The organism is Lederbergia galactosidilytica (genome assembly GCF_017873565.1).
Taxonomy (GTDB): domain Bacteria; phylum Bacillota; class Bacilli; order Bacillales; family Bacillaceae_C; genus Lederbergia; species Lederbergia galactosidilytica.
Window position 1 is genome coordinate 57,672 of the sequence record NZ_JAGGKH010000004.1, and the last position, 57,671, is coordinate 115,342.

48 protein-coding genes and 1 riboswitch (2 of these 49 cut by a window edge) are annotated in these 57,671 nt (G+C 37.9%); of the genes, 19 read left to right on the forward strand and 29 right to left on the reverse strand.

Annotated elements, in window-relative coordinates; all coding sequences use genetic code 11:
- Window positions 1-972: the 5' portion of a M20/M25/M40 family metallo-hydrolase gene (locus tag J2Z23_RS05340; protein ID WP_057981812.1), read on the reverse strand. 282 nt of this gene lie to the left of the window's left edge; only the first 972 of its 1,254 coding nucleotides appear in the window; its start codon is at window positions 970-972; its stop codon lies off the left edge, out of view.
- A 344-nt stretch (window positions 973-1,316) separates the two neighbouring features.
- On the reverse strand, window positions 1,317-3,518 hold the full coding sequence (locus J2Z23_RS05345; RefSeq protein ID WP_083492298.1) for a metallophosphoesterase: 2,202 nt from the start codon (window positions 3,516-3,518) through the stop codon (window positions 1,317-1,319).
- 110 nt (window positions 3,519-3,628) lie between these two features.
- Between J2Z23_RS05345 and J2Z23_RS05350 the strand changes: the two genes are divergently transcribed.
- Window positions 3,629-4,084 (forward strand): YndM family protein, encoded by a 456-nt coding sequence (locus tag J2Z23_RS05350; protein WP_057981810.1) that lies wholly within the window; start codon window positions 3,629-3,631, stop codon window positions 4,082-4,084.
- A gap of 96 nt (window positions 4,085-4,180) precedes the next feature.
- Here the strand turns inward: J2Z23_RS05350 and J2Z23_RS05355 are convergent, their stop codons facing one another.
- From J2Z23_RS05355 to J2Z23_RS05385, 7 genes are all read right to left on the reverse strand, one after another.
- The gene (locus J2Z23_RS05355) at window positions 4,181-4,576 is read right to left on the reverse strand and encodes an ectoine synthase (RefSeq protein ID WP_057981809.1); all 396 of its coding nucleotides are present in this window, start codon (window positions 4,574-4,576) and stop codon (window positions 4,181-4,183) included.
- A 14-nt stretch (window positions 4,577-4,590) separates the two neighbouring features.
- The gene (gene ectB / locus J2Z23_RS05360) at window positions 4,591-5,871 is read right to left on the reverse strand and encodes a diaminobutyrate--2-oxoglutarate transaminase (RefSeq protein WP_057981808.1); all 1,281 of its coding nucleotides are present in this window, start codon (window positions 5,869-5,871) and stop codon (window positions 4,591-4,593) included.
- 71 nt (window positions 5,872-5,942) lie between these two features.
- On the reverse strand, window positions 5,943-6,455 hold the full coding sequence (gene ectA, locus J2Z23_RS05365) for a diaminobutyrate acetyltransferase (protein WP_057981807.1): 513 nt from the start codon (window positions 6,453-6,455) through the stop codon (window positions 5,943-5,945).
- Window positions 6,456-7,205: 750 nt separating this feature from the next.
- Window positions 7,206-8,138, reverse strand: a complete 933-nt coding sequence (hprK, locus tag J2Z23_RS05370) for an HPr(Ser) kinase/phosphatase (protein ID WP_064468888.1) — start codon at window positions 8,136-8,138, stop codon at window positions 7,206-7,208.
- Window positions 8,139-8,357: 219 nt separating this feature from the next.
- Window positions 8,358-9,503: a GNAT family N-acetyltransferase gene (locus J2Z23_RS05375; RefSeq protein ID WP_209973407.1), complete on the reverse strand. Its 1,146-nt coding sequence runs from the start codon at window positions 9,501-9,503 to the stop codon at window positions 8,358-8,360.
- A gap of 80 nt (window positions 9,504-9,583) precedes the next feature.
- Window positions 9,584-10,294: a sulfite exporter TauE/SafE family protein gene (locus J2Z23_RS05380; protein WP_057981805.1), complete on the reverse strand. Its 711-nt coding sequence runs from the start codon at window positions 10,292-10,294 to the stop codon at window positions 9,584-9,586.
- A gap of 400 nt (window positions 10,295-10,694) precedes the next feature.
- Window positions 10,695-11,540: a sugar phosphate isomerase/epimerase family protein gene (locus tag J2Z23_RS05385; RefSeq protein ID WP_209973409.1), complete on the reverse strand. Its 846-nt coding sequence runs from the start codon at window positions 11,538-11,540 to the stop codon at window positions 10,695-10,697.
- A 634-nt stretch (window positions 11,541-12,174) separates the two neighbouring features.
- Here J2Z23_RS05385 and J2Z23_RS05390 point away from each other — a divergent pair.
- Window positions 12,175-13,515, forward strand: coding sequence for a glycoside-pentoside-hexuronide (GPH):cation symporter (locus J2Z23_RS05390; RefSeq protein ID WP_057981876.1), 1,341 nt, complete (start codon window positions 12,175-12,177; stop codon window positions 13,513-13,515).
- A gap of 244 nt (window positions 13,516-13,759) precedes the next feature.
- On the opposite strand, the gene J2Z23_RS05395 is transcribed toward J2Z23_RS05390, so the two are convergent.
- The 3 genes from J2Z23_RS05395 to J2Z23_RS05405 form a co-directional block, all read right to left on the reverse strand.
- Window positions 13,760-14,362 carry a class I SAM-dependent methyltransferase gene (locus J2Z23_RS05395; RefSeq protein WP_064468769.1) on the reverse strand — a complete coding sequence of 201 codons (603 nt, stop codon included), beginning with the start codon at window positions 14,360-14,362 and terminating at the stop codon, window positions 13,760-13,762.
- Window positions 14,363-14,590: 228 nt separating this feature from the next.
- Entirely contained in the window at window positions 14,591-15,574 is a 984-nt protein-coding gene (gene mgtE, locus J2Z23_RS05400; protein WP_064468768.1) for a magnesium transporter, read from the reverse strand.
- A gap of 552 nt (window positions 15,575-16,126) precedes the next feature.
- Window positions 16,127-16,292: riboswitch (M-box (ykoK) riboswitch) on the reverse strand.
- Window positions 16,293-16,390: 98 nt separating this feature from the next.
- Window positions 16,391-17,368: a D-alanyl-D-alanine carboxypeptidase family protein gene (locus J2Z23_RS05405; RefSeq protein ID WP_057981801.1), complete on the reverse strand. Its 978-nt coding sequence runs from the start codon at window positions 17,366-17,368 to the stop codon at window positions 16,391-16,393.
- A 456-nt stretch (window positions 17,369-17,824) separates the two neighbouring features.
- Between J2Z23_RS05405 and J2Z23_RS05410 the strand changes: the two genes are divergently transcribed.
- The 5 genes from J2Z23_RS05410 (at window position 17,825) to J2Z23_RS05430 (ending at window position 22,924) form a co-directional block, all read left to right on the forward strand.
- A complete protein-coding gene (locus tag J2Z23_RS05410) occupies window positions 17,825-19,342 on the forward strand; it encodes a glycoside hydrolase family 10-like protein (RefSeq protein ID WP_238482625.1) in 1,518 nt (505 codons plus the stop codon).
- 111 nt (window positions 19,343-19,453) lie between these two features.
- A complete protein-coding gene (locus J2Z23_RS05415) occupies window positions 19,454-19,882 on the forward strand; it encodes a GNAT family N-acetyltransferase (RefSeq protein WP_057981799.1) in 429 nt (142 codons plus the stop codon).
- A gap of 233 nt (window positions 19,883-20,115) precedes the next feature.
- Window positions 20,116-20,811, forward strand: coding sequence for a response regulator transcription factor (locus J2Z23_RS05420; protein ID WP_057981798.1), 696 nt, complete (start codon window positions 20,116-20,118; stop codon window positions 20,809-20,811).
- A complete protein-coding gene (locus J2Z23_RS05425) occupies window positions 20,804-21,916 on the forward strand; it encodes a HAMP domain-containing sensor histidine kinase (RefSeq protein WP_057981875.1) in 1,113 nt (370 codons plus the stop codon). The genes J2Z23_RS05420 and J2Z23_RS05425 overlap by 8 nt, the downstream gene beginning before the upstream one ends.
- A 156-nt stretch (window positions 21,917-22,072) precedes the next feature.
- Complete coding sequence (locus tag J2Z23_RS05430) at window positions 22,073-22,924, forward strand: M15 family metallopeptidase (RefSeq protein ID WP_057981797.1); 852 nt, start codon at window positions 22,073-22,075, stop codon at window positions 22,922-22,924.
- A 346-nt stretch (window positions 22,925-23,270) separates the two neighbouring features.
- Here J2Z23_RS05430 and J2Z23_RS05435 read toward each other — a convergent pair whose 3' ends face one another.
- The 4 genes from J2Z23_RS05435 to J2Z23_RS05450 all read right to left on the reverse strand — a co-directional run bounded on the left by J2Z23_RS05435 (window position 23,271) and on the right by J2Z23_RS05450 (window position 27,341).
- On the reverse strand, window positions 23,271-24,032 hold the full coding sequence (locus J2Z23_RS05435) for an SDR family oxidoreductase (RefSeq protein ID WP_057981796.1): 762 nt from the start codon (window positions 24,030-24,032) through the stop codon (window positions 23,271-23,273).
- Between the two features lie 79 nt (window positions 24,033-24,111).
- Window positions 24,112-24,747: a GTP cyclohydrolase I FolE gene (gene folE, locus J2Z23_RS05440; protein ID WP_057981795.1), complete on the reverse strand. Its 636-nt coding sequence runs from the start codon at window positions 24,745-24,747 to the stop codon at window positions 24,112-24,114.
- 328 nt (window positions 24,748-25,075) lie between these two features.
- The gene (locus J2Z23_RS05445) at window positions 25,076-25,981 is read right to left on the reverse strand and encodes a LysR family transcriptional regulator (protein ID WP_057981794.1); all 906 of its coding nucleotides are present in this window, start codon (window positions 25,979-25,981) and stop codon (window positions 25,076-25,078) included.
- A 160-nt stretch (window positions 25,982-26,141) separates the two neighbouring features.
- Window positions 26,142-27,341, reverse strand: a complete 1,200-nt coding sequence (locus J2Z23_RS05450) for an MFS transporter (RefSeq protein WP_238456231.1) — start codon at window positions 27,339-27,341, stop codon at window positions 26,142-26,144.
- A 385-nt stretch (window positions 27,342-27,726) separates the two neighbouring features.
- On the opposite strand from J2Z23_RS05450, the gene J2Z23_RS05455 reads away from it, so the two are divergent.
- Window positions 27,727-29,712 carry a methyl-accepting chemotaxis protein gene (locus J2Z23_RS05455; RefSeq protein ID WP_064468763.1) on the forward strand — a complete coding sequence of 662 codons (1,986 nt, stop codon included), beginning with the start codon at window positions 27,727-27,729 and terminating at the stop codon, window positions 29,710-29,712.
- 131 nt (window positions 29,713-29,843) lie between these two features.
- Here J2Z23_RS05455 and J2Z23_RS05460 read toward each other — a convergent pair whose 3' ends face one another.
- Complete coding sequence (locus J2Z23_RS05460) at window positions 29,844-31,577, reverse strand: hypothetical protein (RefSeq protein WP_064468762.1); 1,734 nt, start codon at window positions 31,575-31,577, stop codon at window positions 29,844-29,846.
- A 645-nt stretch (window positions 31,578-32,222) separates the two neighbouring features.
- Here J2Z23_RS05460 and J2Z23_RS05465 point away from each other — a divergent pair.
- Window positions 32,223-34,307: a class I SAM-dependent methyltransferase gene (locus tag J2Z23_RS05465; RefSeq protein WP_057981791.1), complete on the forward strand. Its 2,085-nt coding sequence runs from the start codon at window positions 32,223-32,225 to the stop codon at window positions 34,305-34,307.
- Between the two features lie 39 nt (window positions 34,308-34,346).
- Here J2Z23_RS05465 and J2Z23_RS05470 read toward each other — a convergent pair whose 3' ends face one another.
- The 3 genes from J2Z23_RS05470 to J2Z23_RS05480 form a co-directional block, all read right to left on the reverse strand.
- A complete protein-coding gene (locus J2Z23_RS05470) occupies window positions 34,347-35,366 on the reverse strand; it encodes a DUF3231 family protein (protein ID WP_057981790.1) in 1,020 nt (339 codons plus the stop codon).
- 253 nt (window positions 35,367-35,619) lie between these two features.
- On the reverse strand, window positions 35,620-36,186 hold the full coding sequence (locus J2Z23_RS05475) for a hypothetical protein (protein WP_057981873.1): 567 nt from the start codon (window positions 36,184-36,186) through the stop codon (window positions 35,620-35,622).
- Window positions 36,187-36,765: 579 nt separating this feature from the next.
- Window positions 36,766-37,149, reverse strand: a complete 384-nt coding sequence (locus J2Z23_RS05480) for a hypothetical protein (protein ID WP_057981789.1) — start codon at window positions 37,147-37,149, stop codon at window positions 36,766-36,768.
- 390 nt (window positions 37,150-37,539) lie between these two features.
- On the opposite strand from J2Z23_RS05480, the gene guaC reads away from it, so the two are divergent.
- Window positions 37,540-38,514, forward strand: a complete 975-nt coding sequence (guaC, locus tag J2Z23_RS05485) for a GMP reductase (protein WP_057981788.1) — start codon at window positions 37,540-37,542, stop codon at window positions 38,512-38,514.
- An 85-nt stretch (window positions 38,515-38,599) separates the two neighbouring features.
- Here the strand turns inward: guaC and J2Z23_RS05490 are convergent, their stop codons facing one another.
- Window positions 38,600-39,853, reverse strand: coding sequence for an MFS transporter (locus tag J2Z23_RS05490; RefSeq protein WP_057981787.1), 1,254 nt, complete (start codon window positions 39,851-39,853; stop codon window positions 38,600-38,602).
- Window positions 39,854-40,344: 491 nt separating this feature from the next.
- Between J2Z23_RS05490 and J2Z23_RS05495 the strand changes: the two genes are divergently transcribed.
- Together J2Z23_RS05495 and J2Z23_RS05500 are read left to right on the forward strand one after the other, a co-directional pair.
- The gene (locus J2Z23_RS05495) at window positions 40,345-41,034 is read left to right on the forward strand and encodes an ABC-2 transporter permease (RefSeq protein ID WP_209973411.1); all 690 of its coding nucleotides are present in this window, start codon (window positions 40,345-40,347) and stop codon (window positions 41,032-41,034) included.
- Window positions 41,034-41,954: an ABC transporter ATP-binding protein gene (locus tag J2Z23_RS05500; RefSeq protein ID WP_209973414.1), complete on the forward strand. Its 921-nt coding sequence runs from the start codon at window positions 41,034-41,036 to the stop codon at window positions 41,952-41,954. Before J2Z23_RS05495 ends, J2Z23_RS05500 begins: the two co-directional genes overlap by 1 nt.
- Window positions 41,955-42,353: 399 nt before the next feature.
- On the opposite strand, the gene rpiA is transcribed toward J2Z23_RS05500, so the two are convergent.
- Window positions 42,354-43,031 carry a ribose-5-phosphate isomerase RpiA gene (rpiA, locus tag J2Z23_RS05505; RefSeq protein ID WP_064468759.1) on the reverse strand — a complete coding sequence of 226 codons (678 nt, stop codon included), beginning with the start codon at window positions 43,029-43,031 and terminating at the stop codon, window positions 42,354-42,356.
- Between the two features lie 286 nt (window positions 43,032-43,317).
- Between rpiA and J2Z23_RS05510 the strand changes: the two genes are divergently transcribed.
- From J2Z23_RS05510 to J2Z23_RS05525, 4 genes are all read left to right on the forward strand, one after another.
- Complete coding sequence (locus tag J2Z23_RS05510) at window positions 43,318-45,402, forward strand: cellulase family glycosylhydrolase (RefSeq protein ID WP_338011601.1); 2,085 nt, start codon at window positions 43,318-43,320, stop codon at window positions 45,400-45,402.
- 284 nt (window positions 45,403-45,686) lie between these two features.
- Window positions 45,687-46,409 carry an ABC transporter ATP-binding protein gene (locus J2Z23_RS05515; protein ID WP_057981783.1) on the forward strand — a complete coding sequence of 241 codons (723 nt, stop codon included), beginning with the start codon at window positions 45,687-45,689 and terminating at the stop codon, window positions 46,407-46,409.
- A complete protein-coding gene (locus J2Z23_RS05520; protein WP_064468758.1) occupies window positions 46,406-47,512 on the forward strand; it encodes an ABC transporter permease in 1,107 nt (368 codons plus the stop codon). Before J2Z23_RS05515 ends, J2Z23_RS05520 begins: the two co-directional genes overlap by 4 nt.
- 15 nt (window positions 47,513-47,527) lie before the next feature.
- Window positions 47,528-48,175 (forward strand): TetR/AcrR family transcriptional regulator, encoded by a 648-nt coding sequence (locus J2Z23_RS05525; protein WP_057981781.1) that lies wholly within the window; start codon window positions 47,528-47,530, stop codon window positions 48,173-48,175.
- Window positions 48,176-48,408: 233 nt separating this feature from the next.
- Here J2Z23_RS05525 and J2Z23_RS05530 read toward each other — a convergent pair whose 3' ends face one another.
- The 6 genes from J2Z23_RS05530 to J2Z23_RS05555 form a co-directional block, all read right to left on the reverse strand.
- A complete protein-coding gene (locus J2Z23_RS05530; RefSeq protein ID WP_209973417.1) occupies window positions 48,409-50,289 on the reverse strand; it encodes a PTS fructose transporter subunit IIABC in 1,881 nt (626 codons plus the stop codon).
- 15 nt (window positions 50,290-50,304) lie between these two features.
- Entirely contained in the window at window positions 50,305-51,216 is a 912-nt protein-coding gene (gene pfkB, locus J2Z23_RS05535; RefSeq protein WP_209973420.1) for a 1-phosphofructokinase, read from the reverse strand.
- Entirely contained in the window at window positions 51,213-51,962 is a 750-nt protein-coding gene (locus J2Z23_RS05540; RefSeq protein WP_057981778.1) for a DeoR/GlpR family DNA-binding transcription regulator, read from the reverse strand. The genes pfkB and J2Z23_RS05540 overlap by 4 nt, the downstream gene beginning before the upstream one ends.
- Before the next feature lie 592 nt (window positions 51,963-52,554).
- Entirely contained in the window at window positions 52,555-53,319 is a 765-nt protein-coding gene (locus J2Z23_RS05545) for a Cof-type HAD-IIB family hydrolase (protein ID WP_057981777.1), read from the reverse strand.
- Between the two features lie 553 nt (window positions 53,320-53,872).
- Window positions 53,873-55,096 (reverse strand): PdaC/SigV domain-containing protein, encoded by a 1,224-nt coding sequence (locus J2Z23_RS05550; protein ID WP_209973422.1) that lies wholly within the window; start codon window positions 55,094-55,096, stop codon window positions 53,873-53,875.
- 242 nt (window positions 55,097-55,338) lie between these two features.
- Window positions 55,339-55,488 (reverse strand): nucleotidyl cyclase domain-containing protein, encoded by a 150-nt coding sequence (locus J2Z23_RS05555; RefSeq protein WP_128738680.1) that lies wholly within the window; start codon window positions 55,486-55,488, stop codon window positions 55,339-55,341.
- A 149-nt stretch (window positions 55,489-55,637) separates the two neighbouring features.
- On the opposite strand from J2Z23_RS05555, the gene J2Z23_RS05560 reads away from it, so the two are divergent.
- From J2Z23_RS05560 to J2Z23_RS05570, 3 genes are all read left to right on the forward strand, one after another.
- Entirely contained in the window at window positions 55,638-56,087 is a 450-nt protein-coding gene (locus J2Z23_RS05560) for a DUF2262 domain-containing protein (protein WP_057981774.1), read from the forward strand.
- 19 nt (window positions 56,088-56,106) lie between these two features.
- Complete coding sequence (locus tag J2Z23_RS05565) at window positions 56,107-56,583, forward strand: DUF6985 domain-containing protein (RefSeq protein WP_209973425.1); 477 nt, start codon at window positions 56,107-56,109, stop codon at window positions 56,581-56,583.
- 94 nt (window positions 56,584-56,677) lie between these two features.
- Window positions 56,678-57,157 (forward strand): DinB family protein, encoded by a 480-nt coding sequence (locus J2Z23_RS05570; protein WP_209973427.1) that lies wholly within the window; start codon window positions 56,678-56,680, stop codon window positions 57,155-57,157.
- 90 nt (window positions 57,158-57,247) lie between these two features.
- Here the strand turns inward: J2Z23_RS05570 and J2Z23_RS05575 are convergent, their stop codons facing one another.
- Window positions 57,248-57,671, reverse strand: partial view of a zinc-dependent alcohol dehydrogenase family protein gene (locus tag J2Z23_RS05575; RefSeq protein WP_209973429.1) — the final stretch only. 578 nt of this gene lie beyond the right edge of the window; the window shows 424 of its 1,002 coding nt (coding positions 579-1,002); the start codon falls outside the window, past its right edge — the gene reads right to left on this strand; it ends in the stop codon at window positions 57,248-57,250.

Below are 57,671 nucleotides of genomic sequence, written 5' to 3' on the forward strand. Positions count from 1 at the left end.
ATTCTTCTCAAATGCTTCTCTAACAAACTCAGAGAGATAACGGTATTGTTTAAAAGGAAGGTACCCCATCTGTGTTTGAATATTAACTTCCCCTTGGAGAGCCATAGCACTGCCCTTTGCCGCATCATCTAGCTTGACAGCTGCTTCCTTGATATATTCAACAGACTGAGCCCGCAAATCGGTTCCAACAACCATTCGATTAGGGATGACGTTTGTCGACATATCAGAATCCATGACAATCGGATTAATTCGAACCATTTCTCGTTCATTCATTTGCTGCCTTGCCAAGCCAACCGCAACATTAAAAAGGGTGGACATGCTATAGGCGTTTTTGGAAGAGAAAGGGTCAAAGCCAGCATGGGTCGCCTTTCCTTTAAACTCATAATATTTATAAAGGAAACCAGCTAATGCAGTATTAATATCAATTGTTCTCTTATCAAATTCTCCACCAATAGCATGAACACAAACCGCGCAATCAATATCATCAAACACACCGAGTCGCATCGCTTCCGGTTTCCCGCCATAATAAGCTATAGTTCCATTTTTCAAAAGCTCATCCCGATACCGAAGGTCCAAATATTCTTCCGCCGGCACAAAAATAAACACAAGTTCATAATCAAAAGTTTCATAGACTTTTGACTGATATAGATACTTATAAAGAGCTAATGCAATCGCTACTTGTGTATAATGACCACAGTTGTGAGCAGCCCCTGTTTCTGGATCCGCGTTTCGATGGGTCGGCGCATAGACGGCATCCAATTCAGCTATAAACGCAATTTTCAGCTTCTTTCCGCCCCCTAGACTTGTGCGAAAACCCGTTGTACTGAATTCATTCAATTGTAAATCAGGATTAACGTTTTTCAAAAAGTTCACGATTGTTCCCTTTGTCTTGAATTCTTTATAACCTAATTCAGGGTTATTGAATATTTTTTCTGCTATTTTCTTAATTTCATCATACTGTGTATTAAACATCTAGATGACCTCCTTAAAAGACTCCTTCATCATACACCAAAAACACGAATAAATAAATAAAAACACGAGATATCATTCGCCTTTAATTAAGTTTTTTCACATTAACTCAATATTTTACCTTTACAATGTTCGATTAAGTTATTTTATCTAAAGAAGATAAACAAAAATTATCTTGCGATAGATTTTCAGTCCACTTGCTCCTCTAGGATTTCATCGCTAACTTAGACCCTCAGCCTTTTCAACGATCAATAATTTCTTTTTTCCCCTGCAAGCATCTCTATATTCCCTTTGCTTGATCACTTATCAATTCATATTTCCACACACTACTTCAGCATCATTAGAAGTTAGTTGTGGCTCACTTCCAAATGAAGTATTACCTGTTGATCCATTATTTGCACTCGTATATTTGTTATACCAACCGATCTAGCTTCTATTTGACCATATAAGTCAACCTCTGCTATCTCACCATGATCTGAAATCCATTTTTTGGGAATAGCTGAGTACTTCCCTAAATTCGTCCCTGTTCCTTCAGGCGACAACATCAATTGCGGTCTTACCTTTTCCCCAACACGCAAATGCAATCTTCCATTTTTCACTCTTTCATGAATCAAATAGATAGATTGTCTATAAGGAATAAATTGATATTCCATTGTTGCATCCTGATGAATTATGAGAAGTCCTTGTCCTAGAATATTGCCCTTTTCAGGTCCAACATACCCCTTTGCTGCGCTGTTCCCTGTAATAATATAATCTATTCCAGCTAGTTCCCATTGCCGCAGAACATGAAGATGTCCAAATAGAACCTTAATAGCAACAGATGGGTGCTTCTCCTTATAACATTTTAAAATTCGCTCCAATTCCCTAGCATCTTTTTGCTCCATCTGATGAGCAGTTCCGAAATCATCTCTTGTTGGAACATGGGTTATAATGACTACATTCTTATTTTGCTGTTCGGCCAATATCCTTTGTAAGTAATGAAATTGTGTTGAATCCGAAGCTGTGATGCTTTGGTCAATAGCCGAATTTAAAAATACAAACATAGTTTCTCCATTCACAAAATGATACGTTGGAGAACCGAACATTCCCCTATACAAATTTAAATCACCTTGGAATGCTTCATGGTTACCGGGAGTCATGAAAATAGGAATCTTCCTCCCCATGTTTGAAAAAATGATCGGTAATTTCTCATATTCCGCTTGCAATGCCTGATCTACCATATCGCCCATTTGGATAATAAAATCAGGTTTTCTTCTCGCACTTAACTGAAAAGCTCTCATTCCACAGTCAAAAGAATGAGTGTCAGGGATAATCAGAATTTCCTGTTTCCCTATAGGTTCAGGCAAGGCTTGAATCTGAAACTTTCTTAGTTGCGCTATTTGATTACCCGCATAATCCTTTGCAGTTATTTCCAGTATATGTGTACCATTTTCCAATTTCCGTATAGGCAACGCATAACCCCAGCCAGTGTCCGCATCAAAGTAAACTTCTAATCCCTCTTCATTTAGTAAGACTTCAATAGTACCTGGGTCCACCCCCGACTTTTGATCACTTAAGTGAAAAGTAATCCGTGGCGTTTGTGTTCTTTCCACTACCGTTTCTACTGGCGTAATCTGTGAAAGAAGGGGAGGATCTAGGTCAGGACTCAAATCAATCCGATAGGTTTGATTTACACAGGGAATAGAGAGGTTCCCAGCATGGTCCCTTGCTTCTGCATAAACATGATAATAACCTGCCTTTAACCTTTGGAAGGAATATGTAATTTCTTGATTTTCCGAATCATATGTAAAATCTACCTGTTTATTATTCACTTTTACTTTAATTGAGTGTGGGTCTACTCCTGTTTGCATATCGACTACTTTCGTTGAAAAAATAAAATGGTTTCTGTAAATCACGGGTGTTACCGGTTGAATATTGCGAAATTCAGGTCCACTAAGATCTTCTAAATCTTCATAAACGAAACGAAGATGATCCAAATAAAAACAACCTGTATAATCCCGATTACCTTGGAGTTCTTTGTTTTGCTCTACTGCATAGATTTGTTCAAGTCGTAAAGGTAAGACCCAGTTTGGATCAATAGGTGTATCAATGTATTTCCAGCCTCGCCAATTTATATTTCCACTCGTTAGGTTTACCCATTTTCGCTCTCCATGCCCATCTAGCAATGTCGCACGTAACCACGGCGAATGTCCATCCCCATACACCCATAATCCTAATTTTTCCGGCATTCTTTCCGTGATAAAGTCCTCTTTAAAACGAATATACATTGCTCCATTTCCTGATTTCCAACCACCGAAATGGTAAAAAAGCTTTAAACTAAATTGGCCAAATTTAGCCTGTTCCTTACTTAAGGATAGATCATAGCTCGAGACAAATTGATGGTTCGTTAAATAACGGGATTGATCTCTATGTTCGAAGTCATCCAGTATTTTTTCCTTTTCATCCAACTGTATCTCACTCCATTTTACAAAAAGATTTAGCACAAAAATTAAATCATTACAGTATTTTCCAGAAAATACAACTACTAAGATTAGTTCAAATTTTAACATATTCTTTATTGTTATTTTTCAAACTGGAATAATATTTCAAGAGCCAACTTATGAACAACACGAATAAAAATAGATATCTAAGTAAAAATAATGCCAAAGGAGTTGAGAATATGGACCATTTAAAGGCGATTACCATTAAATTTTTGGCTAGCCTAGCCCTCCTATATATGATTTTAGGGATGTTATATGGAATGTCTTTCGGCAATGTGTTTCTCATTACCTTAACACTGGGAGTAGTATCTTATCTTATTGGGGATTTGTTCATTTTGCGTAGAACAAATAACAGTATTGCAACTGCAGCTGATTTCGGTCTATCCTTGTTTGTCATATGGATCATGAGTATGGCCCTCACCACTGGTGACAATTTATTCATGATGTCTCTCATAGCAGCTGTAGGCATTACCATCTTTGAATACTTTTTCCATAAACTAATGGCTACTGAAGTAATGGGGAATGATGAAACGGATAAAGATTTTTCTCCAAGAACTATGCAATATCAAACAGAGGCCGCGGAAGAGCTTAATGACTTAGATGAAGATGACCGCGATAGTGAAAAAAGGCAATAACATGATGGAGGCTGGGACCATAACTAAAAGGTTTAACTCTAAGGACGAACAATACAAAACCTTAGGTGAAAACATTTTTATCCCAGCCTCAATGATTTAGGCGTTTATTTCTTCTGGTTGCGGATAAGCTCCTTCTTCATCATGTGTTTCTCTCCCCGAGCAAGGCGGATTAAAGACACATACCATTCTCATATCAGTTTTTGCCCGTAAATTATGTTTTTCATGACCATCCAGCGCATACATTGTTCCCGCTGTAATTTGATATGTTTTTCCGTTTGTTACATCTTCTATTTCCCCTTCACCTTCTATACAATAAACAGCTTCCTGATGATATTTATACCAAAAAGTTGATTCTGTGCCAGCACGGATAATTGTGTCATGAAGAGAAAAGCCCATTCCATCTTTTTTTAATAAAAATCGTCTACTTTCCCAATTTACATCATCAATATGATCTTCCGTATTTTTAATGCTCTCTAAAGATTTAACTATCATATTCCTTATTCCTCCTATTTTTGTATACACATTTTAATACTATCTTCAATGATCGCTAACCCTGTATCTAATGCATTATGTGTAATTGTCAGGGGAGGCATAATTTTAAAAACCTCACTATCTGGTCCGGCCGTTTCCATGATTAGCCCTCTTTCAAAGGCTTGTTCACAAATTTTTTCTGCTAAACCCTCTTCCTTGCAAGCAATCCCACGCATTAATCCGCGTCCACGAGTTTCCCCTTGTAATTGCGGATATTCTCTTACTAGTTGATCTAAGAATTCTCCTACTTTTAGGCCTTTTTCCTCCACTTCCCCACTGAGGTTATCATCCTTCCAATATTCCAATGCCTCTGTTGCTGTAATAAAAGCGAGGTTATGACCACGAAATGTGCCATTATGTTCACCTGGATCCCATACATCGTACTCTGGCTTTAATAAAGTGATCGCCATGGGTATCCCATATCCACTAATGGACTTAGACATACAAACAATATCTGGCTCAATCCCAGCCGGCTCAAAACTGAAAAATGTTCCTGTTCTCCCACAACCAGCCTGCACATCATCAATAATCAACAGAATTTCCCAGCGATTACAAATATCCGCCAATCGTTTTAACCATGCTTCTTCTGCAACATTAATTCCGCCTTCCCCTTGGACAGTTTCAACGATAATCCCAGCAGGAAGCGCTACACCACTTCCATTATCCTCTAGAAAGCGCTCTAAATAATCGAGTGTATCTACATTTGTTCCTAAAAATTTGTCAAAGGGCATTGAAACACTATTTTGCAAGGGAACCCCTGCTCCATGTCGTTTAAAGGAGTTTCCAGTAATGGATAAAGATCCTAGAGTCATACCGTGAAAGGCATTCGTAAAACTAATAATGGAGTCCCGCCCAGTTACTTTCCTTGCTAGCTTCAAAGCACTTTCTACCGTATTAGTACCAGTAGGTCCTGGAAACATCACTTTATAGTTAAGATTGCGTGGCTCAAGAATCACTTCATGAAATTTAGTTAAAAAGTTGGCTTTTGCTTTTGTTCCCATATCTAAGCTATGGCTAATCCCATCTTCCGCAATATAACGTAAGAGTTGTTCCTTTAACAATGGTGGATTATGACCGTAATTCAACGCCCCAGCTCCTGCAAAAAAGTCAATGTACTCCTTCCCATCCTGATCCCATAAGGAATGACCTTTCGACTTCTCAAACGTAACAGGGAAACTCCGAATATAACTGCGCACTTCAGATTCTAATTCCTCAAATACCTTTAATGTTGAATCCAATTCTTTAATAGTTGACATTGGCACACAACCTTTCATATTTTTCCTATTTGTTTAATTGGTTTTAGAGACGCACTGTTCTACTACTTTACTTAAAATGGACCAATCTGATATTGTTGCTCAGCTTCATGTCCGGGTTCCGGAAAGAGATCCGCTGAGAAATAATTTGTAACCTGAACAGAACAATTTAAATCTCGAGCTAAGCCTTTAAATAATGACTGTGAAGCATAATTGGATGGAGCTATTGTCGTCTGCAAATAGTGAATGTTTTCACATGCTTTTCGACCTAACAACTCTTGCAAGAGTTTTTTACCCAATCCTTTTCCACGAATAGACGCATCAACAGCAATCTGCCAAACAAAAAGAGTATCAACAGACTGAGGAGATCGGAAAGCGGACACGAAGCCGATGATTCGCTGATTTTGGACAGCGACTACACAAGTATCCGGAAAAATGTCACACAGTAAGAGATAAGTATAAGCGGAATTAAGGTCCAATATTTTGGTATCCTTTATAAGTTTCCAGATTTCAGAACCGTCTTCCTTTTGGGGTTTTCGGAAGAAAATTGTGGCACTTTTATCCAATTCTGTTTGTGGTATGGTCATACTTTTATGTTTTTCCTCCCTTCTGAACAACTTCCCTTTTTCTTTGGCTAAGGAGAAAACATTACCCTAGAGGAATTCTCCCTATATATAGCAGAAGAATGAACATAAATTTAAAAATTGTTCAGCTCCCATCACCTTATGTTAAAAGGGATATCGCTTTATATTTTTCCATCCTTAACTTTGAGATTTCTCTCTTGATGGTTTTAGTAAGAACATGTTTAATCATAACGATAAAGAAGAAAGGTCTCAACCGCCATATAAAGCGGTTACCATAGCTCAGTGCGGATCAACAAGCGTGAGGAGAGGTTATTCACGAGACATTGCTAAATCCTCTTATTCCCTCGTATCTCCTCCAATTGTCAGAATTCACCTAACAAGTGAGTTATTATGTTTTACTTTATATAAACAAACTAAACTATCTAGGTGAGATGGAACTTCTCCCTGTTTAAAATAAGTAGAACTGAAACTGCGAGATACTGTCAGTAGCTGAAGTAGCGGGCCTTTTCAACTTCCTCAAAAAAATTATCCATGAGAAAATGCTTTCAGCCCAAACATGGAAAAGTATGAAGCAGGTTCCCTTGTAAATAAGGCGGTGTGAGCGAAGCCACTTAGTTTCATGACTGTGGTGGACATTTCAGCATTTTCGCTGATTATGTGAGGAATAGACAGACTTCCCATAACGTAGCTCCGCCCCTTTTTCACCGAAAAAGGACTTCCCTTTCATTCACAAAGGAAGCCCTAATAAAATCATTATGATTTGATTCTTGAATTGTGGATTTCTGGGTCAATTCTTTGAATAAATTCCTCTGCTGCACTGTAACCTTGCTGCATTAAATACCAATTATTTGCAGCAGCCTCGATTAAACCTGCGACATCTCGCCCAGGTTGTAATTGGATTTCTACGTGCGGAACACGGACGCCCATATATTCCTTAAACTTATGATCAACCTCAAGCTCGTTATTTAAAGCACTGCCGTTCCACTTTGTTAATTCTATATCTAAGGAAATTCTCGTTTCCTCTTGGAAGGCTCTTCTACCATATAAACGAACAACATTCAATAAACCAATACTACGTAACGCTAAAAATTCTCGATTCGTTTCATTATGGGTACCTAGTAAAGTCTGCGGGCTTAGCTTTTTCAGCACCACAATATCATCAGCAATTAAACGATGTCCTCTTCCAATCAACGTATGAGCCGTTTCACTTTTTCCAACTCCGGATTTACCGCGCAGTAAAATCCCCATTCCCGAAACATTGAGACAAACACCATGAATCGCAATTTCTTCTGCTAGCGTTTTCGTTAAAAAGCTATCAATCTTGGCAACGAACTCTGATGCAGTCTCAGAGGTACGTAACAAAGGAATGCTTTCTTGGTCACAAAAGCGCTTTAAATATTTTAAACCTCCCAATTGATCTGTCACAATAAAACAAGGAGGATGATATTTCACTACATTCCCAATCCGTAACTTTCTTTCCTCTTGTGTCAAGCTGTGTAAATAGGTTACTTCTTTCTCACTTAAAATTTGCACTTGCTCCATCGGGAAAAAGTCAAAAAACCCGATAAACTCCAAGCCTGGACAATGTGTTTTCGACTTTGTAACAGGCCGCCGCAAATGACTCGATCCCGCTAAAACTTCTAACGAAAATTTTTGAACCAATTGTTCAACCGCTATTGATTCCACCTTAAATGACACTCTCCGTCCCTTTACTTCCCCCTACATGAGGTTGAATATTATTACCCATAATAACATGAAACCGCTCTATATAATGTGACTATGCTGTGTCAATTGGAATAACAGGATGTTGGTCGTATGTATAAGGATCAGATCGATGAACATAAAACACACGGCTAAAGGCGTTACATCCTGCGGCAACGCCTTTATGACCAACATCCTGTGAGCCTAAAAGAAATCCGGAAAATAAGTGTTTTGAGTTGGAATTATGCTCTCTAACTGATCAAGTTCATCAGGATTCCCTTGTATAGCTTCTACTTCTGCTAACTCTTTTACTGTTTTATACCCGAGCATAAGGGCAGATAGTTGATTAATTGTTAATCTTATTACCTTTTCTGCTTCACTCTCAATCTTGCGTACTCCCTTTCCAGATAACTCAAAAACGCCATCATTCCATGGGGCAATCGGATCTTTTACTCGCAATCTTATTGGAGTGTACACTTCAGTAGACCAAGAAAATTGCTGTAAATAACACTCAACATCCACAATCCGCGCCATAAAATATGGAAATACTTCCATTTGCACGCGTGGATTTTTCATAATATAAGGTAATGGCTCAGAAAGAGAAGTCGATATTTCTACCTTTTCTATCATGGAATCATGTTGTCCAATAAACGCCCATAATCCCTTTCTTGCTTCATGGCTAGTCGGCATAAATTCAGCTACCCTCATTTTGCTTTCCTTAACAGAATACAACAAATATCCTTCAGGTTTTTCATCAGCGGAATAGTAAATAGCTGGGATCCATGATTGCAGCCGATCATGCCACCATGTTTGTTCACGAACGAGCATTCCGGAATACGCTTGTGTATACGTTTCATAAATCCTTTGCAGATCTGGATGATAAGTCCCTTTCTCGAGTCGTACGATCTTACCATCACTTTCCGGAATTGAGAAATCACCTTTCAATATTGTCATAGTACGAGTATCCGAGAAAATCTCCCAACCAAATTTCCGATAAAAATCAATTGAAAAAGGATGGAGATAGGATAATAACTGCCCCTTATCTCTCATCACTTTTAAAGCAGTTGTCATCAATCCTCTAATATGGCCATTTCTGCGATATTCAGGATAAGAGGACACACTCGCAATTCCTCCCATAGGGACGTATTTACCTTGTTGATAGACTTCGAAAGGGAGGATATGTAATTTAGAGACCAAGTTTCCTTCATTAAAAATACCAAGGATATGCTGCTTCTCCATCTTTTTCTTTTGCTTCTCCAATTCTTCTTTCGAAAGTTCGTATTGAAATGCATACATTGATAATTTAGCAGCTTCCCCAAAATGCTCAGTTGTTAATTTTACAATATCCATCTATGATCTCCCCCTATTTGTTATGTATGGATAAGTGCGATGCTCTACCAAACGCCTTTCTAATATATATGTTGTAAACTTCAACGATCAAAAAGTAGATAAATCCCAGTAAAAAGTAAAATAAGATAGGTAAATATTTGAAAATAGCGTTGATTGATCCAACGGTAAATAATTTGTCCTAAAAACAGACCTATGAATACTAACGGTAAAGCCCAGATACTTGAAATCCAAACCGTTTGATTGGTACCAACGAATAGCACTTGAATAAATAAACTTATGGAATATATAAAAAGATAAAAGGCTAAGGTTGTCCCCCTTAACTTTTCCTTTTCTGTATCAGTTCCTGAAAAGTAAAGTAAAAGAGGTGGGCCTGGCATCCCAATACTAGTCGTTAAAGTCCCGGACAAGCCACCTACTAAAAAATCTCTAGGCTTTGTTTGGGCCAGTCGGAACTTCAAGATTAAAAGTAAAGTTAACAATAAAATAATCGCGCTTACTCCCAACTTCAAACGAGGAATATCGACAAATAAAAATATAAGCAATCCTATAGGCAGTCCCGCGACACTACCAGTCACAAACCTTTTTAAAATTTGAAAGTCTATATCCTTACGAATCTTTCTTATTAGTGCACAAGAAATCATAAGCGATAAAATTAAATTAATTTGAATGGCCTCCATAGGGGTAAAAAGCAACAATAAAAATGGCGTTGCCAATATTGAAAAGCCAAATCCCGTACTTGTTTGTAAAATAGAGGCAAATAAAATAATGATTACAAATAAGAAAATATCCAAAAAACCACCTAATTCTTTATCCGATTGCTCCTATTTTAGCATAGTAAGAAACGGGGTTAAACGAATATCCAGAAACTTTTTTAAATTAAGTCAGAAGGCAAAAAAGTCAATGAATCAGGGGACAGTTTCTCTCAATGAGTGAGGCGATTTGCTGAAGGATATACGTGCCTTTTATATACAGGAAGAGCGTGTTGGTAGATTCATCTCATAACATCCTGTCATCCTATTTCAAATTCCATACTTAATGGCAGAACTGAATATGCATTCTAATCCCCCATCTCTCTTTCAGACTCTTATAGAGAAGAACTACTACTAGTGGAAAGAGAAGATAACCCCTTGATAGAATCAAAATTCAGAAAGGGCTTCTCCCTCCACTAGCATTCAATAATTGACTGTAAGTCTATTCAATTCCTGCTTTATTAAAGACCTTTTCAAACGCCATTCTCGATCTTTCAGCTAAATACTCATTTGTTTCATTTGGCTCCTCAAGTGTTAAAATTTCTTGAGAAACTACACCAGTATAGTTAATTTCTTTTAGAGCACGAAGAAATCCACTTAGATCGATTACCCCTTCACCAGGATAGACACGATCATTGTCAAGCGCCTTTTCAGGGACATCCTTTGTATCGTTAATATGAACATAAGCGATTTGATGTGCCTTTAACGAAGTTATATCTTCGATCGTCCCTCCGCTTGTATACCAATGCAGACTGTCTAGCAATATCCCTACATTATCTTCGCCAATGATCTCTAACCAATCCATAGTGGCTCCGATATTCCAAATAAAAGGATTTGCCCATTTCTCTCGTAAATGATGGGGGCCAACAAACTCCAAAGCTAGGTTTATATCATAGCTTTTTAATAGAGGGGCACATGTTCTAATACGTTTAGTAAGCGCCATCAAATGCTCGATAGTATTACGATCAGTTGAAGGCATGAAGTAGGTAAAGAAGGTATGGCAATCAAATTGTGCAGCTGTCTGCGCATCAGCCACCAGAAGCTCTAATCCGTCTTTAAATTCAGCATCTGATTGCCTCCACTCAACCGGAAAGGCCATCGAGCCAATTTGAATACCTTTCTCTTCCAAAAGAGCTTTTGCTCCCTTTAATCCTCGATCAGCAATAAATTTTCTTAATTCAGTTCCATTTGTATCAATTGAGTTGAATCCATATTCAGAAGCAAGGTGAATTAATTCTTCAACGTTTTTTACTTTACTTAGACCAGCTTCACTTAATCCTTTAATCAAAATAATACCTCCTATTAGTTATGCTCTTTTTTACATAGTCCTCTTTCCTTAAATTGAGTTATTTTCAAAAAGCGTTTTCATTAACAGTGTAACAAAATTAGTAAAACTGTCAATTAATTTTATTTTTTATATCGTATAAAAGAGGACCAAGACTAAGGATCTGCCATCTTATTTAATAAAACCCAAATTTTATTTTGAATTATCTGTTGACATTTTTCACTTTTTCCTATTAACTTGTAATTGAGTTATTTCTGAAAACGTTTTTAGAAATATCTAGAATAAGTCTGTTCTAGTTCATATTTTCATATAAATCTATTTTCAGTAAAGTAAGCGTTTTAGGAAAACTATCAAAAAGTAAAACTCATAAACTTATAAGGAGGGGTCTGATTTGATAATTTCCATTATTCAGTAACCTGACAGAATGATCATTTATACTAAGCACATTGAAGATATTATCAGCAAAGAGTGACGTTCCCTCTTTGACATAACAAACCAACAACAGGTGATCAATCCTATGATCGAATTAAATGCATGTGGGTAGCAAGTGAAAGTGGAAAATTTCAGAGTATCATAATGTTAGCAGGATACAAACAAAACAAGTAAAGTCAGAGAGTGGGAGATGAATTTGACTGCAATGAAACTAGAAAAATTAACTTTAAAAGAGAAAATTAGTTATGGATATGGTGATCTGGCCTCCAACTTTGTATGGGGAATGGCAACAAGCTATTTATTATTTTTTTATACTGATATTTTTGGTATATCTGCTGCTGCTGTAGGAACCTTATTTCTAATCACACGAATTTGGGATGCGGTCAACGATCCGCTAATGGGAATTCTTGTCGATAGAACTAGGACGAAACACGGGAAAGCACGACCTTATTTATTATATTTAGCCGTTCCCTTTGGAATTATCAGTGTTTTAACATTTATAACACCAAATTTTTCAGACACAGGGAAATTGATCTATGCTTACGTCACTTATACATTACTAGGGATGATTTATACAGGGATAAATTTGCCATATGGAACACTAATGACCATGATGACAAGAGATTCAAATGAAAAAGGACAATTAGGTAGTTTTCGTTCTGCTGGTAGATCCATAGGCGGCATCATCGTCGCAGCTGTAACACTTCCATTAGCTAGTTTCCTTGGAAATGGCAACCAACAAATTGGCTTTCCACTTGTGATGACGATCTATTCTATCATTGGAGTCGCTTTATTCTTACTAACTTTTAAAAATTGCAAGGAAAAAATTGCACAGCCATTCCAAAAAGGTTCTGCCCCTAAGATAGGGAAATCATTAAAGGCCATGTTCAAAAACCAACCTTGGGTGATTGTTGCACTGAATGCATTATTGTGGTTTACACGTTTAGGCGTGATGAATGCGATTACAATTTACTATGTAAATTATGTTGTGGGAAAACCAGCTTTAGTGCCTGTCTTCTTAACCTTATTAAATGTTGCCAACTTAGTAGGGGCAATGATAGCACCGTTTTTATTAAAGCGTTTAGGAAGTAGGAATGCTAGTATCACTCTGTACTCAATTGTTGTTGTCTTATTAGTTTTAATGTATTTTGTTGAGGGATACTCTACTTTCCTTTTTGGTACATTATTTTTCCTTATAAATGTACTCATTGGATTTGGTGAACCTGCCAACCTAACGATGTTAGGTGATAGTATTGACTATCAAGAATGGAAATTTAAACATCGAGTAGAAGGATTACTTTATTCATCCTATAGCTTTGCAACTAAATTCGGAGTTGCAATTGGATCTGCCTTTGTAGCATATGCATTAGGATGGGCAGGTTATGATCCTACCGCATTAACAGATCAAGCGATCAGTATGATTAAAATTTTAATGATCGTTGCACCAATCGCGATTACAGTAGTGGAAATTTTCGTCTTGTATTTCTATAAATTGGATAAGACACATGCTCAAATTACGAAAGAGATTGCCGAACGCAGTGCATAAGTGAATGCCCCCTTAACACCCTTTCGAGTTGTTTGAAAAAGGGGCTTCCTGTTTCATGAACCATTGCATACTGGGGTTGTGCCTATATGTTTACACAGTCTCCACAGACATAGAGTATACTGTTCGGACACAACCTTGCCCTACAGTTATGACTATTGAAGTTTAGCAAATATACTGACCTTTCATTAATAAAAGAGAGAAGGATCTTTATCTCCTCTGAATAAGATCCTTCCCTTCTTTCTTACTATAGTCGATAAATTAGAAACCGCTCATTCTTATTCTCTTCATACAAGCCAACTACTTGTATTTCCCGGTAAATTTCGAATGGTGTATGTGTCTCCAAAAACTCAAGATAATCAACTGATGGATAATATAGAATTAGCTCAACAGGACGTGGGTTCTGCTTTATCGATAGGAGAATTTGCCCAACAACTTTTTTAAATATATGCACAGCAAATGGGTTAAAAAAGTAAAAACGATTATCCTGTAGTTGCACCTCATAGGTTTCTGCTGGACAGCATTTAAATTGAATAGAATCAGGTTTCCCACCATTTTTCTCTCGATAACGTAGTAAATTAGCCTCCGCTTCCTCACATCGTTTCTTACTCACTTCTATTCCTGTCCCAGATAATCCAAAACGGTAATGGAGATAAAATAAGAGACGGCCTTTGCCACAACCATAGTCAACTATTCGCTCCTCACTCGTCCATTCATATTGATGAAAAAGTGTATCAAGCGCCTGATATGGTGTCGCCTCATATGGATGATATTGAGCTAAACGGAGAGACCAATCTTGCGTACCTGTCGTCTCAATACCTAGCAGGCGATCGTATTCTTGTTCATTCAATCTCAAAACCCCTCACTTACTTTTCGCGAAATATTCGTTATCAAAACCACTGTATAGAGCATCCAAACAGCTGTATTACCATACTCTTCATCATAACGAATGATCCTTCGGCTCACCCATTTCTAACTTCTTAACCTAGAGTTGCTGAACTTCGGAACCTCATTGGGCTTCATGGTGAATGAAGTAACCTAAGTCTGAATGGCGAAGCTTACAAGACGAATAGGCATTTCACATAATTCTTGAGATAAACATTGTCGCAATGCCAAAATAAATAAGCAACGAAAGAATATCATTAATTGTCGTAATTAACGGACCTGAGGCAACAGCGGGATCAGCTTTACACTTATAAAGAATAAGCGGAATAATCGTACCAGCAAGTGTTCCGATAATCAGAGTAGCCAACAACGAAATACCGACGACAAATCCGAGCATGAAGCTTCCTCTCCACACATACGCAACAATGGCAATAATGATGGCACAAGTGAGACCAATAATGATGCCGACCAATAACTCTCTCCATAAAAGTTTCGTAGCTTTTTTCAGATCCAGTTTTTCAGAGACAAGTCCACGGACGACCACTGCCAATGATTGTGTACCCGTATTTCCAGTCATCCCTGCAATCATCGGCATAAAGAAAGCAAGAGCTACCACTTTTTCTAATGTTTCTTCAAAACTTTCAATGATCCCACCAGAAATCAGTCCAATAAATAATAATAAAATAAGCCATGGGAGCCTTTTACCAGCTGCTACGAGCGGATGGGTATGAAAATCAATTTCCTTGCCAGATGCTGTAAGCTTCCCGATATCTTCATCTGCCTCCTGATGAATAACATCAATAATATCTTCTACATGAATAATCCCCATCAATTGTTTCCACTTATTAACAACGGGAATTGAAACAAGATCTTTATCTCGGAAAACTTTGGCTGCTTCTTCTTGGTCCAAATCTGCTGGAAAATAAACAAGATTCTTTTTCATAATATCCGCAAGCCCCTCCGTATCGCTTGCCGCTAATAATTCACGTACCGATAATACACCTGTTAACTGTTGATCGGTATCAACCATATAGACATAATGAATATTTCTTTTCCCTTGTACTTGTTCTCTTAAATGAAGAATAGCTTGCTCTACTGTACATGATTCCTGCAAAGCAACATATCCTTGTTTCATTAATGTTCCTGTTGTTTCATGTTCATAAATATTGTGATTCATGATGAGTACCTCCTTCTAAAGATGATCACCCCAAGGTGAGGGGATATTGGTTTTAACTTTTAGCCATAAACTACCTTCTGGGGGGTCCGCCATCCCCATCACCTCCTTTCATCTTAGACACGAAATCCTCACAGATCTTTTTTACCATAAAGCCTAATACCTGAACCAATTTCATAATAGAGATTATTAGCAATAAATCCGAACGACGTTGATTTCCGCTTCAGGTGGACGCTTTCCGGGGGGCGTGCGGTGAGCTTCCTCGTCGCTATATGCTCCTGCGGGATCTCACCTGTCACGCTAATCCCCCGAAGTCGCCACCTTCCGCTCCAATCAACTATGTTAAGGAAATACATGGACTAACAATTCAATCTCCCTTAGCAATAACGTTCGTGTATTGATCATTAATAAGCAATGATGAAATTAATTCACTTTTAAAAAAATAAAAAACATCCCTCTCTACAAAGAAGGATGTTCAACATTTGGGCCTACATAATGCCATTTACTCAAGTATTACCGCAGAATACGCGGATTAACTGAGTTTATTTCGTAGTGAATAAACCTCCTTCGCAGAGCTTTAGCACTATGTGGCATAGGATTGTTATCCAGCTACATTAAAAACCACCTTAAGTCGATGGTTCCTGTTGACCCATTGGAGTCTTTCGACATTTCTGGGCAGCAGCGTCTCTCCACATAGGAGCCTCACCTAGCGAGGATTCCGTATAAAATTATCTATAACTAGTCTAGTAGCCATAAGCAAGATTGTCAAACCTTATAGAATATCGTACAGATCACAAGCAGATTTGTTCATAAATCGAATCATCGAGTACTGATTAAGGAAAAGGCCGCATCATACAGCTTTATTGTTTCTGCAAAACGTGCATTTAATGAATCAGTTCCCATCACAACAGAAATAAGTCTTGTTCCATCTCGTTCCACTGTTCCAATAAAACAATAACCTGCTTCATCTGTAAAACCTGTTTTCAACCCATCGACTCCTCCATATTCAAGACTAGAGCCAACTCCAGGAAGCATCAGATTTGTATTTCCATACGTATTTTCACCAAACATCAATATTGGTTTCTCTGCTGTTTCTAGAATTTCAGGATATTTAATAAGCAAACGCTGGGCTAAACGAGCAAGATCTTGTGCAGACATTTGATTGTCCTCATTCGTTCCTCCCGTTGAACGGTATTTCCCTAAATCACGATTATTTAGTCCGGAACTGTTCACAAATTGGCTTTGATCCAAACCTAACTGGCCAGCCCTTTCATTCATAAGTTTTACGAATGCTCCTTCACTTCCTGCTACTGTTTCAGCCAGGGCGATTGCTGCATCATTCGCAGAATGGATAGCCATCGCTTCAAATAATTCATGCACTGTATAGGTTTGTCCTTGCTGCAAAGAAACCGCCGCTAAACCTGGGCTATTGGCAATCATTTGTACATACTCACTTGGGGTAACAGCTTGATCCCAACTTATTTCCTGACTTTCAATCGCTTCTAGGACAAGTAGCTCAGTCATAATTTTCGACATACTTGCTGGCGGCAAGGCTTGATCCTTATTTTTCTCATACAACACATGCCCTGTATTAGCATCAAGCAAAATAACAGATTTCGCTTGAATCGATAGTTCCGGTAGAGTAATCCTCTCTGGTAGAGTTTTCTCTAAATTGCTTCTTTCTACGGCTGAAAAGGGGGTCGAGATTCTCTCTTTCGCTGAGCCATCATGCTGAAAGAATAGAAACCCAATTCCCCCAATTATTAATACACCTATCCATATCGAAAATCGCTTCATTTATATTCTCCTTGCTACGGTAAATCCTATTTTTATAGAAAAATAGTCTATCTAAACATTCCTTTATATTACCATCTCTTACTAGATAAAAAAACAGCCCCTTTACTTTAGGTAAAATTCAAACTTCTCTCCCATTTAACTGTTAACAATTCTAAGAACAATATAATTGGTCCTTTATACAAGCCATCCCCTTAGAACTGCAAGCTAATCCCTATTAAAAACGGCGTATTTGCGTAAATAGGTAATTGTATAAGAAATATTGATTTTTACGTTGAAAGATTCGCACCTAGGAATGAATTTTAGATCCTTTAAAAATTCATATGTCTATTTATTTTAAAAGACTCATAGATATAAAAAGAGCCCGCAATAGGACAAGTATATCTATGATCCGTCCTTTTCATATTTATAATGGGCTAAAAATGAAAGAAGGGTAGGAAGAAAATGACGTACTTGAAAATGATTTTAGTAGGAGTTCCACTAAGCATTCTATTATTCGCTAGTTCTAGCCCTACGCAGGCTGCTAGCCAAGTTCCAAAAGAAGAAATGAGAGCCTCCTGGATTTCGACCGTTACCAATATTGATATGAAAGCAGGAATGTCTAAAGAAGAATTTACCGCATGGGCAAAATCAACCATGCAAACACTCGAAAAGAAGAACTTTAATACGGTGATTTTTCAAGTAAAGCCAACTTCTGATGCCTTATATCCTTCAAAACTAGCACCATGGTCTAGTTATATTACAGGAAAAAAACAGGGAACAGATCCAGGTTATGACCCTTTGCAAATTATGCTAGATGCAGCTCATGAGCATGGGTTGGAATTACATGCATGGATCAATCCTTATCGTGTGACAATGGTAAGCCAAGGATTGGAAGACTTAGCAAGTCATAACATCGCCATCCAGCATCCTGAATGGGTAGTGAAACACGGGCAACAGTATTATTTAGACCCTGGGCTTCCTAGTGTACAAGCCTATCTAGTCGATACGGTAAAAGAATTAGTGATCAACTATGATGTCGATGCTGTCCATATGGATGATTACTTTTATCCAGGAGTTAATTTTTCCGATCAAGAAACATATGAAAAATACGGAAGTGGATTTGCTGATATCGGGGATTGGCGTAGACATAATGTAAGTACGCTTGTGGATGATATTAATCAACATATTAAAGCGATCAAACCATGGGTGCAGTTCGGTATTTCTCCTTCAGGGATTTGGCGAAATCAAACTGATGATCCAACTGGTAGCGCAACAAATGGTAATGGTCATTATGATCAATTATTTGCAGATTCCCGGCAATGGATTCAAGAAGGTTCCGTTGATTATATTACTCCACAAATCTATTGGTCGCGGCAATTAGCTGTTGCAAGCTACTCCGTTTTATTAGATTGGTGGAGTAAGCAAATAGAAACACATGCCACTGTTCATCCTGTCCATCTCTATATTGGTATGGCAGATTATAAAGTGAATAATAACTTTGATACCGCTTGGGAGAACCCGCGTGAACTTCCTGAGCAAATTCTTGATAATCGCGCCAATGGGGGCGCAAAGGGGCAAATGCACTTTACTTTACGAGATATTTTAAACAATCCACTTGGTTATGCTGACATTGTAAAGAAAGAAATATATACAGCAAAAGCATTAACTCCCGCTACTTCTTGGAATGGAAACAAACAACCAAAAAAGCCGATCAATGTCGATGTGGACAAGCAAGGGAATTCGGTTAAAATTATGATTGATAATAAAAAGCGAACAGATGCGAAAAAATATGTCATCTATCGATTTGAAGGTAATAAAGCAGGAGATTATCAGAATCCGGAAAATATCGCTGGAATAATCTATGATCAACAAGGAACAGCAACCTTTATCGATCAAGATATTGATCCCAGCAAAAGGTATACGTATGGTGTTACATCTATTTCCCATACAGGTATTGAGAGTAAAGATGCGAAAGAGAAAAAGACTAAAAAATAAACAGGAATTCCAACAAAAAGGATCTTAAAATTTTAATAAAAGCAGTGAAGATAAACTTTCATGTCATCATAGTTAAAAGTTGGAAGTCCTGATTCGAAAGGTGTATTTCCTTTGACCAATCATATAAGATTAGCAACTGTATACGATGCTGAAGAACTTTCCATACTCAATCAGGAATTCAACGGAGGCACTAGAAGATCTAGCTTAGAAATCAAAGATAGACTCGTACAAGGTAAAGAGTTAGTTGCGGTAGCCAGCGAGAATGACAAACTGGTGGGATTTGCCTGTGCGCAATATTTCACCTCCTTTTGCTATGATGAACCACAAGGAGAAATAACCGAGATGTATGTCCGAGAATCAGCACGGAGAAAAGGAATTGCTACTTCTTTAATAGCGATTTTAGAAAAAAAACTGCAGGATCTTCAAGTGAGAGAAGTAAAAATCTTAACTGGCACGAACAATCTAGAGGCCTTACAGACTTATACAAAATCCCATTATGCAAAACAGGAGGAAACGGTTCTCTTCAAAGAGCTAGACTAATACCTGCTTCACAAGGCTGGACATAGAAAAATGGCTCAGAGTACGAACGATTTATTACCCTAACGAGGAAGATTCCCGAAGCGGGTTATATGTAGTCAAAACGCCTTTGTCCCAGCCTTGTTTCCCCTCATTGCATTTGATCCCGATAGGAAAACAACTTATAATAAAGTTCAACCATTCACTATAAAAGTAGCTAACTAGATGAATGTGAGTGAATATACAGGAGTTTGATGATGATGAAGCCCTCTATTTTAATTGCAGACGATGAGCGAGAAATTGCTGATTTGCTAGAGATCCATCTAAAAAAAGAAGGCTATCAAGTCACTAAAGCTGTTGATGGACAAGAAGCTCTGCAAATAATCCGCTCGCAATCCATTGATTTAGTGATTTTAGATATTATGATGCCAAAGTTAGATGGATTTGAAACAGCCTTACAAATCCGCACAGAATACCAGATGCCGATTATTTTTTTAAGCGCTAAATCCTCTGATTTCGATAAAATCCAAGGGTTAGTGATTGGGGCGGATGATTATTTAACCAAACCATTTAATCCAATGGAATTAGTCGCTCGTGTAAATGCCCATTTAAGACGTTATATGAAGTTCAATCAGCCAAAAGTACATAACCCTTCCATTATTGAAACTAATGGATTAAAAATAAACCCTGACCAGAGGTCCGTCACACTTTATGAGCAAAATATCGTGCTCACCCCTAAGGAATTTGATATTTTATATTTATTGGCAAGCCATCCGAAAAAAGTTTATAGTACGGAACAAATTTTCCAACTAATTTGGGGAGAAACCTATTATGAAAGTGGGAATACAGTGATGGTCCATATTCGCACATTACGAAAAAAACTTGGTGAAAATAAAAGGAAAAACTTGTTTATTAAAACAGTTTGGGGCGTCGGCTATGCATTCAATGGCTAAAATGCTCCGTAGTTTCCGTTCTAAAATGCTCTTATTATTCGGCCTAAGCATGTTCCTATCTGGCCTAATCACCTATCTGCTTTATGAGGGGCTAAGATATTATTACCATACAATGGTATTTGCTGGGGATCCTTTAGCTCGAATTCGGAAATGGGTTGCTACCATTGGGGATGTAAATGCCTTTTTATGTATCTTCATCCCCCTCTCGGTTCTGTTTTTCTTTTTATTAACGAAGCCCTATTCAAAATATTTCAGGGAAATTTCCAAAGGCATCCATCAACTTGCTAAAGGTGATTTCACAACTCATATCATGATTTCGACTAATGATGAGTTCAAAGAAATTGCTGAAGATCTGAATCAAGCAAGTAGCAAGCTACAAGAAGCTGTGCAGCGAGGCGATTTTGCCGAAAGTAGTAAAGATCAATTAGTTGTGAATTTAGCTCATGATCTTCGCACACCGCTCACATCTGTTTTAGGCTATTTAGATTTAATTCTCCAAGATGAAAATTTAACGAAAGCTCAAGCAAAGCACTATACAACCATCGCTTATACTAAATCTCAACGATTAGAAAAATTGATTGATGAACTATTTGAAATTACGCGAATGAATTATGGCATGTTGACACTTGAAAAGGCACCCTTGGATATTGGAGAGCTTCTTGAACAATTGAAGGAAGAATTGTACCCACTTTTTGAAAAGAGTAATCTGATTGCCAGAAGTACTCACGATTCTTCTTTGCCCATTCTCGGGGATGGGGACCTATTGGCTCGAGTATTTGAAAATTTGCTAGTCAATGCTATTCGCTATGGAATAGATGGACAATATGTCGACCTCCATGGTTTTGTCGACGCGCAAGATGTTGTTGTCCAGGTAACCAATTATGGAAATCAAATTCCAGAAAAGGAAGTGCCCCATCTGTTTGAAATGTTTTACAGCGGCGACCAAGCACGGGCATACCAAGATGGAGGCACCGGTCTTGGCTTATTCATCGCAAAAAACATCATTGAACAACACGGAGGAACTATTACAGCAGAAAGCTCAGTTATTCGTACAAAATTCGAAGTGCGATTACCACTTCAGAAAAACTTAGGTAATTCAATTTAAACAGTTTAAGAAAAATTTAAGAATTACCCCACTCTTAATTTAAGATTTCTTTTCTATTCTTTAGATAGAGGACAGCCCTTGATAGAGGATAAACGATGAAGTTCATCACAGTTGCCCTCTACTACTGCCAAAATCACGATTAGGAGGAAATAATAGATGAAGAAATGGGGAATTTTGCTATGTGTCATTATTGGTTTAGGTTTAGCAATTCCACAGCTCCTACCAATTTTTCAAGAAAAGGTCGATATTCGAAACTCACCTCAAATAGGAGACAATTTTAAAGAAATAGAGGTCCCATTAGAACAAATGCATTATGGCCATCTTGTGTTAGTCAATCATGAATATCCTGCTCATCAAGAACAAATCAGCTCTGATATTGTTTCATTATCGCAAAATAGTCAGTTGGTGATGGGGTTCGAATTATTAGATCAATCCATTCAGTTATCAGAGTTTGTTACAAAGGAATTTTCAAGGATGGTATATGCTGCCGAAAAAGAAGGAGTCCAGCATTTTATGATCAATAGTGGCTATCGGGATTTTGCGGAGCAAGCAAGTTTATATGACGAAATGGGAGAGGATTATGCCCTACCTGCTGGATATAGCGAACACAACTTAGGAATTTCTCTTGATGTCGGATCCACAGAAGGGAAAATGGAGAATTCATCTGAAGGCAAGTGGATAGAAAAAAATGCCTGGAAATATGGATTTATTTTACGTTACCCTCAAGATAAAACGGCAATCACAGGCATTCAATATGAACCATGGCATATTCGCTATGTCGGATTCCCACATAGCGCCATTATGCATGAGAAAAACTTTGCTTTAGAGGAGTATTTAGCTTTCCTCAGATCAGAGGAAAGCTTATCTGTTCAGTATAATGGACAGACATACCAAGTTTTCTATTTCTCGACTTCCGAGGAACGAACCATTCAAGTTCCAACAAATCAAAAGTATGAAATTTCAGGTAATAATACGGATGGGGTGATTGTCACCATTTATCCAAATTGACCTACTCTTACCTGGAAAATATTGCCTCCGTACACACAGGGCGAAAAAACAGCCATGACGAATAAATAAATGGCATATAATAGCGAATAAAACAGTGCTCATGGTGAATAACGCAAAAAAGGGATAACCTCCGCACATAGAGACGTCCGTTAATAAGCCGAAAAGAGACTGGGACAAAATCAAAATGCTAAGCTCCAAAGGTGAGGTATACTTCCGAAGTGGGTTATATATCCCTTTGTAGTTCGGCTTTTTCTTTGGAAAAACATTTTCGTCCCAGTTCTTCTATTGAGCAACTTTTTTTCATATTGACCGATCGAAGAATTGTGAACCGTTTAAGCCCCTTCCCCTAATTTCGGTGACGATGAATGACTTCCACACCACCAGTAGCAGATAATACACTCCCAGTAATCATATCGGAGTCTTCCTCACAAATGAATTCAATTAATCTAGCGATGTCTTCACCTGTTCCCGAACGACCAACTGGTGTCTCTTGATCCTTGATCTGTCTTGCTGTTTCAATATTAGATTCTTTCATTTCACCTGTAATATCACCAGGACAAATCATATTTGCTGTAATTCCGTATCCTGCTTCTTCAATGGCAATCGACTTTGTTAATGAGACAAGACCAACTTTTGCTGCACTATAAGCAGAACGATAAATCCAGCCTGGGCTTTGCTCTGCATCTTGAAAGCCATACATCACCATTCTGCCAAATTGTTGCTTCCTCATTATCGGAATCACTAGTTTAGAAAAGTGAAAAACAGAACTTAAATTCCCCTCAATCATTTCATACCATTCATGGTCTTCATAATCAGCCAATTTTTTACGTTCAAAGATATATGGACCTGCATTATGGATAAGATAGTCAATGCGGCCAAATTGATTCATTGTTTTTTCTACAATTTGGGTAATATCGGACTTCTTAGTGATATCTCCTTGGACAAATAGAATACGGTCTTTATACCCTTTCCATTCTTCCTGCAATTTTTCAATTCTCGCTGTATCACTCCGATAATTTACAGTTACGGAACAACCCTTTTCTAAAAAGCGTTCAGTTACTTTTCTCCCAATCCCTTTAGAACCAGCTGTAATAATTGCGTGTTTCAACGAATCCACCCCAAACTCACATTTTTACTGAATTCATATGTTCTCCATGTACGGTTCTATTCCCTAATTAGCAAAATAATTAACCAAGAAGAGACATGAACTCTTTCCGCAAATCGGGATTCTTAGAAAATACTCCCCTTGTGGCAGTTGTCACTGTCATGGCATCTGACTTTTTAACACCTCGTCCACACATACACATATGTTTAGCCTCAATCACGACCATTGCACCTTGAGGCTGAAGGACATCGTTCATTGCGTCTACAATTTGGTTGGATAACCGTTCCTGAACTTGGAAACGTTTGGCATAACCATCCACCATACGAGCGATTTTAGATAATCCTGTAATTTTTTCACTCGGAATATACGCAATATGAGCTACTCCAAAAAATGGTGCAAAATGATGTTCACACATAGAATGGAATTCAATATCTTTTACCATGATCAATCCATCATGTTCTACAGCAAAGACCTTTTCTAAATGTTGTTTCGGATCCTCACGATTTCCCTCAGTATATTCAAGAAAAGCCTTCAAAACTCGATATGGAGTTTCTTCTAACCCTTCCCGATTGGGGTCATCTCCGCAGATCTCAATTAAGTCACGGATAGCCTCCATGTAATTCTCAGATTTTTGCACTACTTTCTCAATACCTGGTTCGTTACCAAAGCGATCTATCAATTGTTGAACAATAATTCTCTTTTTATCCGTTGTAGACATCTTGTTATACCTCATTTCTATCGTACATAACGAAAAGTTATGGATATTTTATAATAAATATTATTTAATATTGATTTTATCTACACATTTTAACATAGTAATCTAGGTTCGAAAAGGCAATCTTCTTGCTCCTTTTGGAAATGTATGGAGCATTTTCCTCCTATCATGTATCATTTCCAAAAACAGAATAATTAAGCTGGGACAAAAGTGTTTTCCTCAAAGATAAACCGAACTACTAAGTGCATATAACCCTTTCCGAAAATATACTTCGCTAAGTTAATACATTGTTTATCCTTAGAGCTTAACTCTTTAGTGATGTCCCAGCCTCCTATTCATCCTGATCCTTTTGCCTATTCTTCAAATATTCTATCACAAATTGGCTAAATTTCATCGTGATATTCGTTTGTTTCCGATTCTTCGCACGAATTAGACCGACCGTCCTTGTACAACGGGGCTCAATAATTTTTAACTTGGCTGTTTTCATTTTTCTAACTCGATCATTGATAAGTACAGTCGGATAAAAAGCGACCCCTAAACCCCTCTCAACTAGTTCTTGCGTAATCCCAGTTTCATCCCCTTCAAAAGCAAAATCTGGAGAAAAACCAGCTAAGTGACAAAAGTGTTCTGTCATCGTACGAAAATCATACCCAGTGGGCATAACAACAAAGGGGTCCTTTTCCACTTCTTTTAGGTAAACCGCCTTTCGATTTGCTAATGGGTGAGATAAAGGAACCGTTAGCAGGATTTCCTCCTCTAAAATGGGAATCCACTCTATATTTTCCTTTGCTACAGGCTTTGTGGAAATGCCCAAGTCAATCTCACCAGCCTCTAATTGCTGAACCATCTTTTCGAAAGATGCTTGATGTTGCCTAAAGCGAGTTCCTGGATACCTTACCAAAAAATCTCCTAACAAATCTGGTAGGAGACTGGGAATCGTTACAGAAATAGAGAGAACTTTATTTTGATGATCCGCAAGATAGGCTAATTCCGCTTCACCCATTTTCAATTCTAAAAAGACATTTTCCACTGTTCGTAAATAAGCTTCTCCTAATGAGTTTAACTGAATTTGACGTCCCCTGCGATCAAAGAGCTGATAACCTAGAACTTTCTCAAGTTTAGCGATCATTTTACTAAGTGCTGGCTGAGTAATATTTAATTCTGTCGCTGCCCTTGTAAGATGTTGATGTTTGGCTACAACCTGAAAATATTTTAATTGTAAAAGGTCGATCGACAAGCACCCCTTTTATAAAGTGAATCTTTATTCAGCACAGATGATTTACATACGCACTGAATAAAGAATCAACATTTTATTGACAAGCCCCCCGTTTCCAATAGGCCTAAAAATAGTCAGTGAATCTTCCACTTACCATTCCGGTCTTACCTAAAATCAGCAACTAGACCACATCGACATTAGCATGATTTACTGCTTTTCTACGTTTCTTATTTGTTAATAGATGAATGGAGAAGTAAATTACTAATAGTGCCGCAATCATAATGGCAGCTATCCCATACATGGAACTATATCCAACGATCCCTACAGTACGTCCTAAAGCAAAAGCTCCAATCGCTTGCCCTAAATCCATAAAGCTTAATGACATGGCATTAGCTGTTGCTTTCTTATTTGGAGATACTTGGCTTACAGCCCAAGCTTGAAATGTAGGTTGCATAATACCATAAGCAAATCCATAAAAGATTCCTGCCAAAATTAATGTATATATATTTCCCGTTTTGGCTAATAAAATCAAACCAATAATCGCCGCAAAGCTAGCTGGATATATGAGATACTTATGCCCAAAGCGGTCAAAAATTATTCCGGAAAATGGACGAGTCACAACAAGCATAATTGCAATGAACAAGAAGAAAATCGAAGTTTGCCCACCTAAACCTGATGCTGCTCCTAGACCATCAAGGAAATTAACGACACCGGCAAATGTAATATAAAACAACATAACAAGAAAACAAGGTAAAAATGCTTTTCGATCAAAAGCTGCTTGCATAATCGATGCCTTTGGTTGATCAGCGGTTTTTGCCAAAATTGGCGGACTCTTAAACCAAAAACTACCAAGCCAAACTAACACAAGCATTAAAAATGAAAATTCCAAAACAAATTTAAATGAAAATGAGTGAATCATCGAGATAGCAATCATTGGCCCTAATGTTGAACCAATACTTGTCGACATTCCAAAATAACCAATCCCCTCACCGAGTCGGGAAGAGGGAATTAAATTCGTTGCCAAAGTGGCAAACAATGTTGTGATAAGACCAAAGCCAATTCCTTGCATTACACGTAATAGAATCAATAATCCTAGCGATGTCGTAAAATAGCTTAGCATCACCATGACAACGGTAAACAAAATGGACCTTAATAACCATTTCTTCATATTAATTCTAGGAATAATGACGCCAATAAAAGGCCGCGATAAAACTGCAGCAAGCATAAAAGACGTTGTCATTAATCCTCCACTTGCCGGATCCGCTGTTATGTTTGCCACATAAATGGGGAATCCACCCAGCAAAGATTGCATACTAAGAAAAAAGATAATCGTCATACTAATTACTAATATATATTGCTTTGTCCATAACTTTTCCTTCACTTTATTCAAATAAATCCTTCTTTCTATAAGAAATCCACCTTGTCTTGGTGTCTACCATCCCTACATCAATTTGTGCATTGAAAAAAACTTCTGCCTAGATGATAGAAGTTTTTTTAACGTGCCTATTTCTCATTTTGGAATCTTAAGTGCAAGCAATAAATGGCTGCTCATTGATACGTTTGCGGGGATAAAAAGCTCACTATCTCTATTATAATCCAATCAAGCAGATAAGAAAAATATAAATTACCTTATAGACTGATAACCCCTTGGTTATGTATACCATTTCTTTCATAATTCCATTTTAAAAACACAGAATCATGTCGATATATTAAATTGTTCCGATTAATTCTTAGTGAAATTCTAAACTCAAAATGGAGGAATTTATATGGCAACGGGTAATAAGAAACGCATGACTTTTAAAATTCGAGATAAATTGGCAATTGCTTTTGCTTTAATTTTATTAATTCCCACACTGACAATCGCCATTACAGCCTATCAAAGTTCCAAAAATAATATCGATAAGCAGATCTTGGATACAGCTCAAGATAATGTCGATACAGCTAGCCAAACGGTTGATCAATTTATACAATTACAAATGGAAAACGTCAATTATTTAGCTAATTCGTTTGTTGCAGGTGAGATTACTTCTAACAATCACGCTGAGACAAGACAAATATTAGATAAAATCCAAGCATCCACAGGTGATGTGGAACAAACATATATTGGGACTGAAACTGGACAGTTTATGAACGCACCAACAAGTTTCCAGAATCCCCCAGATTATGATCCACGAGAACGCCCATGGTATCAACAAGCAATGGAGCACCCAACAGAGGTAATCATCACAGAACCCTATGTTTCTCAGTCATCCAATCAAATGGTAGTGACATTAGCTAAGTCAACAGCTGATGGCAAAGGAGTTGCAGCAGTAAATTTAAAGCTAGAAAATTTAACAGAGATGATCTCTTCGGTTAAAATCGGAAAAAATGGTTATTTAGCCCTAATAGATACAACAAACCATTATATCAGTCACCCTACAAATGAAGCAGGAGCTGAAGCAACAGAAGATTTTTTCAAGAGAGTTCAAGAAAATCAAACTGGTCATTTTTCCTTTACAACTGACGGTGACAAGCGAAAGTTAGCTTTTGCAACAAGTGAAGTAACAGGTTGGAAAGTTATCGGTACTATGTATCAAGATGAAGTTGATCAAGCAGTTGAACCAATATTTAGAACAACAGTATTGGTCATCCTAATTTCAGTTATCCTCTCTGCTATTGCGATCATCTTTATTATTCGTTCGATATATAAACCAATTAAAACTTTAGTGACTGCAGCTACGGAGATTAGCCAAGGTAATCTTAGCGAAAACCTGACGTTGAAAGGTGGAGATGAGCTCGGACAGTTAGCCCAGGCATTTAATGAGATGCGCCTCCATCTGCATCATGTCATTTCGCAGGTTCGGGAGCAATCTAGTAATCTAGCTGCTGCCTCTGAACAATTAAATGCCAGCACCGAGCAAAACACTTTAGCGACTGAGCAAATTTCTGCCTCGATCCAAGAAGTGGCCGCTGGAGTTGAAAGTCAATCCAATCGTATTGACCAAAGTTCACAAATGGCAGGGGAAGTATCCCAATCCATTTATCAAATTGCTCAAGGTTCAGATGAGGTTGCTCATTCCGTTACGCAGACACAGCCAATTATCGAAGCCGGAAAACAAGATATTGAAACATCCATTGGACAAATGAGATTCATCCACAATACAGTTACTGAGTTATCAACAAGCGTAAAATCGCTTGATAGCCGTTCGCAACAAATTAGTCAAATTGTTAATGTCATTACGGATATTGCGGAGCAAACAAATTTATTAGCCTTGAATGCAGCCATTGAAGCTGCCCGTGCGGGTGAACATGGAAAGGGATTTGCCGTTGTGGCTTCCGAGGTTAAAAAATTAGCTGAACAGTCAGCAAGCTCAACGGAGCAGATTAAGCAACTCATAGGCACGATCCAACAGGAGATCCAACAAACTGTCAGTATGATGGAATCAGGGACAAATGAAGTGGATAAAGGGATTCATATAGTGGAAAATGCTCATTCCTCCTTTAATACGGTTACTGAGTATGTTGGGAAAATGACCGAGCAAATCCAACAAATTACAATAAATATTCAACAAGTAGCCACTGGGACAGAACAATTTACCCATACATTTAATGAAGTGGCAACTGTAGCAGATACTACTTCAGCTGAAGCTCAGAACATGTCTGCCTCTACAGAGGAACAATTAGCATCCATGGAAGAAATTCGTGGCTCCTCAACTGCTTTAGCAGAAATGGCAGAAGAACTACACGAGCTTGTACAGCAATTTAAATTATAGTCACTTGAAACGCTAAAAAATTCCTAAAACTAAATCATCAATTTTTCTCAATCAAACATAAAAAGCTTTCCCCCTAATCTTTAATGAATGATTAAGGGGGAAAGCTTTTTTAGATCCAATGACTTATCGGATTATTGAGATGAATCTTTTTCCACACGGTCTTGTTCATGGGGTAACTGCTGTTGTGGATTTGCTGCCAATTTAACGGCACTAGATGCTTCATTCACAGCATAGAAAGTTTGAATATTGTTCATATCTTTTTCAGATGCCGTAGCTGCGATCAATTCACGATCATCCAAGAAATCTTTCATATGCTCCACTAGATGATTAAGCATATCATCCGCTTTTTCCATACTCATTAAATAACGCGCTTGATCTAATGTATTCACTCCTGAACGAGCCTGTGTACTTGTTACGACCTTGGCGGCAAGAAACCAAGCACTATATGAAGTACGAACAATCGTATTTTCACTACGTGTCGAATCGGTAATCGCCATTCCAACAGAAAGCTTGGATTCCGAATAGGTCCCTTCTCCTTGAAATTGAATCAAATAACTAATAAATTGCATCTCTCCCCAATACAAATGAGTAAGGGTCAAAAGGGAAGTCCCAAATATCCAAAACATCCCAGAATAGAATAGCCCAGAGAATATTTGACTCACTTCCATAGGATTAAAGAAATATAGAATCAAAGCTGCCACGATTACAAAGCAATGTCCCGCAATCGCAAAAGCAAAACGGAGTTTGCCCATTAATGGCGGATAATCTACTTCTTTGTAAATGGGCTGTGTTTCTTGTATCGTGTCTCCGCTAAAGCTCCCTTTGTCCATACTTCCTTCCATATTTAAACTTGGATTTAATTCACGATAAACCCGGTTAGGGATTTCCTTATAACGCAAGTTTGCCATTTCCATATCTAAAGCTCGGAAGAAATCTTTTGGATGAACATTTTCCTGCCAATGATCTCGATACTCGGAAACTTCTGTTTCAGGATCTGCCACTTCGGCTCTTAGTTTGGAAAGAGTTAAACCAGCTGCTACAATTGCCACAAGAAAAAGGAAAAAGAAAACCAAAACCCAAGCTGGCTGAAAAGGGGCAGCAGGTATGTTAATACCTTGTCTTAAAATAAGCTCTGCAATAGCAGGTATTAAAATTGCCAAAACAATCATCCAAGCAATATGCTTATTTTTTCCTTTATATAAATTCTTGTAACTAACCTTTTTAACAGTTAAAGGAGTCCCAATCCATAATACAAGAAGAAAAACGACTAAGATAATCCCTAACCAGCTAGAAAATGAAGAATCTGTGAGCAATGTAAGACCGACCATGCCGGATAATAGAGCGATCAAATATACAAAATAAGCAATCAATGAAAAACCGACATTCCGGATTAATAAATTCAAATAATTCCTCATCGAATAAGGCAAAAATAAAAAATTAGGAAAAAGACTATAAACCATTCGTTCAAATAGAGTGACTGGTTCATGAAATGTGAGGTTTTTTCTCCCCATCAACATCTGTTCCATTTCCTCTGACTGATAATATGTATTTGGTTCCTTTGTATGTTTTTCACTACGGGCCATATTTTTGGCAAGGCTTGCTGGCACACCTCTTCCCACGTAAAAACGGGAAATTTTGAATAAACCCTTTGCTAAAAAATGGATACCGCCTGTGATTAACACTAGACTTATCACGAGATTCACCCATCCAGCAGCTAAACCTTTTTCAACAATTTGTCCCCTTAACATAATGATAGATAAGACACCCATTGATAAAATCATTAAACCACTTAGTAAAAATAAAAGTCCTTCTTGCTTAAATGGATTTTTAATTTCTGGTGAATCAGATCCATACTGAAATGACAACTCTTATCTTCTCCTTCCTACTCTATTAGAATAACGTACAAAAAGTAAAATTATATTTATATAAATGAATCAATTTCATAATAGAGATTTTAGCATCCAAATCCGAACAACGTTGATTTACGCTTCAGGTGGACGTTTTCCGGGGGGGCGTGCGGTGAGCTTCTCACCTGTCACGCTAATCCCCCCAGGAGTCGCCACCTTCCGCTCCAATCAACTAAGTTAAGGAAATACATTGACTAACAATTCAATCTCCTTTTACAAAAACGTTCGTGTATTGATCATCAATAAGCAATGATGAAATGGACTCAAATAGTATAAAAACAGTTTTTAAAAATAAGGAGTGGATAAACATAGAGTTCCGCTGCAATCAAAAACACGGTTACATCCACTGTCTATCAAAAGTTCTTTCACTATCATACAGGATTTTTCCTAAAAAAAGAACGTTTTTCATTATTTTGCTTGAAAACTTCTGCGGGAACGGACAGTTTAAATCCAGCAGTGAAAGTAATTGGAAAACATTCATGCTCGTATACTATTCTTTCTATGCATTTATTCTTCACTCAATCAGGACCTCCTCCCTATTTTTCTATGGATGAATCGTTTGTTACAGTAAAAGAAAACAGTTTCCAGAAGGGACTTAGAGAGATGCTAAAGTCTTTACAATCCATTCAACAGTTAAAATATGGCGAAAAGAGCGTGCTTCAGCAGCAAAATTGGCTAGCTTTTCTATATCAAACCGAGCAAAAAAATGTCAATTTAGAACAGGTCGATTCTCTAGCAGAAATCGAAGATCACCCTGTGCTTAGCTACACGGAGCGCACCTTGCAAATTTTAAATAAACTTAGCTTGCCTCAGGACAGTAAGCATATTCTTGAGGAAGTTTTAAAATGGTGCGAAGTCGCTAAATGCGGATCTGCATCAATGCGAAAAATATGGCTGGACGCCGGTTACCCATTAGCCATCCATAACCTTGCTTCTGCACAAATTTATGCTACAGCACAAATGGAAAAACTGATTTCAGAGAGGAATTTTGTTGAAGAAGAGTTAATTTATACTTTGATTCAAACACATGGGTTGATCGGACAATATATCCGTGGAGAAGCACGCTATCAACAATTGCAACCACTCGCTCAATTGATCAGCTTACAAATCATTCCCGATCCTATAATGAGGGAACTATTAATAGCCTTAAACCAATGTATCATTGAAGCCGTCTCCCCAACTCTATGGAAGAATGTTAAAGAGAAAGTCAATGAAGTCATTCTTTGGTTAATCACTGGCACGGATGACCATGAAGTTCCGTTTCAAGTACGCTTAAAACAATTACGTCAGCACGCCATCTTATACGGAGAAGACTTTGAAAAGGAAATCCAGCGAATTCCTGATTTCGAAAAGGCGGAAGAGAGGTTAGCTTTATTTTTCCATAAAGTCGATCTATGGTATGTAGAATCAGCCTTATCTGATTTTACACTGGAGGAATTTATCAAAATTTTTCTATTACTTATACGTACTTCTCCTTCCTTAACTTTAGGGCATATCACATTTGAGCCTTTAATGCGTGATCTTCATTATGATTATAAAGGAAAAAAAGCGGTTAACCTTTATAAAAAGCGGATTATCGAGGCCTATTTAAACGAATTGTCGGTGGAAGAACTTTTATATCATGAGATCCCAGCTAATCAACATGTTTCGCTAAAAATAGACTTATATGACCACGTCCAGTTTATCGGGGTAACTTTTTGTTTCTCAAACGCAGGCGAAAAACTCATTGAATTTTGTCAAGAAGCAGAAAAAGATCCTGTATATGAACGGGCGATTATTTTACTATATGATTTTTTTGGATTCCGAAAAGATGCCTTTGATCGCCTCCAAAATGAAAAAAGCTATCTTGCCGATATGAACCACGCTCAAAATTTCAAAAAGAAAATTGTCGATTATGTAGTCGGAGATACGATACTTGATATTGGGCCTGGGGGAGGATTTCTATTGGATTTGCTTTCTACCCGTTATCCAGATGCCAAGGTGATAGGAATCGATATTGCCGCGAATGTTATAGCCGAATTAGAACGAAAAAAGCAACGTGAACAAAAAGGCTGGGAAGTCCTTCAAGGTGATGCTCTTGATCTTCAACAATATGTCGGTGAAGGGCAAGTGGATACGATTATCTTTTCATCCATTCTCCATGAAATGTTTTCCTATATTCCTTATGAAGGGAAAAAGTTTCATCCTGCCGTCATTGGTCAAGCATTACAAAGCGCCTTTCTTGCATTACGTCCAAATGGCCGAATTATTATTCGGGATGGAATTATGACGGAGCCAAAAAACCTAGTTCGCAATATCCATTTTAGAAATAAAGCCGACATAGCCTTTTTCAATCGCTATGTGCATGATTTCAAAGGCAGGGAAATCAAATACAAATGGCTTGATGAACAAACCGTTTCCTTACCTATCAATGATAGCATGGAATTTTTATATACTTTTACTTGGGGGGAAGAATCCTATCCACATGAAGTACAAGAACAATTTGGTTATTTTACTCCAAGTGAATATAAGGACTGCATTCAACAATCATTGGGATCAGAAGCGAATATAATGATCTTTGAACATTATTTGCAAGAGGGATATGAAGAACATCTATTGGATAGAATCTCCTTAACAGATGAATCACAACAGCCCGTACGACTACCTGATAGCACATGCTTCATCATAATTGAAAAAGGCAGTCTTTAAATGGAAGTCCCCTAAGTTCGTGTTTCTTAGGGGACAATTCTATTGCTTCTTCTTTGTCCTTGCCAATTTTGCGCGATCAGTTGTTCCAGGCGGTTCTTCTAGCCAACTATGCTTAATCATTATATCTGCTCCAGATTTTGCATAACGGGCAATCTCTAGGGATAATCTTTCATAGTCGACTGCCAAATCACTACGCTGACTAGCCGCTGCCGCTGTTGCATAGTTTCCAATTCCTGAAGCTGATAATAATGACATATGGAACATTAATAATTTGTCAGAGAACGTCTGTGTTATAGACTCACTTATGGCCATATCAGGTAATTGCGGTGTCTCAATTTCATCCTCCAACAATTTGGAAGTAAAAATTTCAATATGCTTTTTCGAAATTTCCTTCCCTCGCAGCATAAACTCCTGCACTTCCTTAACTGGTGAAGTTTGCGCAAATGCAAGACATAATTTAACCCCAACTGTATTAGTCATCGAATTCATATACAAATGAGAAACTTCAACTGCATTTAGAGGACGTTTTGAGGCAAGGGGGTTCAATCCACTATAATACTTTTTGCTGTCTACATAGTCTGACTCTGTAGGTACATTAATAAATGGAAATCTCGCTATAACGCCTTTTTCCAATCCTATATCTGTTGTTCGGTTATATAAGTCTGTTGTTTCTTCAATGCCTTCTGTGAAAAGAATCCTTATATCCTTTCTAATACTCATGGATACAAAACCACCATAAGCAAGTAATCCAATCCTAGCCATTTGATTAACATAAGTTAAGCAAAAAACATCTGTGAATAGCCAAGGAGCATTTAAATTTACGTCTTCATCGGTAAAACCCTGTGGTTGCGCGTATTGCTCCTGCTCGAATATTCGATGTAAGGATTCCAGATGTTTTTCCGAAATATCTAAGGCAAATTGAACCGCCGCTTTGATCTCTTTGTCTTCTATATGTTTTAACATATAAGTTAAGATACATTTAGACATACTATCATTCATATAAGAAGTCCAAAGAGAGGCAATTTCCGCGGATGTTAAGTTTACATTTTGTATTGCCATAAGACATTACTCCCATCTTAGGATAAAATTTTGGTACACATATTATGCAACAGACTTATCTACCCTATTCAGGTATTGAGATTTTCACACGTATTTTCAACTGTTCCTTTAATAACCCTTCATTTAAGAGAAACATGATCTAGAAATGATTATAGATGTATTATATTAGTTCTAAAATGAGATTATCTGCTTGTCCAAGTGATACGGTGGGAGAATGAATGACATCTAGAAAATCATAAACTGTTCATTTAACTTATTTCTTATGTTTTTCCTTAATTTTCTCCAATTGTTGTTGATATTGTTCTTCGATTTCAGAAGTTGCCGGTAGAAATGGTTCCTTATTGTGATCGATACGCTTTCCATACCGTATCATCTCATAAATGATCATTCCATTATTTGGCATTTCATTTATTGTAATCATCGGGATGGCATCCAAAAGTACGTAATAAATTGTATAGAAGATAAAACGCTCCCAGAAGGTTTGATAAGCCGATAAAATTCCATTCACCAATAAGGCGTTTATAATGAACGCTAGTATGAGATTTATTAAGATTGGGCCAGCATATATACAAACATAGACAAATTTATTATCTCTTTTTATAGAATCATAGGAAAACCAACTATAGAGATGATAGTACTTTCGGACATCAACAATACCTATTTTAAACCGGCGCGGGCCTGAACCAATCGTTATTCTTGGATTCTTCACACCAAATATGACAGTTACAATTAAATATCCAACTTCTCTAAGAAAAACAACAACAGGTAAAATGATGAATGCAGAGATCACGACACCGATTAAATCTGAAAATCCAAACATATATGTAAAGATCCTTTCACTGATAATCATTTTGTTTTATCACGAAACAATTAGTCATAAGCCCACTCCAGGAAATCTATAAATTGAAGAGGATAAGTGGAACTAGTGCGCTATTCCCCCGATTGGTCGACTATCAATAGTAGGGGGAAATTTCCACTTATTGAGGTTCCACTTTATCCATTACCCGAAAACAAAAAAATCAATCTTGTTCATCGTATGGAATAGGAATACGTTTAGCTTCAAAAAGTGGAAACTGATTCGCCCTTCTCTAAAACTTGCGCCTGATCCGATGGTTTATATAGTACAACACAACAAAAAGCCTGATATCTCTTCTTTAAAATGAAGAGACATCAGGAGGTTTCGATAAACATTGTTATGGAATCGAAGAGATAATTTTATGGATATTTTCTTTTCTGTGGAATAGGGGCGGTGCTAATGGATTTCTAACCATCACATAATGAGTAAAAAGATGGGAAATACATTTCATGAAACCGAAGTGGCTTCGCTGCTTTCCCCATTAAGCCATTGCTGCTTTGAATGAAGGATCCTCTTCCCTAATTAATTCTTCTGTCATGATTCCTATTTGTCAGCCAATGTTTCAACAAAATCTCTTTCTCCGTTAAGATCTATAACCTTATGTATATTTTTTCTTTTAATAAAAATGCTCTTATAAGCTGGATGGCCTTTCTCATCTAAAAGCAAGAGAATTCGCTTATTTGTAAGATCTTCCACCACTTCTATTTGATATTTTGAAAGATCGACTATTTCTTCTAAATGAGATATCTCTTGAAATTGTGAGACTTCTCCTTCATTCGCTATTGGATTTTGTTCATTTGATTGCTCCACCGGTGCATTCTTCACTGCTTGTTCGTCAATAGGATGCGCACAAATGGCTTTTACCCCTAAAATGCTTCCTACTAAAACTAGAGCACCCACTAAAGACATAGCAATTGTTTTCATCATGTATTCTCACTCCCATTCAATCTAATGTTTAGTTTAAGCTTCTATAATTGAAAATTGATGTGAAGAAAATGAGAATTTGATGAGAAGCTTGAGAAAACATATTGATTAAAACGATCTCCCTTTTGAATAACCGTAGTTAGACAATCCTTCCTTCTAATCACAATCCATTTTTATAATGACACAAATTTGTTCCATAGGAAAAGTAGACCTCTCCCTGGCCATCAAATGCCATTAGCATCACTTGATCTTGTAAAGACTCTTAAGCATTCTTATAGGATTTTTTCCATCAACTGTCCTTTGACAACCAAGGAAAAATGAGGTACATTAAGATATGTACGAACATTATTATATATTTTTAAATAATCATTCGTGTTTAGGAGTGTTTACTTAATGGAAACAATATTTGATTATGAAGATATTCAATTAATTCCGAGAAAATGTATTGTTCAAAGTCGTTCGGAATGTGATACATCTGTTACTTTAGGCAGCCATAAATTTAAATTACCTGTTGTGCCTGCCAATATGCAAACGATCATTGATGAGGAGATTGCGTATTATCTAGCGGAAAACGGTTACTTCTATATCATGCATCGTTTTCAACCTGAACAACGTGCTGATTTCATTAAAGGAATGCATGAACGGGGATTAATTGCTTCAATCAGCGTAGGAGTAAAAGAGGATGAATATCCATTTATTCAGCAATTAGCTGATGAGGAGCTTATTCCAGAGTTTATTACGATTGATATTGCTCATGGTCACTCAAATGCTGTCATCCAAATGATTCAACATATAAAAAAACAATTGCCTCAAACCTTTGTTATTGCTGGGAATGTCGCAACACCTGATGCTGTCCGCGATTTAGAAGACGCTGGCGCAGATGCCACAAAAGTGGGCGTCGGGCCTGGAAAGGTTTGTATTACAAAAATTAAGACTGGATTTGGTACAGCTGGTTGGCAATTAGCTGCGCTTAAATGGTGTGCAGAAGCGGCAAGTAAACCGATTATTGCAGACGGCGGAATTCGCACACATGGAGATATCGCTAAATCCATCCATTTTGGTGCTTCCATGATCATGGTCGGATCACTTTTTGCTGGGCATGAAGAATCTCCTGGTAGAACGATTATGCAAAACGGCAAGCTTTATAAAGAATATTTTGGTTCTGCCTCTGAATTTCAAAAAGGCGAAAAGAAAAACGTAGAAGGAAAAAGGATGTTGGTGGAGCATAAAGGTCAACTGCAGGATACTTTAACCGAGATGGAGCAAGACCTCCAATCATCTATTTCCTATGCAGGTGGAAATAATCTTGCAGCACTTCGTGAAGTAGAACATGTTATTGTAAAAAATTCCATTTTTAACGGAGATTGAGGAAAGATAGCCGGACGTAATAAATATACGCCCGGCTATTTTGCCCTCCCCGTTCCTATCATTAATACTGCTACTTTCCTTTTAATCAGGCATGCAATCCAGTAGATACTTCTGTTTGTTGTCCTTTTATTAATAATCCACCCATACATCCTAATAATGAAAAAATGAGCGGAATCAGAAGGCCATATTGGTAACCAAGTGCGCCAGGAAAGTGGTCTAATATTTTTCCGAAAATACTTGGCAACAATACTGCACTCAGAAATCCACCTGTATTGGCAAAACCTGACACCACTCCTACAACCCTCATTGGAAAGGATTGACGTACAGTGGCAAATGTTAGAGCACTAGCTCCATTTCCAAATCCTATCAACAAGAAAAGGATAATCAGCAAATAAAATGGTGGCTTGCCTGCGAATAAGAATAAGGTGATCCAGCTTATAAGTATAATAAAATGAACAATTACATAAGGAAGTTTTATGGTCCCTAAGCGATTCGAAAGCCAAGTTGAGACTGGCGCCCCAATGATCGCCCCTACAAGGCCTATCATAATCAATTGGCTCGCTTCTGAGCGTGTCATATCATACATGTTAATTCCATAAGGCACTGCCCAGGATCCAATAAATCCTACATAGGTCCCCACTAAACCAAAGTGGCATAAGAAGGTCGCCCAAGCTTGGCGGTCAGTCACTAGACGACGCAGTAAAACGATAGTACTCTCCGGCTTCTCCCTTGCGGCTTTTTTCTTTTCTTCCTGCTTAAACAACTGCTTCGGCTTTTTCACTAAGACATAATACAATATGAAGCCACACAGGCATAAAAGAATACCCGTTGTTAGAAAGGCCATTCGCCATCCAGTCAGATCAATCCAAGCTGAAAAGGGAAATGTTGCCATTAAAAACCCCAAACTTCCCGACATTCCAGCAAAACCTAGCAAACTAATAAATTCCTTCACTTTAAACCACTGGCTTAATATAAGCACCAAGTTAACCCAAATAGTCGCATCACCAATACCTACTAATAAGCGCGAAAATAATAAAAAGTATTCATTGGGTGCGAGACTATACATAACAGTGCCAATCCCATTCAACAAAGCCCCTACAATCAAAAAAAGATTGGGACCATAACGATCTGACAATAACCCAATCGGCACTTGTAAACTAGAGTATGCCAAAAATTGTACACTTGTTAGTAAACCAATCGTCGATGCCGTCACCTTAAAATCAATCATCAATTGATCAGTAATTAAACCAGGTGCCGTCCGTTGGCTTACAATTAAAAAATAGGCAAATAATACTGTCGCAAATACTACCCATCGGTAACGACTATTTTGTTTTTCCACTGCTCTCTACCTTCTAGTAAAAAATTATTTCTTTGGATACACAATTAAAAATGGAACTGAATACTCCCCATAATAATGAAAGTTTTCGTATGAACAAAGCTTTATCCAATAGATTTACTCTATTATCATAACATTTCCAAGGGAATCATACAGAAATATAACTATTTTTTTAATGGAAAAAAAATAGGAGTGATCTAGCTAGAAAACTATGTGCTTAGTAGAAAACCACCCCTATAGATTTAGACTCTCGGGGCGTTGGAAAGGCTTGAAATTCATCAACATCACAAGCTGCAAAAGCATCTGAAGTTGTGAAATAAAGTAGCTCTACCTTCACGTCGACTATCACAAATTATTATTTTGATTGGCAATAGAATTATCGTTAAGGAGAAATTAAGCCTACGTTTCATACATGTTAAGAAAACAGCATTATATTGAAACTAGATAATCAAAGAAGAATCATTTCATTAAGAAAGAAAGGAGACATAAGAAATATGTATACTATTGCCACAAGAGAATTCTTCGGCCTATTTAAAAGTATAAAGTCTTTAATCATTATTGCTATTCTATTTTTAGCTTCTTATTTTTCCGCTAAATACGCAGACATCCTGCTAGTTGTAGGGCAACTATCTGAAAGAGAGGCCGAAAATATCCATTCTGCAGGTCTATTGATCCTCTTACTCCTATTTGGACTTTTATTTATTATGGGGCTGTCCCATGACAGTCTTAATAGGGAAATACATGAACGAACTATTCGTTTCCTTATTACAAGAGCATCACGCTCGTCTATTACAGTGGGGAAGTTTTTAGGTATTTGGTTCTTTTGGTTTGTTTGTATCACTATTTCGTTTATATTAATCAGTATTTATGCCCATAAAATAGATCTTTTCATTTTCTCACAAATTATGAGTCTGCTTACTTATCAAATAGCCCTAACTCTCCTCCTTTCCATGCTTATTCCGAAACCCGGGATAACGATGTTTCTAGGTGTCATATTAGGATTAGGATTTCCCATTGTGGGGTTATGGGTTTCTTTTACCTCCAATATTTGGCTAAGCTGGACCAAATTTTTAGTCCCGTACTACTATTTGAATCAAGATAATTATGCTTTTCTCATAACTCTATTACTCGCAGGAATCTTGCTCTTATTCACCTTTCTAATGTTAAAAAGGAGGGATTGCTAATGTACGCTATTGAAACCAATCAACTCTTAAAAGCTTACGGGTCCACCCCTGTTGTAAAAGGAATGAATCTACATGTAGCAAAAGGCGAGATTTTCGGTTTCCTAGGCAGAAATGGCGCTGGCAAATCCACCTTTATCAATATGTTAACAGGTATAGTTCACCCTAGCTCTGGCGAATATTCGCTTTTAGGCATAAAAGGACCGAATGATCGTGTCAAACAACATATTGGAGTCATGCCAGATTATTCTACTTTTTATCCCGCTTTATCCGCATTAGAACATTTGCGTTTTCTATCATCTCTATCCAAAAAGCCAGCAACAAAAGAACGTTGTCTGGAAGTTTTACAACAGGTTGGTTTGGAGGAACATGCCCGAAAAAAGACAGCGAAGTTTTCCTTTGGCATGAAAAAGAAACTAGGAATTGCTCAAGCCATTATTCACGACCCTGATTTAATTTTTCTGGATGAGCCAACTTCTGGTATAGACGCTGAGTCAGCGCTTCATATTCATCAATTAATTCGGCAACTCCATAAAAACGGGAAAACAGTTTTTATGACCTCTCATAATCTCGATGAAGTGGAGAAATTATGCACAAGAATCGCCATTATGAAAGATGGACAAATTGATAAAATCGGTACAATGGATGAGCTTAGAGCCTTCTATCGATCAACTTTGACAGTAAAAATCAAGCATTCGCCTATCCCGGAATCGAAATACGGAATAATCACTCATTGGCTACAAACAATTGGAACAGATATGGAAATAAATAATCCTTATCTTTCACTCAACCTCCCTTCGGAAAAAAGGATTGCTGAATTGACCCACGCCTTTACAGAATGGAAAATAGATATTTTTCGGGTAGAAGTAAAAGAACCTTCACTTGAGGAAATATTTATGAACAAAAGAATTAATAAAGAATAAACCAGGAAAAATACGAAAATTCCATCAAGATTGGGGGAGGCTGACCATTAACCATGACGTTTTTGAGGAATTACTCTTGCTAGCGTGGGGAGTGGGGCTCTTACCATCACATTTTTGAACATTTCCCCTTATTAGCGTGAGGAGCGACACTTTTATCCTCACGTTTTTAAACATTTCCCCTTGTTAGCGTAAGGAGCAATGCGTTCGCTGCTATGCTGTTGATCGGCTTGCCTATTTTTCATCACAATCCACTTCGCTGTTACGCTTTAGGGGATTCTTCCCACAACGTGAGACTATGTAAAAACTGAATGTTTAATTTGGACTGTGTTCCGTCTTTTCAGATTAACTTAAGCACCCTCATTCGCCTTATTTTTTTATCAGTCTAACTGCAGCTCTCTTTTATTTTTCGCTATCTCTTGTTTTAATTTTCACTCCTTCTTGTCCGCCAATGATTACTTGGTGAGCATAATTGAGGAAGAGACCATTTTCTACAATACCTGTCTTATTTTGCAATTTCTCTTCTAACTTTTGTGGATGCTCGATTTTGTTCATATGTAAATCGACTATATAATGCCCGCCATCTGTTTGCACAGGAGAGCCATTTTTTACTCTTAAGATTGGTTGGCAATCCTCCAGCTCCATTTTCTTTATCACTTGTTTATGACCGAAAGGGACCACTTCGATCGGCAGCGGGAATTTCCCCAATGATTCCACCATTTTACTTGCATCTACTACCCAAATAATTTTTCGAGAAGCACTAGCGACAATTTTTTCATACAATAGAGCTCCCCCTCCCCCTTTAATGCCCTGCAAATTCCGATCAACTTCATCAGCTCCATCTATCGTTAAATCAATCTCATTGACCGAGTCAATAGATACTAAAGGAATATTCAAAGACTGCGCCAAAAGTGTCGTCTCCCTAGAGGTAGAGACCCCCTGAATCCGTAGTCCCTGCCCCACTAATTCACCTATTTTTTGTATTGTGTAGAATACAGTTGATCCTGAACCTAAACCGATCACCATTCCATCTTCAATAAACTCGACTGCTTTTTCACCTGCTAGTTGCTTCTTTAACATTATTCTTCTCCTTCACTTTAGAAATCACTTGTTATTTCCATGTAAGTAGCTTTCCCTTTTTCATATAAACGAATCATTTAACAAAAGAAGTCAGCTAAATGCATTTTTGTTTTTCGCTGTAGCCAATGCTTCTAACCACTAGTTTATACATGAAAATTCATCTAATTATAACTATACTTATTCATCTATTATTATGATAACCTAATTGGTAACGTTTACATTAGGAGGTGAGCTTTAAAAGTTATACCACCCTTCATTTTGAAATACTAATTAGGAGGAATTTCTATTGAAACAAACTGGTTCGAACCTTTTTTTACGTTCCTGGATGATCCTGTCATTGGCTGTCATTGTGGCCGTATCTTTAGCTAACCCAAGCCTAGCTGCAGAGGAAAGCGAAGCTGATATTCAAGCATATGTGAAAGACATGCAGCCGGGATGGAATCTAGGTAATACATTTGATGCAGTTGGCGCTGATGAAACAGCTTGGGGCAATCCCCATGTGACAGAGGAATTTATCAAACATGTTGCTGACCAAGGTTTTAAAAGTATTCGTATTCCCGTTACGTTTGACGGAAGACAGGCAGCAGGTCCAGATTACATAATTGATGCAGACTTTTTAGAGCGACTTGACCAAGTTATACAGTGGTCCTTAGCTGAAGACTTATATGTCATGATTAATATCCATCATGACTCTTGGATATGGTTAAGTGAAGGTATGCACCATAACCATGATGAGACCCTTGCGAGATTTGAAGAGACATGGAAGCAGCTTGCCGAACATTTTAAGGATTATTCGTCTAAACTGATGTTTGAGAGCATTAATGAACCACAGTTTAATGGTACAGAACAGGAGCAATTCGAGTATCTCCAAGAATTAAATACAGCTTTTCATCAAATAGTGAGGGAATCCGGTGGTAAGAATGACACCCGTCCGCTTGTACTCCCAACATTACTGACTGGATCGGAACCTGAGAAGTTATCAGATTTGTATGAGACAATCACGGAACTAAATGATCCAAACATCATTTCAACGGTTCACTACTATGGTTTTTGGCCATTTAGTGTGAATATTGCGGGTTACACACGTTTTGAAGAAGATACGAAGAATGAAATTATCTCTGTTTTTGATCGTGTCCATGATACATTTGTTGCTAAGGGAATCCCCGTTATTATTGGTGAATATGGACTACTTGGCTTTGATACAGATATGCAAGCCATTGAGCAAGGAGAGAAATTAAAGTTTTTTGAATTTATGATTTATTATGCACAAGAAAAAGAGTTAACTCATATGCTTTGGGATAATGGACAACATTTCGGGCGAACATCTTATGAATGGTCAGATCCTGCACTTTATCAATTAATGAAGGCAAGTTGGACAACACGTTCCGCAACTGCTGAGTCTGACTTTATCTATATTAAAAATAATGAAGAAATCGAAGATCAATCACTCAAACTCGATTTGAATGGCAACCAGTTTATTTCCTTACTATTGGATGAAGAAAAATTACTAGAAGGACGGGATTATTTATGGGATGGTCAACAGTTAACATTCAAGGCGGATTTATTAAAGTATCTTACTGAAGATGGCCATCTAGGAACCAACGCTATATTAACAGCTAAATTTAATCAAGGAGCAGACTGGCATTTTCACATAAAAACATATGAAACACCCACGTTAGATAAAGCAGAAGGAACTGTAGCCAACTTTTCCATTCCGACTTCCTTTAATGGAGCTGAGCTTGCTACAATGGAGGCTTTTTATACGGATAGAGAAGTAGCCGGCCCCCAAGATTGGACACCATTTAAAGAGTTTGGCTATACTTTTTCCCCAGATTATGAAAAGGACAAAATGATCATGAAAGAGGCGTTTTTTAATGAAGCCACTGATGGAGAAATTGAATTAACTTTTCATTTCTGGAGCGGGGAAAAAATACCCTATACCCTTACAAAGGATGGTAATACTGTCCGTGGTGAAACAAAGACGGAGACACTAGAAGAGGAGAAACCAGCAGAAGGAGGAGATAAGAACCCTCCTAGGGACAATGAGCAACCTAAGGATAAAGAAAAACCCAGTCCTATTGAGAAGCCAGATAATGAGGACGATACTTCCGGAAATAAAGTAGTTCCTGGCAATGAGGAGCCTAGAAGAGAAAAAGTTCCTAATGATAAGAATGATAATCAACCAGCAGAGATTGATGTGGCTCCTGTTAATGAGCGAGTTGATGGAACATCCAAGCCTAATAATGATCGATATAATCGGCTTCCAAACACTGCTACAAATCTCTATAACTATCTATTCTTAGGTTTGGCTTTCGTATTAATAGGAGGCATTTTAGCTTTGTATTTTAGAAAAAGAAAAATAGATAAATAAGCGAAAAAAGTCTCAATCATGAATTGTATGGAAAGAGGCTGGGACAAAAGTGTTATCACTTAAGAAAAGTTCGAACTACTAGCGTGAAAATAACTCACTTAAAAAAATACTTCGCTAAGGTAATGCATTGTTCGCTTTTGAGGCTTAGTATTTTTGTTATGTCCCAGCCCCTTTCTATATTTTCAATTATTCACTTTCTCTTCCCCTAACTATTGACGAACCCCTTACAGTCTTTTAAAATAGTGAGTAATCACTCACTATTTTTTATGAATGGAGGGAACTCAATGCCAGCCACCATTGAAATGAAGAATATTAGCAAAAGTTTCGGAAAAAAATTAGTTTTGAACAAGATTAATTTAACAATACAAGCTGGGCAAATTTACGGCCTGATTGGGCCTTCAGGTTCCGGAAAAACAACATTAGTGAAATTAATTGTTGGGATGGATCAACCTTCTACTGGAGATGTCCAAGTTTTAGGGATGGCTATTCCTAATTTAAAAGTATTGCAGAAAATTGGCTATATGGCGCAAGCGGACGCCTTATATACCGACTTAACAGGAGCAGAAAATTTATCTTTTTTTGCCACGCTCTTTAAATTAAAAAAAGATACACGGAAAAAGCGGATTACTTATGCGGCAGATTTAGTAGATCTCTCTTCTCATCTGCATAAAAAAGTACAAAACTATTCTGGGGGAATGAAACGTCGATTATCACTTGCCATAGCCTTAATTCAAGATCCTGATGTACTTGTATTAGATGAACCCACCGTTGGAATAGACCCTGAATTGCGCCAATCAATTTGGGCAGAGATTGACCGATTAAAAAGGGCAGGGAAAACTATTTTAGTAACAACCCATGTGATGGATGAGGCAGAAAAATGCGATCAACTCGCGATGATCAGGAACGGGGAAATCATTACAAATGGTTCTCCACAGCAATTGAAACAACAATATGGGATTTCAAGTTTAGAAGACGTATTCTTACAAGCTGGGGGGAAAATGGCATGAGAATACTCGCAGTCGTCAAACGAATTATCCAGCAAATGTTGCGTGATAAGCGGTCGCTCGCATTGATGATGGTTGCTCCCTTGCTCATTCTCACTCTTCTTCACTATTTGTTTGCTAGTGATACCACCATTCCAAAGCTTGGGGTTCTAGACACAGATGCCTCTGTCATCAACGAGCTAAAAGATAAAGACATTATCATCAAAGAATATGAACATGTAAAAAATAAGGAACAGGTTATATTGGAAGAGGAATTAGATGGTTTATTGCAATTTAAGGATGAAAAGGTAGATCTGACTTTAACGAATGCAGATCCCGCTTCTACAAAAGCGTTGCAAATGAAAATTCTTCAAGCCATTGCCACAGAAAACGCTGGGAAACAAGCAAAAGGTTTAGCCGAGTTGATAGGGAATCTCCAAGATCAGTTGCCAAATGTTCCAGCAAACATAGGACAAATGAAAGAACCAGACATGAACATTTCCTATATCTACGGTGATCAAGATACGACCTTTTTTGAGCAATTAAGCCCTATTCTTGTCGGGTTTTTTGTATTCTTTTTTGTCTTTCTTATTTCCGGGATTGCTTTGCTCCGTGAACGTACAACTGGGACACTTGAACGATTGATGGCCACCCCGATCCAAAGAAGAGATCTCGTTATTGGCTATCTTTTGGGATATGGTATTTTTGCAGTTATTCAAACCTTGATCGTTGTTTTTTATGCTGTTAAAGTATTAGATATCATGCTAGCCGGGGCTTTAGGGAATGTAATCCTTATTAATTTATGCTTAGCATTAGTCGCCTTATCACTGGGTATTCTCTTATCTTCATTTGCAAACTCGGAATTTCAAATGATGCAATTTATTCCAATTGCCATTATCCCACAAGTCTTTTTTGCCGGGATTCTTCCCGTCAATCAAATGGCAGATTGGCTACAAGTGATTGCCAAATGTATGCCGATGTATTATGGAGGAAATGCCTTAGTGGGTGTTATGTATAAAGGACTTGGTTTAAGCGACATTCGCAATGATTTACTAATCCTTTTAGGTTTTGCACTGATCTTTATTATTCTCAATGTGGTCGCCTTAAGAAAATATCGAAAGATTTAACAATAGGAGGATACAATGTCTGAAGAAGAAAGGCTTGTCGAACAATTATTTGCTGGAGAAAAACTAACAGATAAACAAAAAAAGATCATCCTAGCAGCAATTGAATCTTTTTCCGAAAAAGGCTATTCCGCCACCTCAACAAGTGAAATTGCAAAAAAAGCAGGGGTAGCGGAAGGAACCATTTTCCGGCATTATAAAACAAAAAAGGAATTATTACTGTCGATCATTGGTCCGTTTATGACAAAATTAATTGCCCCTTATATTGTAAAAGACTTTCATAAAGTGCTGGATCAAAAATATGATCATGTCGAAGACTTTTTGCGGGCAACAATGGAAAATCGGAGAAATGTCGTCAAACGTCTCCTCCCCGTCATTAAAATTTTGCTTCAGGAAATCCCTTTCCACCCTGAGTTGCGGGAGCAATTTCTGAATCATATTGCGAAAGATACCTTTGATCGTGTTACAAAGTTAATTAAGAGCTATCAAGAAAAAGGGCAAATCATTGACATACCACCTGCCAGTGTAGCAAGATTAGCTGTCACTTCCCTTCTTGGCTTTTTATTCTCTCGCTATGTGCTTTTCCCTGAACTAGAATGGGATGATGAAGCCGAAGCGGAGCGCACAATTCAATTTATATTACATGGGTTGGGAAAAACTGAATAGTCTCTCTAATACCTTAACCTAACAAACGGTTATTAGAAACAAGTATGGCTAAATTCGCAAATAGATTTTTGGGTATATTCTATCAGCCTGTTAGCCATCCAGTTAAACCCGCTTTCATATATTGTAAATACATTCACTCAAAGTATAAGCTACGTCTTTCCTTTGTATTATCCTTCTCTTACAACGAGTAAACACCGAGTCATTGCTATGACTCGGTGTGAATATATATCTAATTATTTTACTGGCTTTTTCAATAATCCTAGAAGGATTGCAGAAACAATAGCTCCGATTATAACAGCTAAAAGATACAACAGCCAGCTACCACTGACAAGTGGGAAGACAAAAATCCCACCATGTGGTGCCTGTAGCCCAATATTAAACATCATGGACAGACCTCCTGCCACAGCTGCTCCAACCGCGACGGACGGAATAACTCGAAGCGGGTCAGCAGCCGCAAAAGGAATCGCTCCCTCTGTGATAAATGATAGGCCCATCACAATATTCACAGGTCCGGCTTCACGTTCTTGTTTACTAAATTTATTTTTAAATAAAAAGGTCGCTAGGGCAATACCAAGTGGTGGAACCATTCCTCCTGCCATAATGGCAGCCATTGGCTCATACACTCCACTAGCAATAAGTCCTGTACCAAAAAGATAGGCAGCTTTGTTAATCGGACCGCCCATATCAATGGCCATCATCAGCCCAAGGATGACCCCAAGAAGCACTGCATTTGCCGTACCTAAGCTAGAAAGCCAATTCGAAATCCATGTGTTTAATGCACTTAAAGGAGTGTTCACAACAAAGTGCATAATAAAACCTGTGATAGCAATTCCTAGTAAAGGAAACAATAGAATCGTTTTGATCCCTTCTAAAGAAGATGGAAGACCAGCTAATAGTTTTCTAATTCCAACTACTATATAACCACCAAGAAAACCTGCAACTAATCCTCCTAAGAAACCAGCACCACTTGTTGCTGCCATCATTCCCCCAACCATTCCTGGGGCAAATCCTGGACGATCGGCAATACTCATTGCAATAAAGCCAGCTAGTACAGGAACCATGAGGGCAAATGCATTACCACCACCGATTGTATTAAGAGCTTCTGCAATGATATTGTACGAAGGGTCGTTTGGATCGTGCGCATTATAGCCAAATAAAAAGCCGAGCGCAATTAAGATTCCTCCACCAATTACAAATGGTAGCATGTTAGATACACCGCTCATTAGGTGCTTGTAAATGGTAGCCCCTATACCACGAGAAGCTGACTCTTTATGGCCATGATCATCTTTATTGGATGAATCTTTAAATATTGGTGCCTCTTGTTTTAAAGCACGCTCAATTAATTCTTGCGGTTTACGAATGCCCTCCGCTACTGGTACTTCAATGACATGCTTACCATTGAAACGAGCCATCTGTACTTGAGTATCAGCTGCCACAATAACTGCTGTTGCTCGTTCAATTTCCTCGCTTGTTAAGACATTTTTAGCACCGCCGGAACCATTCGTTTCTACCTTAATGGCAATCCCCATTTCTTCAGCTTTTGCCTTTAAAGAATCTGCGGACATATACGTATGAGCAATTCCAGTTGGACACGCCGTAACAGCCACTACAAAAGGTTCATTTTCAGCGACAGAAACTGCCTCTTCTTCTTCTTCCTCTTGCACGTCATGCTCATTAATAATCGCGAGAGCTTCTTCTTCTGTCTGTGCTTCTAAGAGTTGTTTTCGCACTTCCTCTTTTAACAGAATCGTCGATAATTTTGACAATGCCTGTAGATGAGTATCATTCGCGCCCTCTGGTGCCGCAATCATGAAGAAAAGGTGTGCAGGCATCCCATCAAGAGATTCATATTCGATCCCACTTACAGATCTACCAAAAACAATAGCTGGGGCTTTAACCGCCGCTGTCTTTGCATGGGGGATGGCAATCCCCTCGCCTATTCCCGTCGTACTTTGCTCTTCACGATGAAAAATAGCTTGTTTATATTCTGCACGATCATTTAGCTTGCCAGCAACATCCAATACTTGAACAAGTTCCTCAATCACTTCGGCCTTTTGCGAGCTTTTGAGGTGCAAATGAATCGTGTTCTTGGTTAACAGTTCTGTTATTCTCATGCTTATTCTCCTATACTAGAATTTTTCTATTCTTACTTCTGGCAATAAACTCTCAATCTTTTCTCGGGTGCAAAGCCCAGTCGAAAAGGCTGTAGCACTGCCTGCAGCTACACTATAGCGAAAAGCTTCCTCAAAGGAATGAGTCTTTTCGTACATAGCCATAAATCCAGCTACCATAGAATCTCCCGCTCCTACTGAACCTTTTACAACACCTTTAGGAACTGTTGACACGTAGACCTGCTCTTGGTTCATAAAAACCGCACCCTCACCGGCTAGAGAGACAATGACATTTTCGGCTCCCATGTTTATCAGTTCTTTCCCATAAGGAATCACTTCTTCACAATTATTTATCGTAACTCCAAATAAATCTCCAAGCTCATGATGATTGGGTTTGATTAAAAATGGTTTATGAGGAAGCACATTCTTTAATAAGTCCCCTTCCGCATCCACAACGAATCGCGTCCCAGTCTCCTGGCAGATGCTCGCCAACTCCTCGTACGTTGTCGTGGACAAAGATGAGGGAATGCTTCCAGCTAAAATAAGCGTATCTTCATGCGTTAATTCTCGTATTATATCTTGCAGTGCCATGTAGTTTTCAGTGGTGATTCTAGGCCCTTTAGCATTTATTTCTGTTTCCTGTTCAGCTTTCACTTTGACATTAATTCGTGTTTGTTCATTCACTCGGATAAAATTAGTTTCAATATCCAAGGTGTGTAAGAGTGTTTCAATATAATCTCCGGTAAACCCTCCGACAAAGCCTAGCGCTTGATTCGGTGTTTCAAATGTCTTTAATACTTGGGAAACATTTATTCCTTTTCCACCTGGTAAAATAGCTTCATTTTTCGTTCGATTTAATGCCCCTAACGTGATATTGTTCATCTCAACAATGTAGTCAAGAGAGGGGTTTAACGTAACCGTGTAAATCATTCCGTAACCACCTTTAATTTTGTTATACGCGTAATTTTTCTTTCTAGATCTTCCTCTAAACAAGTTGTAATAATGGTGGCTTCAGAGAGATCCGAAATTTTCGCAAAAAAGATTTCAGAGAATTTAGAGGCATCTGCCAAAACAAAAGCTTCTCGGCTTAGTGAAATCGCTTGCTGTTTAATCATAGCTTCCTCTTGATCTGGCGTTGTAAAGCCATATTCCGAATGAATCCCATTTGTACCCATGAAGCATTTATCAAAGCGATATTGTCTCAAACCTTCCATAGCTCCTCGGCCAATTAAAGCATTTGTTTTTGGTTTACAAAAACCACCGATAAGAAAGGACTTAATGCCCCTGTTTAAAAGAGCCGGTATATGGTTTAAACCATTCGTTACCACTACAATATTTACTGGTAAAAAGGGAATGAGTTCGAAAATAGTTGAACCTGCATCTAAATAAATACTATCGCCTTCCTCGACAAGCGATGCAGCAAATCGAGCAATTAGCTGTTTATCGTGAACATTTTTGGTTGATTTTTCAGTTATGCTTGACTCAAATAGTTTTCCTTGTAGTTGGGAGGCGCCACCGTGAACTCGTTTTAAAAACTTTTTTTGCTCTAACAAGGTTAAATCCCGACGAACCGTAGACTCAGATGAATTTGTTAACTCAACAAGCTCTTGAAGTTTAACCGTCTTTTTTACTTTTAAAAGATTAAGGATGATTTGATGACGTTCCGACTCTAGCAAATGAATATGACCTCCTATAAGTTGCTAGTATAATTCTATATGATATTTCATTCAAATTCAATCAAATTCATTCATAAGCATTCAAAAAAAGGGTGTCCAGAAAGTCAGTGGATACTGATTTTCTGTGACACCCTTTTTTTATATTCTCAATACAAATAAGTCCTCTTGTCTGGTAAATACCGGTAGCTATGCACCACTTGGGAGAGTCAGACTCATCATTAAAATCCTTATTGCGAGAGATTGTATTTATTCATATAGATCCATGGAAATTTGCCATTTTGCAAGATCAACTGCAATAGGAATAGGGATCCAATTCGCTGGTTTGCTTTGCTCCCGATCCGTCGGAGTGAAACGTATATTTTCGAGGAGTTATTAAGATGAAGTGAGCATGTTTTTATGAACCGCTGCTTAAAAGTGAGGAAGAAAAGACCGGGGACTTTACATGACCCACATCGACCAACGCACAAGTTCCTAGCAGTTATAGTAATGTTTTGCAGCTTCTAGTTCCATAAAAAAACGCCGTTGTGGCGTTTTTTTATAAAGAGTACTCTTTAAAACTGAAGCTTCTTCATTTAGTTGATCCAAATCCCATTTATGCCATCTTCTCATTCAAAACCCAGTAGCGAATGGCTTTGGCGACGCCATCTGCTTCATTCGTATCTGTTATCCAGTCAGCCGATTCCTTCACTAATTCTTGTGCATTGCCCATGGCGACACCACAGCCAGCCGCCTGAATCATCGCTAAATCATTTAAGCTATCGCCAACAGCGAGCACTTGATCCATCGAAATTCCGATACGATCGCAGACTTTTTTTAATGCATTCGCTTTGTTTATTCCGAGGGCATTCACCTCAATATTAAATGGGCTTGAATTGCTAATTTCTAATTGTTTATTTTTTCTCAGTTCTGTTAAAATCGTTTCACTTGTTTCCTGATCATCAAAATCAAATCCAAATTTAAGCCATTCGCGTTGAGTAATTTCTTCTGGGAAACCTTCGCGGAACTCTGATTCTGGAGTCATCGCCCAAAAACGGGTACCATGTTGATGACATAGCTCCCACATTGCTTGGACAAAATCTTGCTGAAGCGGGTTCCTTTCAAGCAGGTTTCCAGAGGGATCCCAAATTTCACTACCATTAACAGCCACTAGATAGGAAGAGAGCTGCAAAGAATCCGCATAATTTTTGCAAGATTTAACATGGCGCCCTGTGCTGATAACCACCTGTACGCCTTTTTCCACTGCTTCCGCAATTGCCTTTCGATTTTCATTCGAAATCTCATGATGCCGATTTAATAATGTTCCGTCCAAATCAAGTGCAATAAGTTTGAATGGCCTGCCTTTTTTCGTAGTCTCCATAATACAACTCCCCTTCTTGCTCATCATTCGATATGGCTTGAGTGTACCATGTCAGATGATCATTTTCAAAATTGCCTATACGACTATTTCTTGAATTATCTTCCTTTATTTCCGGTAGAGCAGAAGGAGTCATTTTCCAGTATTTTAAAACAAAAAAGATTTTTTATTGGCGATCATTGGTCTGTTTATGGTTAGTAGGCTGAGCGCGACAGCTAATAGAATGCATCTAACGGCTAATAGGGCAAAAAGCGGTAACGATTTTAAGAAGAATGGCTATCATAGGTACAAAATCGCCTTTGCAAAAAGCCAATGGCTAATAGAACGAGCGCAACGGCTAATAGAGAGGCTTCAATAGCTACTAGAGTGCATATCCTTAGATTGTAAAAGACTCCCCCGAAATAACACACCTTTGTGGCATTAAAAGAAGAGCCCCTCTGAGGAGCTCTATTTTTTACTTTGTAGTTTCCTTACTCCCTTTGCTAAATTATCAAAATAACAATATTGTCCAAGATGGCTTTTATTGTGTTAAAAACTTTGGTTCTACTGATTTGTTTTATTCAAATGTAAAAGTCTCCATGATCTCCGGGACTTCCTCATTCACCATACGGGCAAACTCCTCTTCAAGTTCTTGTAATTCGCCGCCTTCCCAAAATTCGGGTGGCATCTCCATAATTGGATTCCACACATACGTATTTCCATTATGGTTGGCAATCAAGTTCATCGGACCGATATTTTCTGCTGATTCGGTATCTAGCACACTAATACTAAAAATATTACAGATTTCTTTTCCGTTATGCATAAATTGAAAATCATAGCTTATTTCTGCCCCAACGTTCCAATCTCCCTCTTTCACAATATACTTTCCTTCCCAAGATGCAGGAAGATGCAGAGTAAACTGGTGATCATTGTTTTGATAGACAATATCATTCTTCTTCTCTTCTGTTGCAGCAGCAATTTTATCCCAGCTCACTTCCACTCCCACAACACCTGCAGAATTAGGGAAAAGTTTGTAAAATTGCTTATACAGAATAATCGCATCTTCTGTTAAGGAAAAAGCATAATAGTTTTCAAGAGTAGGCTTGGTTTCCTCCTTCACGTCTTCTTTATACTTAAACGTGACAGGTTCGGAACGATATTCCGCAAACTGATCACTATTGATCAATTCTTCCGCTACTAATTTTGACACACTATTAAGATCTGTCCCGCTTCTCTTTAACACCTCTTCTAGATCTAACAATTGATTATTCTTTAGGTCATAATTAAAGGCATAGCTATGTTCCGTTCCATGCACGCCACCCATATAGATGTAAACATCAAAATATATCGAGACAAAGTCATCCGTGACCACTGGCTCTTTAAACGATACATCGTAAGAATATTTAATTTTTGTTCCTAAACCTTCTTCCTCGTATGCTGGATCTTTTATAATCTCTTTCGCAGCCTCTTGACTACTTTCAAACTGGAACTGCATTTCATCTGCAAGAAGCTTGTCTACTGGTTCATATCCAAAGGAGGGATATTGGATTTCAATTTCAAAGTTCTCTTCCTTCTTTTCAAGCTTAACTGTTTCATATTGACTTAAATCAGGAAGCAACTTCTCTATCTCTCTTTCTTCCTCTTTTTTCGCCGTTTCTTTCACTACTTCTTTTTCACTATCCTCATCCACAGCGCTAACCTTTTCCTTCTCTGAAGCAGTTCCCTTCTTGTCTGTGCTTCCTTGTTGACTACATCCAACTAATACTAATAATAAGAGAGCCAATAGTGTGATTTTCTTCATGCTGTCAAAACTCCCATCCAATCTATCTTTCTATACCATATATCGGTAAACTGAATAATCTTTTTAGGAGTTTTAAAGTACACAAAAGATCGCGATTCATTCTCTAGCTAATTAAAACTAAAATAGATAAAAATACTCCGCACGGTTATCATAAAATTAACCATAACCATGCGAAGATTTTAAAAATAAATTTGCTCACAATTCAGCAGCTATATAGCAGTAGATATCATAATTAGTAGCTGTTATTGCTGAGATTGATCTGCAATACAGACTCTATTCCTCCCCAACCTTTTCACATTATAAAGTACCTTATCTCCATCTTCCACTAGCTTCGTTGGAGCAATTGTCGTTTCTTGAAAACTAGCAACACCTATCGAGATTGAAATGGACAATTTTCCCTTGTCTTAGACTTTCAATCCACTCAGCCCCCCACCACTTCATACCCTAATAGATTAAAACCTTAAATGTAACCAATGAGAAGGCATTCTTTCCATCATCAATGTTATAATTTCTTTCAAGAGAAACGGAGGGGATGCGAAAGATGGCAGAATCGATCAAAAGTAACTTCGGGACATTTCAGTATAATCAACACGTTAAATCCTTCAAGCTAGAAATTGGTTCGATCTATTGGTCATTGGATAATGAGCATGCCGATTTAAGTGAATTGGTGTGCAAGGCCGAGGAACTTTATTCGGTTCTAGAGGATTTTAATAAGAAAACAAAAATGGCCATTGCCCAGGAATTAATAGATTACAAAAATGATTTTTGGCCTGAATATGATGAGGATGATGAAACATTAGACTGGGATGCTGTCGACGCAGGAGAGTATGATATCTCCGTGGAAATATTTATTAAAGCGATCACCCTTTTGGATATCGAAATAAACGCTCAAGGAATTTACTTGGAATATGATGATGGCGATTTATTTGGGGGCCATAGAATCCATGCCAAATTTGATTATGATTATAAGCTGTTACAAGCAACAATTTAGAAAATAAGGTGGGATAAGAATGATTGAAAATATTACCGAAACGGAATATGGGATGGAAGGAACAATATATTGCAAATTATTTGATAAACAGCTTCGAGTTTGGATAGCAGATGGAGCAGATCTTGAATATGGACTTTTTTGTGTTGAGGCTTTAAATCTCTTAAATGATAAGTTGATTGATGAGATTTGCCAAGCTGCCATCGCCTATTGCGAAGATTTCTGTGATGATGTAGGGCAAGAACCACCAAAAATTGCAAAGACAAGCGATATTCTGAATTATATTGATCTAACCGGATTAATCATCGATAAACCAAAAGATCGGCATAAACCAGTTATCCATTTGGAAGGAAATTGCGACTGGGAAATAGAGCATGGGATAGAAATCATCATCCGTGGAAGAAAATTACTATATCTCTCCTCCTTTAATGGTATGGGAGCTTGGGATGAACCTGAGACATATAAAGACTCCTATAATTATGCCCATCAGGTCATTTAAGCAGACTTTTCGCTCTTGCATATAAACAAAGGGTTTTCAGAGAACTAGAGAGAATGTAGTATATTGTAAAAAAATAAATGGTGGAGGAAAAATGATGCAAAATAAAGAGGAATTGATCAACGAATTTACTGAATTTATCCCTTTTGTCCAATCATTAAGAAGTTTAGCAGAAGAAAAGTGGAATAGTCAGATCGCGGAAGGTAAATGGACGGTACGAGATGTCATTACCCATATGATGCTTTGGGACAAATACTTTCTAGAAGAAGCGATTCAGAAAATAACAAGCCATCAGCCTATAACAGCAAAACATCTTGATTTCGATGAGTTCAATAAGAAGGCAGTTGACTATGCAAAGGATAAAAAGCAGCAAGAGATCATTGATGCATCTATTCATTATCGCAATGAACTTCTTCGCCAACTCGACTCCATTAGCGAAGACGATTTCGCAATTGAACATATAGACGGAGATGGAAAGCCTTTTTCCGCTTATTATTATTTAATCGGCTTTATTCCTCATGATCATCATCATATTGCGCAATTAAAGGCATTCTTCTCTAAGGCTCCTGCCCATTAAAGGTATACTGACATGTTTGATCACAGGGAAAAGAGCAGCTATTTTCTCTTTTCCCTGCGATGAGAGAAGCGTTGAGTTATACATATCTTTCTATGTATATTGAATAATCCCCTTAATAACATTCATTTTACGATAATCTCTCATTGCATTAGGCACCTCTTCTAGTTTGAAATGATGGCTTAACAATGGTTTGATTTGTATCTTGCCTCTTTCAACTAATGCGATCGCTTGCTCATGTGTATATGGGTTGATAAAGGATCCTTTTATGCTTAGTTCCTTTGAGAAAATGTCAAAAGGATGGATTTCCATTTTTGTGTCTGGTGCAGCTACACCAAATAATAAAATTTCCCCACCCTTTTTTGCCATTTTTACTGCTTGTTCCATACTTTCCTTTCTTCCTACACATTCAATTACGATATCAAAGCCTTCTGTATTTCGATCAAGCTGATCGGGAGAAATGGCCTCATCTGCCCCTAGCTGAAGGGCAAGTTTATGCTTTGATTGATCTGGTTCA

What these genes read in the sequence shown, in the direction of transcription:
- J2Z23_RS05345 (WP_083492298.1), bottom strand. Translation starts at nt 3,518, where the DNA reads ATGTTAAAATTTGAACTAATCTTAGTAGTTGTATTTTCTGGAAAATAC.
- J2Z23_RS05350 (WP_057981810.1), top strand. Translation starts at nt 3,629, where the DNA reads ATGGACCATTTAAAGGCGATTACCATTAAATTTTTGGCTAGCCTAGCC.
- J2Z23_RS05355 (WP_057981809.1), bottom strand. Translation starts at nt 4,576, where the DNA reads ATGATAGTTAAATCTTTAGAGAGCATTAAAAATACGGAAGATCATATT.
- ectB (WP_057981808.1), bottom strand. Translation starts at nt 5,871, where the DNA reads ATGTCAACTATTAAAGAATTGGATTCAACATTAAAGGTATTTGAGGAA.
- ectA (WP_057981807.1), bottom strand. Translation starts at nt 6,455, where the DNA reads ATGACCATACCACAAACAGAATTGGATAAAAGTGCCACAATTTTCTTC.
- J2Z23_RS05375 (WP_209973407.1), bottom strand. Translation starts at nt 9,503, where the DNA reads ATGGATATTGTAAAATTAACAACTGAGCATTTTGGGGAAGCTGCTAAA.
- J2Z23_RS05390 (WP_057981876.1), top strand. Translation starts at nt 12,175, where the DNA reads ATGAAACTAGAAAAATTAACTTTAAAAGAGAAAATTAGTTATGGATAT.
- mgtE (WP_064468768.1), bottom strand. Translation starts at nt 15,574, where the DNA reads ATGAATCACAATATTTATGAACATGAAACAACAGGAACATTAATGAAA.
- J2Z23_RS05405 (WP_057981801.1), bottom strand. Translation starts at nt 17,368, where the DNA reads ATGAAGCGATTTTCGATATGGATAGGTGTATTAATAATTGGGGGAATT.
- J2Z23_RS05410 (WP_238482625.1), top strand. Translation starts at nt 17,825, where the DNA reads ATGATTTTAGTAGGAGTTCCACTAAGCATTCTATTATTCGCTAGTTCT.
- J2Z23_RS05420 (WP_057981798.1), top strand. Translation starts at nt 20,116, where the DNA reads ATGATGAAGCCCTCTATTTTAATTGCAGACGATGAGCGAGAAATTGCT.
- J2Z23_RS05425 (WP_057981875.1), top strand. Translation starts at nt 20,804, where the DNA reads ATGGCTAAAATGCTCCGTAGTTTCCGTTCTAAAATGCTCTTATTATTC.
- J2Z23_RS05430 (WP_057981797.1), top strand. Translation starts at nt 22,073, where the DNA reads ATGAAGAAATGGGGAATTTTGCTATGTGTCATTATTGGTTTAGGTTTA.
- folE (WP_057981795.1), bottom strand. Translation starts at nt 24,747, where the DNA reads ATGTCTACAACGGATAAAAAGAGAATTATTGTTCAACAATTGATAGAT.
- J2Z23_RS05455 (WP_064468763.1), top strand. Translation starts at nt 27,727, where the DNA reads ATGGCAACGGGTAATAAGAAACGCATGACTTTTAAAATTCGAGATAAA.
- J2Z23_RS05465 (WP_057981791.1), top strand. Translation starts at nt 32,223, where the DNA reads ATGCTAAAGTCTTTACAATCCATTCAACAGTTAAAATATGGCGAAAAG.
- J2Z23_RS05470 (WP_057981790.1), bottom strand. Translation starts at nt 35,366, where the DNA reads ATGGCAATACAAAATGTAAACTTAACATCCGCGGAAATTGCCTCTCTT.
- J2Z23_RS05475 (WP_057981873.1), bottom strand. Translation starts at nt 36,186, where the DNA reads ATGTTTGGATTTTCAGATTTAATCGGTGTCGTGATCTCTGCATTCATC.
- J2Z23_RS05480 (WP_057981789.1), bottom strand. Translation starts at nt 37,149, where the DNA reads ATGATGAAAACAATTGCTATGTCTTTAGTGGGTGCTCTAGTTTTAGTA.
- guaC (WP_057981788.1), top strand. Translation starts at nt 37,540, where the DNA reads ATGGAAACAATATTTGATTATGAAGATATTCAATTAATTCCGAGAAAA.
- J2Z23_RS05495 (WP_209973411.1), top strand. Translation starts at nt 40,345, where the DNA reads ATGTATACTATTGCCACAAGAGAATTCTTCGGCCTATTTAAAAGTATA.
- J2Z23_RS05500 (WP_209973414.1), top strand. Translation starts at nt 41,034, where the DNA reads ATGTACGCTATTGAAACCAATCAACTCTTAAAAGCTTACGGGTCCACC.
- rpiA (WP_064468759.1), bottom strand. Translation starts at nt 43,031, where the DNA reads ATGTTAAAGAAGCAACTAGCAGGTGAAAAAGCAGTCGAGTTTATTGAA.
- J2Z23_RS05515 (WP_057981783.1), top strand. Translation starts at nt 45,687, where the DNA reads ATGCCAGCCACCATTGAAATGAAGAATATTAGCAAAAGTTTCGGAAAA.
- J2Z23_RS05520 (WP_064468758.1), top strand. Translation starts at nt 46,406, where the DNA reads ATGAGAATACTCGCAGTCGTCAAACGAATTATCCAGCAAATGTTGCGT.
- J2Z23_RS05525 (WP_057981781.1), top strand. Translation starts at nt 47,528, where the DNA reads ATGTCTGAAGAAGAAAGGCTTGTCGAACAATTATTTGCTGGAGAAAAA.
- J2Z23_RS05530 (WP_209973417.1), bottom strand. Translation starts at nt 50,289, where the DNA reads ATGAGAATAACAGAACTGTTAACCAAGAACACGATTCATTTGCACCTC.
- pfkB (WP_209973420.1), bottom strand. Translation starts at nt 51,216, where the DNA reads ATGATTTACACGGTTACGTTAAACCCCTCTCTTGACTACATTGTTGAG.
- J2Z23_RS05545 (WP_057981777.1), bottom strand. Translation starts at nt 53,319, where the DNA reads ATGGAGACTACGAAAAAAGGCAGGCCATTCAAACTTATTGCACTTGAT.
- J2Z23_RS05550 (WP_209973422.1), bottom strand. Translation starts at nt 55,096, where the DNA reads ATGAAGAAAATCACACTATTGGCTCTCTTATTATTAGTATTAGTTGGA.
- J2Z23_RS05560 (WP_057981774.1), top strand. Translation starts at nt 55,638, where the DNA reads ATGGCAGAATCGATCAAAAGTAACTTCGGGACATTTCAGTATAATCAA.
- J2Z23_RS05565 (WP_209973425.1), top strand. Translation starts at nt 56,107, where the DNA reads ATGATTGAAAATATTACCGAAACGGAATATGGGATGGAAGGAACAATA.
- J2Z23_RS05570 (WP_209973427.1), top strand. Translation starts at nt 56,678, where the DNA reads ATGCAAAATAAAGAGGAATTGATCAACGAATTTACTGAATTTATCCCT.